The following is a 57,671-nucleotide window of genomic DNA, read 5'->3' on the forward strand; positions in this document are numbered from 1 at the left end:
CACTAATAGACCAATAAGAAAACAAGGAAAGGCCAACACCGTAGGCAAACAGCCAAACAAAGCGCCGCAGGCAAACAACCCACCCCCATCACCAAAATAAAAAGAAATCAGCAACCCTAACAACCCCGGCCAAAGGCCCAAAAAAAACCACTCACAAACAACAAACCAAACCCCATTACAATCACCAATCCCCACCCCCCGCAGGGCAAAAAAACCCTCTATGTTAAAGATCCTGGTCAGCGCCTGCCTCGCCGGCCACCCGGTCCGCTATAACGCCAAAGCCAAACCCACGCACGACGCGTGGCTGCCCCGCTGGCGCGACGAAGGCCGCCTCGTCACTGTCTGCCCCGAAGTAGCGGTCGGCTTCCCAACCCCGCGTCCACCAGCGGAAATACAACTGCGCCGCTCAGGCGCCGACGTCCTCGCACGTCACGCGACAATCGCTGACAACACAGGCGCAGACGTGACCGCGCTCTTCATCGCGGGCGCCCACCATGCCCTCAACCGCGCCAAGGCTGAAAACTGCCGCTATGCGCTACTTGCCGACGGCAGCCCATCTTGCGGTAGCACCTTCATCTACGACGGCGCGTTCAACGGCCAAACCTATCCCGCCACCGGCGTCACTGTCGCGTTGCTGCAACAGCACGGCATCCGCGTATTCGCGTATTCGCAGATCGCCGAACTGGCGGCGGAAATCGAACGCGAATCCAGCAAGTGAGACGCAGGGTCAATTTAAACGTGCGGTTCATGATATCGGCCACACTATGCCGAATCCGTCGATAACGTTTGCGCAGCCTTAATCGGCGGCCAATTTCACTTGAGTGAATGAAGCGGAAATTGTTAACTCTGTCCTGACATTTAAAGATCCCGAAAATTATTAGTTTAAATTTAACGTTTTTCATAAGTATTGAGAAAACGTTTGCGCCGGCTTAATTACCCGGCATCGTCGGCAAAAATCCGGTTTTGCGTCAGCGAGATGCTGTCCTGAATGCGGCACATAGGGAAAATCCGTTGTGAAACAAGCGGAAATGCGCGCTAGAATAAGCGCCGATTCACCATCAATGGCTGCTCGTTCAAAACGACGCTCACGTGAATCCAGTCGGCAGTTATTGCATCCGATCGATTCGCTCCCGGCGTATATGGGGACCGCTGGTAATTATCGGCGACGGGCCAGTCAGATCGGTAAATATGGGGCGATATTAACGCGTGCTCCGCATTGCCTGCCGCCAATAAAACATTCAAAAAAGGTCGAGGACACACGCCAATGAGGATTCTGTCGATTTTCGGCACGCGGCCGGAAGCCATCAAAATGGCGCCGCTGGTCAAACAACTGGAAGCGGACGCCGGCATCGAATCGGTGGTTTGTGTTACAGGGCAGCATCAGCAGATGCTCGATCAGGTACTCGATCTGTTCCAGATCAAGCCGCATCACAATCTCGCTCTGATGACCGGCAACCAGACGCTCAACGGTCTGGCTTCGCGCCTCATCGCGTCGCTCGACGACGTGCTCGCCACTGTTCAACCGGATCGCGTGCTGGTGCATGGCGATACGACCACTGCATCCGCCGCGGCGCTGGCCTCGTTTCATCGGCGCATTCCAATCGGTCACGTCGAAGCAGGGCTGCGTACCGGCAACCTGATGCAGCCATGGCCGGAAGAGATGAACCGCCGCGTGGTCGACGTGATGAGCGACCTGATGTTCGCGCCCACCGCGAGCTCGAAAGCGAATCTCATGCACGAAGCGCTGCAAGGCAAGATCATCGTGACCGGCAATACGGTGATCGACGCGCTGAACCTCACCACCGCGCGCATCGACAACGACGCGGCGCTGCGCGCCGAACTGGACGCGCGCCTGTCGTTCCTCGACGGCGCGCTGCCGGTGTTGCTCGTCACAGGCCATCGCCGTGAGAGCTTCGGTGCGGGATTCGCAAACATCTGCGCGGCACTCGCGGACCTGGCCAGGACCAACCGGGTCCAGATCGTCTATCCGGTGCATTTGAATCCGAACGTGCGCGGCCCGGTGCAGGAAACCCTCGGCACGGCGCGCAACGTTCATCTGATCGATCCGCTCGATTACCTGAGCTTCGTGCGTCTGATGCAGCGCGCATCGATCATTCTCACCGACTCGGGCGGCGTGCAGGAAGAAGCACCGGCGCTCGGCAAGCCGGTGCTGGTGATGCGCGACGTGACCGAGCGCCCGGAAGCGGTGGCGGCGGGCACGGTGCGTCTCGTCGGTACGGAGCGCGAAGCGATTGTGCGCGCGGTGACCGGCTTACTCGACGACGCGAGCGAACGCGACGATTTCGCGAATCGCGTCAATCCATACGGCGACGGCCATGCATCGCAACGGATCGTCGCGGCGCTGACCGGGCGTCCGTTCGACGAGTTCGTGAGCGGCGGTAGGGGTGAGCCGGGGCAGACTCCGCGCGTGCAACGCGCAGAAGCCCCGCAATAAGGCTGCGTGGGCCGCATGGCCAATGCGAGCCAAGCCGATCGTATTGCGTGCCGGCATTGGCCACCGCGAATGGCTATCGGACATCAGGGCCTGAGCATGTCGGACATGCGCGAACCGTGCCGCGAACGCTCACCGGCCGCGATCGATAGTGACAAGGCTTGGTAGTGGCAGGCCGCGGGCAGGATCACCGGGGGCAGCGCCATCGGCAACGCCGCCCGCCATAGCGGGATCGCAGTTCCAGATAATCCATGCAGCGTGAATCAGCTTCACTGTTTGCGCGCTAATCAAGAGATGAGACAACGTGACCTCCAATACGCCAATGCGCCGTCTAACCCGCCCCCGCCTGAACGCCTTTGCCGCGCTGCTGTTGCTCGCCGCGACGGCCCATGCTCAACAGCCGGCTGACGTCGCCGGCAGCTTCGCGCAACTCGGCAGCGGCCGTCTCGCGACGCGCACGGTGTCGCTGGCCGAGCTGGGGATGCGCGATCCGGTCGTGCTGCATGCGCCGGACGGCCGTCAGGAACTGTATTTACCGGTGCCGGCCGGCGTGCCATTGAGCGACGCGGCCTTGCAGATCGACGGCAACTATCTGCGCGGCAACGGCGGCCGCACGACCATGCTGGTGTCCCTCGACGGCGCACCGGTGCTTTCGCGCAGCCCGACGCAAGACCAGGGCGATGCGTCGGTCAGTCTCGGCGTGGACGGCGCGGCGCGGCCGGGTGGTTTCGTGCGCGTGGGTCTCGACTGGTCGTCGGTGCTCAACGATAACGTCTGCGCCGATCAGACCGCGATCGGCAACGTCTGGCGCATCGCGCCGACGTCGCGCCTGACCTATCGCTACGATCCCGATGCAATCGTCGATCTGCGCAGCGCGTGGAGCGCTTTGTCGCAAAAGCCGGTGGTGATACTGGGCGCGCGCACGCTCGCGGCGCCGGCGTTCGATGCGGGCTGGCGCGTCGAAGCGCTACTGCAACGGGAGGGCCGCACGCCGGCAACGCAGACGTGGCCGGCGGTGGGTGACACGGTCGATCTGAGCGATATCGACGTACCGGCGCCGTTGCGCGCGATTCCGGCTTTTGCCGCACTGGCCGCGGGCGGTTCGCACAAGCTGGCGAATCCGGCGGAAGCGGGCGCTCTGATCGCACTGACGCCGCGTTCGGCTTTCACGCCGGACGTGATCGTCGCCGACGACATGGTGCGCAACACGTTGAAGACGTCGCTGGATGCCTTGCGCGAGCAGGTGACCGGTTCCGCGCCCGGCGCGAGCGACGCGTTCGACGCATGGCGTGCCCGCGCGATCGATCCGATCGCGCGGCCGCTCGCCTCGGGCGAAGTGCGTCTTGCTCACCTTGGCGGCCAGACCGCGATCGTGGTGGGTGACAACGATGGCGTGGCGGTTCTCGCGCGCACATGGCGTCCCATCGACGTAACGAGCCGTCTCGTGGTCCATCAGATCGACACCGCACCGAACACACGCGGCGACGAAATCGCCCTGTCGCTGCTGGGCGGCCTGCCGCGCACGCTCGACGTGCAGGGCCGCGCCACCTGGGACGCGAGTTTCGATCTGGGCGCGGCATCGGGCAACGGCAAGCTGCCGGGCAGCGTGGTGCTTGACGTGGCCGCATCGCCGACGCTGAACAACACTGCGCAAACCGCCTCGATCTATTTCAACGACGTGCTGATCGGCTCGCAACTGCTGACCGCCAACGGCAAGCCTCAGCGCATCACCGCGCGTGTGCCGCATTACGCGCTCGCCCCGAACAACCTGCTGCGCGTAGTATTCCAGCGTCAGCCGGAAGGCGGCTGCCAGCCGCGCGGCCAGGGCCATCCAATCGCCGTGCTGCCGAGCAGCCATCTGGCGCTCGCCGATGCGAAGATCGGCGACGACTTCACCGGCATGGTGGCGCGGTTCGCGTCGGAGGCAAATGTGATCGTACCGGCCGCGTATCTGAACGACGCCACGCAAGTGCTGCCGCGCGTCGCGCGCCTGGCGAATGCCAGCGGCATCGCACCGACCCGTGCGACCTTCAGCGTTGCGCGTGATGGCGAAGCGGTGAGTCCGAAAGGCGCCTTCCTCGCGGTCGACGTCACGCTCGCCGAGGAGAAGAGCCTCGTGCGTCTGTCGAAAGACCGCCTGTCGCTCAGCGATGCATCCGGCAAAATGCTGGCCGATATATCGGGTTTGAACCGCGTCGGCGTGATCGAAGCGGTCAAGTCGGGCAGCGTAGCAGGTATCGCGTATCGCACGGTGGGCGATACGGCGGCGATCCTGCCGGCGTCGTTGCAACTGTCGCGCGGCGACGTGGCGATCGTCGACGGCAGCGGCACGCTGCGCCAGTTCGATTCGCGTCATCCCGGCGAAGTGGTCGGCGCAGAAGACCTGGAGGGCCCGTGGTTCACGCAGCCCTGGGTGCGCTGGGGCATCCCGGCCGGCCTCGTCGGCTTGCTGATCGTGTTGCTGCTGGTCGCCACCGTGGCGCGCCGCAGGAATAAGGGCAAGTCGTGAGTGTCGCCTCACTCAAATGGTATGTGGACTACGCGGTAGCCCACTATTACCAGGGGCTCGAATACGTCGCGGCGCTGGTGGCGTTCATCATCCTGCTGTCCAGTCTCGACGATCTGTTCATCGACCTCTGGTACTGGACCCGCACGCTCTATCGCCGCTTCACGGTGGAGCGCGCCTACAAGCCGCTCACCAGCGCGCAGCTGTATCAGCGCGCCGAGCAGCCGATTGCGATCATGGTGCCCGCGTGGCACGAGTACGACGTGGTCGCGGCGATGATCGAAGACATGGTGCGGGTGATGGACTACCGCAACTACGTGGTGTTCGTCGGCACCTATCAGAACGACCCGCAGACCATCGCCGAAGTGGAACGGATGCGCCGCCGCTATAAGCAATTGCGTCGCGTGGAAGTGCCGCACGACGGTCCGACCTGCAAGGCCGATTGTCTGAACTGGGTGATCCAGGCAATCTTCAGGCACGAGAAAGAAGCCGGCATCGAGTTCGCGGGCGTCGTGCTGCACGATAGCGAAGACGTCCTGCATCCGGTCGAACTGCGCTTCTTCAACTACCTGTTGCCGCGCAAGGACATGATCCAGTTGCCGGTGGCCTCGCTCGAGCGCAACTGGTTCGAACTGGTGGCCGGCACGTATATGGACGAGTTCGCCGAATGGCATGCAAAGGATCTGGTGGTGCGCGAGAGCCTGGTGGGATCGGTGCCGTCCGCGGGGGTGGGCACGTGCTTCTCGCGGCGCGCGCTGCTCGCGCTGGTCGCCGAGACCGATAATCAGCCGTTCAACACCGAAAGTCTGACCGAGGATTACGACGTCGGCGCGCGGCTGGGCAAGATGGGGATGCAGTCGATTTTTGCGCGCTTTCCGGTGCAATTCGCGACGCGTCGCAAGTCGTGGTTCGGCCTCGGGAAGGAACGCGACATCACCGTGACGATGCCGCTCTGCGTGCGCGAATTTTTCCCCGATACGTTCCGCACCGCATACCGGCAGCGCGCGCGCTGGACGCTCGGCATCGGCTTGCAAGGGTGGAAGCAGACCGGCTGGACCGGCTCGCTCGCCAATCGCTATCTGCTGTTCCGTGACCGCAAAGGCATCGTTACCGCGTTCGTCGGCATCATCGCGTATGCGCTGGTGATTCAGTTTCTGCTCTTCGCGGGCGCCGAGCTGCTTGGCTGGATGCCGGAGCTGATCGCTTCGCCGTTCTCCGATTCGCCGTGGCTGCAGGCGCTGCTGTGGGCCAACGGTTGCGCGTTGCTGTTGCGCGTGGTGCAGCGGATCTATTTCGTGACCCGTTTGTACGGCTGGGAGCACGGGGTGCTGTCCGTGCCGCGCATGGTGGTGGGCAATTTCATCAACTTCATGGCTGTCTCGCGTGCATGGAAGATGTTCCTCACGCACCTCGTGACCGGCAAGCGGCTGGCATGGGACAAGACCATGCATGACTTCCCGTCCGCCGACGGCTTTAACAACCGCCGTCAGCGTCTGGGCGAATTGCTGCTGTCGTGGCAGGCCATCGATCCGGACAAACTCGAACAGGCGCTCGGCGAAAGCCACGCGCGTGAGGCGCCGCTCGGCCGCGTGCTGATGGCCAAGGGCTGGCTCGACGAGGAAACCCTCGCGGAAGCGATTGCCTTCCAGTCTGATTTGCCGCGCGGCCGCGTGGTGCTCGAACGCATCAAGGACGACGCGGCGCGCTTGCCGCTCGACGCCATCGTGCGCCATCGCGTATTGCCGCAAGCCGACGCGGCGGCCGGCCGCACGATTCTGCTGACCGCGAGTCCGCTCGCCGAACCGATGCTTGCTGAACTGAGCGCGCTGGCCGGGGGGCCGGTCGTGCAGGAGATCGTTCGTGAAGGTGAGATTGCTGCGGGGCTGCGCGTGCTGCGTGGCGTCGAGATTGCAGCGCCGGCGGGCGACGGCGAGCAGGCGGGCAGGGTGGAGGGTGCGTCCGTGGGCGCATCGTCGGCTGGCGGCGCGGAGCCTGTGCCGGCACGCAGCGTACCGTTGATCGGCGATCTGCTGATCGAGCATGGCCACGTGCATCGCGAGGCCTTCGAAGCGGCGATGCAGGACTATCGCCCGGATCGCCATGGCCGCATCGGCGACTACATGGTGGCGCGCGGTGTGATCTCGCGTGCCGCACTCGAGAACGTAATCCAGCAACAGCGCCGTCTTCAGGGCGCTCTGGCGGCCTCCGAATGATCGATTCTTTTTTCACCCGGCGTGCGTGGATGGCGCATGCTTCTTTGGCGGCTTCGGCTTCGGCTTCGGCTTCGGCTTCGGCTTCGGCTTCGGCTTCGGCTTCGGCTTCGGCTTCGGCTTCGGCATTTGCGTCAACGGCTTCCGCCTGCGCTGGAACTGCGGCTTCGATTGAGGCTTCCGCGTGCGCTGGAATTGCGGCGTCTGCATTCACATTGCGCGGTGTCACTGCCGCAATGCTGGCCAGCGCATTGTGCCTGGGCAGCGCAGCGGCGCATGCGCAGAGCGCAGCGGGCGCGCCGCAGCCGGCCGCTTCATCCGAACACAATGCGCTGCCGTTGAGCGGCGCCGCCTATCGGGTCGCGCAGGACGCCTATGCCGCTTATGGGCGCGGCGACTACAGCGGCGCGAGCGCACGGGCGCGCGAAGCGATTCGCCAGCGCCCCGATGTCGTGTCGCTGCGCCTGCTGCTCGCCAACGCGCTTGCCGCGCAACGTCGTTATAGCGAAGCAAGCCGCTCGCTCGGCGACGCAATCGCGCAGATCGGCCGCGATCCGGCGCTGGTCTCGCGTCGCAAGCAGATCGACGCGCTGAACGTGTCGACTCGCGCGGCCGCACGCGCCGGCCGCCAACAGCCGGGCGACCCGGACGCACTGACGGGGGCAGCCTTGAAGGCCGCGCAACAGGCCTACAAGGCGTATGCGACGAAGGATTTTTCGGGCACCGTCAGCTACGCGAACGAGGCGATCGCGCTGCGTCCCGATCTGCTGCGTCTGCGCTTATTGCTGATCGACGCGGCGAGCGCGGCCGGTCAGGACACCGTTGCATGGAATGCCGATCTCGATGCAACCCAACGCTTCGGCGACAACGAAGAACTGCGCGTGCGGCGCAGCTTCATCGGCAGCCGCCTGGCGCCGAAGTCGTCCGGTGCTTCATTTGAGGCGCGCAAGAAGGGCGACTACGCGCAGGCTGCCGCGCTCGCGCGTGAGACCGTTGCCTACGCGCCGGATCAGGTTGGCTACCGCATCCAGTTGATCGACGTGCTGTTTGCCGCGAACGATCTGCCGGGCGTGCAAGCGGCGGCGAGCGCGGCCATTGCCGCCGACGATACCGAAATCATGCCGCTCACGCTGCGTGGCTACACGCTGGCGGCGCAGGGCAAGACCGCGGAAGCCGAGGCGGACTTCGCCAAAGCGCTGCATGCCGATGACGCAACGCAGCGCAACAAGCGCGTGGCGCGCGTGATCATCGCCGATGTATGGATCGCCGAAGGACAGCCGCAGCGCGCGCTCGATCTGCTCGCGCCGCTGAAGACGAATGGCGACGATACCGATCCGCCGATCGCGCTGCGCAGGTATCAGGCGCGACAATTGTTGGCGCATACGCCGAATGCTCCGGGCGCTTCAAGCGCAACCAACGCAACCAACGCAACCAACGCAACCAACGCAACCAACGCAACCAACGCAACCACCACCGCGACATCTCCGCTCGACCCGCAGCGGCGCCCCGTCATCGACTGCGTCGTAGACCAGTTCGGTGCAAGCTGCGATGTCTACGCGGCCGATCCCGGTTTCGCGGCGGCGCGCGCCACGGCAACCGCCGCGGCGGCGAACGACAAAGCCGGCGCGGTCGGCTATGCACGCGAAGCGGTCAAGGCAGCGCCGGACGATCCGCAGCATCGCGTGGAACTGATCAACGCGCTGAGCACGGCCGGTGACGACGCCGCCGCGACGCGCGAAGCGCAAAAGATGATCGATGCCGGCATGCTCGATGCCATGTCCGACTTGACGGCCGCCTATATCGCGCAACGCGCCGGTAACAACGAGGTCGCTTACCAGCGCTTCAGCATGGCGGATAAAGCCGGCACATTGCCGACCAGCGCTGCGGCCGACGCGGGCTACGCGGCGGTTCAGGCGCGCCGCAATCGCGAAGCCGCGCAGTACTTCGAGCGCGCGATCGACGCGAGCGCCAAGCCAGCGGACGACGCGGTGCCGGCCACACCGGCGCAACTGAACGAGATGCGCAGCGCGCACGCCGAGGCCACCCGCAACTGGGGCTTCGACGCCTCGCTGAACTATCGTGGCGCGGGCATGCAGCCCGGCTATGCGTCGTCGCCGACGCCGGGCACGTCGAACAACTGGCAGGCCGGCGTGGAAGCCTACTGGCGACCGTTCGGCAGTCTCGGCGACCGGATGTTCGAACTCTACGCGCGCGGTTACGAAAGCTTCGGCGTGAAGAACGGCGGCGCGAGCGGTGTCGACACCTTGCAGGCCACCGTCGGCGCGCGCGCCAAGCCGTTCTCGCAGATCGACGCGATCGTCGCCTTCGAACGGATCATTCCGATCGGCTCGCAGGTCAATCCCGACTGGCTCGCGCGGCTTGCGTATTCGGGTGGCTACGGCATCGAGCGCCGGGTGGACGTGCCGTCGTGGTGGACCGCGCAGATCTATGCCGAAACGGGTGCCTACCTGAACGCTGGATCGGTCTACGCGACCACCAATCTCGAACTGGGCCGCACCTTCCGCATGGATCGTTACAGCCCGAAGTGGACCGTGTTCCCGTATGCGGTGATCGGTGCGGACTACGACTCGAGCATCAACCACAGCATTCCGCTCGGCGCGGGTGTAGGGATTTCGACGCGCTACTGGTTCCGCGACAGCAAATACGACGCGCCGCGCTCGTATGTCGATCTGTCTGTGCAGTACCGCCTGAAGATCACCGGCGACGAGCGCGCGCGCGGCGTGTTCTTCGGCGCGATCTACTCGTATTGAATCCGGACGAAGCAAATGAAAAGAAACCGCTTGGGTAAATCGAAGCTTGCAGGGGTAACGGTCGTGGCCACCGCCGCGCTGTTGTCGGCGGGCGTGGCATATGCGGCGGCGGACGACGTCGCGAGTCTGTATGGGCCGCAACCGCCCGCCGACGCATCGTATCTGCGCGTGCTGAACGCGTCTTCGCAGGCGGTGCGTGTCGCGCTCGCCGGCAGCGAGTCTCCGCAGACGCTCGCGCCGGGCGCGGTCACGCGCTTCAGCGTGCTCACGCAAGGCACGCCGGCGCGCGTCACGGTCGACGGCAAGGCTCTGGCCGATGCCAATGCGACGGCTAACGCGACGACCCATGCAGGCGACGCCGTCACTGTCGCGCTGAGTCATGACGCGAAGGGTTGGCATGCGGCGCGGATCGTTGGCCGCTACGAGCGTGTCGACGGTCTGAAGGCGACCTTGCGCGCGTTCAATTTCACCTCCGGTTGCAACGCGAAGATCGGCGTGGACGGTAATGGTCCGACCGTGTTTGCGCAGGTGGCCGCGGGCGCGCAGGACGCGCGAGCGATCAATCCGGTTAGCGCCAAGCTGGTCGGACAGTGCGGTGCGGTGGCCAGCGCGGCGCTGCCGTTGCCGGCACTGGCCGCCGGCGACAGCTACAGCCTGTTCGTTACCGGCGACGCGGCGAAGCCCGTGTTGAGCGGCGCGCGCGACGCGCTCGCGTGGCCACCGGCCGCCAATTGAGCGGTACGCACTGGCAACGGGAATTTGCAGCAAGAAGTAGCGGGAACACCAGGAAAAGATCGCAACGCGGGCCGCACTTTGTATCGGGCGGCAACGCCGTTGCTTCGCATGAGAGTTGCTTCAAATCAGTCGCGGGGAATTCACGACATGACCGACTTCAGCCGTTCACGCTTTCAACTGTCCGTCCAGGCCGGGCCGTTCAACCGCACGCGTCGCCGCCTGCTGCTCGCCCTGGCCGCGGCGCCGCTCGGCGGCGCGCTGTCTTTGCTGCCGCGCCGCGCGTTTGCCGCGGCGTCGACCAGCGTGATCGAGGGCCGCAACCTATGGCTCTATCCCGGCTGGGAAAGCCTCACCGACGACGCGACGCCGGCCTGTCTGAAAGCCGTCGACCTGATTCATCAGGCGACCGGCATACTGACGGCGCGCGGCATTCATAGCGTGATCGTGATTGCGCCGCTAAAAGCCCGTTCATGCCCGGAGAATCTGCCGGATGGCACCGCGATGTCCGCCGGTGTCGCGAACCGTTACGCCGCGATTCGCACGCATGCCACCTCGCTCGGTCTGCAGATGGTCGACGGCGACGGTGCGATCGCCGCGGTCGATGCGTCGCAGGAAAAGTACATTCGCGCCGACTACCACTGGAGCGGCCATTCTGCCGAAGCGGTCGCGGCGCGCGTCGCCAAACGCCTCACGGAGGCCGGTCCGCTGAAGGGCGCCGCTGGTGCGGGCAGCCGGCTTGGCGCGTGGAACGAGGAAGTCCGCTACGGCGACCTTGCGGCCTTGCTGCCGCCGGAGCGCAAGAAAGCGGTCGGCAAGGATCACTTCATCGTGCGTACGGTGGTGGCGTCGCCGGACCTCGTCGACGGTGGGCCGCCGGTCGTGCAGGTGGTGGGCAACAGCATGGTCCAGCCGTACCTCGGCTTTCCGCAGAAGCTCTCGAACGCAATCGATCGCCCGGTCGGGTTGACGTGGACCTTCGGCGACACCGGTCCCTGGAAGACGTTGCTCAACTATGTGGAATCGCCGGCCTTCAAGGCGAATCCGCCGCAAGCGATTGTCTGGCAATTCAACGAAGGGCAGATGATGAATCTGCCGAGCGCGAGCGGACAGTGGGACGCGGCCTCGGTAATGGCCGACGATGCGTTCCTCGCACGTCTGACCAAGGCCATTGCCTGATGAGCGAGTCAGGCGGACGCACGGCAGCGCGCGCGGTGGACCGTGCGGCGGCTGGCACGGGAGCAACCACGGTGGCAGGCGTAGCAGCGGGCGCAGGGGCAGGCACAGCCGCGGCAGCAGGCACTGCAGCAGGGGCAGGGGCTGGCACAGTCGTGACAGCAGGCACCGCAGCGGGCGCAGGAGCAGGCACAGCCGCGGCAGCTACTGCTGTAGCCGCAACAGGCAAGGACGCTGGCATTGCGCACAGCCAAACGGCAGCGGCGAAGCAGCCGTTCGCGCGCGCACATCGGCGTGTCGCGTGGCTGGTCGCGCTGCTGCTCGGCTTCGGTTGCGCGGGTGCGGTGGTGTCGCTTGTCGTGCAGTCGCACGACGGCGCGTCATTCGATGCGCACGGTTGGCGCGACGGCAGCCTCGGCCGCAGTCTCGATCGCGCGATCGACGTGCCGTATGCGCGTTCGCTGCATCGCTGGCAAGCCGCGGCGCGTTACCGCCTGTTCGGCGACCTGGGACATCAGGTGCGCGAAGGCTGTCCCGGCTGGCTGTTCTATGCGGACGGTCTGCGCGCGCCGGTGGAGGCGGGACATGACCCCGTCGAACGCGCGGACGGCGGCGACGTGCTGACCGATGCGCGCGTCGCCTCGCTGCACCGTTACGCGGAGGCGCTACGTAGCGCGGGGATTCAACTGGTGGTCGTGACGGTGCCCGACAAGGCGCGTGTGGAGAGCGAAGCGCTGTGCGGGCTGCGCCAGGACGCGCGGATGACGCAGCGTCTGAATGTATGGAACCGCGCGCTGACCGCGAGCAACGTCACGCACGTCGAATTGTTGCCGGCATTGCAAGCTGCGCGTCCGGCATTTTTCCGAACTGATGTGCATTGGAACGCGCGTGGTGCGCAAGCGGCTGCGCAGGTGGTCGGCGCCGCCGTGTTGCCGCTGCTCGGCAAGCGCGGCGACGCCACATTCACGCACCTGACGGCGCAACCCGCACCGCGCGTCGGCGATCTGCTCACGCTGGCCAATCTCAATGACGTGCCGGACGCCTGGCGTCCCGCGCCTGACATCATTTCCGCCGAAACATTGCAGGCGCAACGCAGCGGCGGCTTGCTCGACGATGGTCCGGCCGCCGACGTGCTGCTCGCGGGCAGTTCGTTCTCGCGCCGCAGCGCATTTGCCGAGCGCCTCGGCGAGCAGCTCGGCCGCGAAGTCTGGAACGTCAGCCTCGACGACGGCCAGTTCGACCGCGCGTTGCAGACGGTCTGGCGCGAACGCGCCACATGGCCGAAGAGTCTGCGCGTGGTGATTTGGGAAATGTCGGAAGACGCGCTGTCGATGCCGGTCGAAGCGCCGGCGCCTACCCAGGCGACGGCCGCGAACGCTGCCTTGCCTGTCGCCCCCGTTCCCGCACCGGCGAAGCAGGACTGATCCCGATGCTATTCAATTCATTCATTTTCCTCACGCTGTTCCTGCCGCCGGCGCTGGCCGGCTACTACCTGCTTGGGCAGCGCATGCCGCGCGCCGCGGCGGCGTGGCTCTGCGGTGCGTCGATCGTGTTCTATGGCTGGTGGAATCCGACCTTCGTTGCCTTGCTGGTGGCGTCGATCGTGTTTAACTACGCGATGAGTTGCGCGATTGTTGCGGCACCCGCGCAGTCCGCTCGCCGCCGCTGGCTGCTCGGTCTCGCGATCACTGCCGACCTTGCGTTGCTGGTGCGCTACAAATATCTGGCGACACTGCTCACCGCGCTCGTGCACGCAAGCGGAGTCGCACCGGCCGACTGGCTCGCACACGGCATGCAGGACGTGATCCTGCCGCTCGGCGTATCGTTTTTCACCTTCACGCAAATTGGCTACCTGCTCGATTGCAACGCGGGCATCGTCAAGGAGCGCGACCCGCTCGGCTACGTGCAGTTCGTCACGTTTTTTCCGCATCTGATCGCGGGGCCGATCCTGCATCACAAGGAAATGATGACGCAGTTCGCCCAGCCGGCTACGTATAAGCTTCGGGCGGAAAACCTGTCGATCGGCGCGTTCGTCTTCACGATCGGTCTCGCGAAGAAGGTGCTGTTCGCCGACACCATCGCGCCGTTCGCCGACGCGGGCTTCGCCGCGCCGCACGAGTTGCAGTGGCTGGCGGCGTGGGGCACCTGCCTCGCGTACGCGTTGCAGCTTTACTTCGACTTCTCCGGCTATTCGGACATGGCCGTGGGCCTCGCGAAGATGTTCGGCGTGCGCTTTCCGCTGAACTTCAATTCACCGTTCAAGGCGGCCAGCATCATCGATTTCTGGCAGCGCTGGCATATGACGCTCACGCGTTATCTCACGGCTTATCTGTACTACCCGCTGGCGATGCGGATCAACCGCAGCCGCGCGTTGCGTGGCCTGCTGATCGGGCGTCTCGCACAACGTTCGACGCGCGGCTTTCTCTCGACGGTGGCCGTGCCGACCTTCTACACGATGGCGCTGGCCGGCATCTGGCACGGCGCGGGTTTGCAGTATCTGATTTACGGCTTGCTGCACGCGTCGTATCTCACCGTGAATCACGCTTATCGCGCGTGGCGGGCGGCGGCTGGGCCGATGGTGGGGGCGAGGGCGGTTGATGCGGTTGCAGCGGGAACAGCAGCGGCATTCATATTGCGCTTCAAGGCACACGTTCGCCATGCAGGTAACGTCCTGCTGACTTTCATAGCCGCACTGGTCGCGTTTGCGTTTTTCCGCGCACATGGTGTCGGCGATGCGCTCGCGTTGTTGCAAGGCATGGCGGGTCTACGCGGTATTGAAGCGCTCGACTGGCCCGCCTGGGGCACCGCGAACATGGGCCTCGGCGAGTGGCTGCATCTGGTCGCGGGACGCTCCACGCTCGCATTGCAGATCGTCGCGCTGCTGGCGATCGTTTGGTGTACCCCGAATTCACATCAACTGATGGGCCGTTTCTCGCCTGCGCTCGACCGCGCGGCCGAAGGCTTGCCCGCCGCGCTGACATGGCGGCCTTCGCTGCGCTGGACCGCTGCGATGGTCGGTGTGCTGGTGTTCTGCGTCGCGCAGTTGCACGGCGAAGTGCGTTTTCTCTATTTCCAGTTCTGATTGCCGGAACGACGTTTGCGCAAGGACTACACAATGACTCAAAACGAAACGCTGCACGCCGACGTGGCGGCACTGGTCGAATCCGTCGTATTGCGCCTCGTGCGCAATGATGAACTGCTGCTCGAAACGGGCCTGGTCGATTCGGTACTGGCTGTCGAAATCGTCATGGGCGTCGAGATGCAATTCGGCGTGCGCATTCCGCCGACCGAGATCGCCGAGCACCTGGCATCCGTGGATGCGCTTTGTGCGTTCATCGCCGCCAATCGCTAGGCGCACCATGCGATTCGATCTGGACGCGAGCCGCTTTACCGATACCGATGTGCGTGCCGACGCGTGGGCGGTGATCGGCGCCGATCGCGCGTTGCGTTGGCACGAGTTGGCGGAACAGGCCCACGCGTGGGTTGCGCAGGCGCGTGCGCATGGTTTCGCCGCGGATGTGCCGGTGATCGTCCGCGGTCACAAGGAAGCAGGGTTTTTTGTGGCGATGGTGGGGGCGCTGCTGCTCGGCGCGCCGTTCGTGCCGGTCGACACGATCTATCCGGATGAGCGGATGCGGCGTATCGCGAGCGCGCTCGGCGCGCAGACCTATTTCGACGCGCACGGTGGCCGCTTTGTGAGTCTGGGCGAGCAGGGTGCGCGGGCTGGATTGGACGTGGATGAGGGGGCTTCGGTTTCGGCGCCGATTTCAGCATCACCATTACCATCAGCATCAGCATCAGCATCAGCATCAGCATCAGCATCGGCATCGGCATCGGCATCGGCATCGACAGCATCAACGTCAGCATCCACACCGCCGGCACTACACGAGAAAAATGTCGCATACGTTTTATTCACCTCGGGCACAACCGGTGAACCCAAAGGCGTGCAGATCGGTCGCGAAAGCGTCGCCGCCCTGGCCGACTGGATGGCGACCGACTTCGCGCTCGGTGACGCGCCGGTGTTCCTGAATCAGGCGCCGTTCAGCTTCGATCTGTCGATGTACGAAGTATTCGGCACGCTCGCGCTCGGCGGCACCGTGGTACTCGCCTCGCGTGCGCTGACGGCACAGGGCACCCCATTTCTCGCCACGCTGGCACGGCACGGCATGACCACGTGGGTGTCGACACCCTCGTTCGCGCAACAGCAACTGCTCAATCCGCAGTTCTCGCAAGACGGTTTACCGACGCTCAGAACCTTTCTGTTCTGCGGCGAAGTGCTGCCGGTCACACTCGCTCGGCAACTCCGCCTGCGTTTTCCGGCCGCGCGGATCATCAACACGTACGGACCAACCGAGGCGACGGTGGCGACCACATGGATCGTCGTCGACGATGCGGTGCTTGCGCATCATGCGCGTCTGCCGATCGGCTACGCCAAGCGTGACGCCGACGTGTTCGTCGACGACGGTGAGTTGTGTATCGCCGGTGCGCACGTGATGCGCGGCTATCTGAACCGCGCAGACCTGAACGCGTCACGCATGTTCATCCACAATGGTCAACGGGCGTTTCGCACCGGCGATCTGGGTACGGTCGACGGCGGCGGACTGCTGTTTTGCCACGGACGTATCGACGATCAGATCAAGATGGGCGGTTACCGGATCGAATTGATGGAGATCGATTCGGCCCTGCGCACGCTGCCCGGCGCGGCGAGTGCCGCCGCTGTGCCATTGCGGCGGCCGGACGGCTCGGTCGCTCGGGTCGTCGCGTTCGTCGCAACCGGCAGCGACGATGGCCGGCTGCCCGACGCGTTGCACGACTGGAAGACGCTGCTGGCCGCGCGTCTGCCGTCGTATATGATCCCGTCAGAATTGCTCGCGTGCCGGTCCTTGCCGGTATCGGTCAACTTCAAGATCGATCGCGCGCAACTCGCTCAGGATTATCGTGACGTTTATCTCAAGGCACAGCGCCAACACAATGCGTAATTCACACGACGTTCGGACACGGAAGGGCGAACCGGCTTCGCCACGCCGCCGCGCGCTGCTCGCTGCGAGCGCGTGTGCAGCGCTCGTGTACGGCTGCTCGGCGCCGGGTTCGGGCGATGCCGGCGCGTTGGCGCAGGGCGTGGTCTGGCAGCTCGACGATGATCATGTGAACCCGCACGGCGACTGGAACCGCCTGGGCGTGACGGATCTGCTGGTCCAATGGACGGCGGTGGACGGCACCTCGTTTCTGCCCGGCACCGATATGCAAACGGCTCAACGTCTGCCTGACTGGACCCGGATTGCCGGCGAACCATGGGCGCGCAATGTGATCGTCGGTCTCGCCGGACGTTTCGACGAAACCACGGCCCGCGCGCAAGCGGCGCGGCTGGTCGAGCAATCGAAGCAATTGGCGGCCGTGCGGCCCGCGGTGCACATCGACGGCTATTATTTTCCGGTGGAGGTCGATCCGACCTGGAAGGATGCCGCCGCGCTCGCGCCTTTGCTCGACACGTTGCCGCGGCCGCTGTGGATCAGCGTCTACGACAACGCGAATATCGGCGGCACGGCGCTGGCAGCGTGGCTGGACGGCTGGCTGCCACACGATGTCGGCGTGTTTCTGCAGGACGGTTGCGGGGTTTATGCACGCGGCCCGGCGGCCGCGCGTGAGTATGCGGATGCGCTGGCGGCGCGGCTTGGCAAGGACCGGGTGCGAATCATTGCCGAGGCATTCCGTCCCGCCCCGGGCGGTGCGTTCCGCCCGGCCACAGCCGCTGAATTGTCGCCGCAATTGCTCGCGTATCGCGGCTACCGAACCTATCTGTTCGACGGGCCGCACTATGTGTCGGCGCAACTCGTGCAGGATCTGCTCGGCATGCAGCAGGTGCAGAAGTAGGGGGCTGCCGGGAAATGCCGCGATTGTCGATCGTCGGGCGGGGTTCGGAAAGAGGTCGCCCGGCGGCGTTTACCGCAACTGCGTCACCGCCAGCAGCAACACCATGCTGCCGATCGCGCCATCCAGCACGCGCCACGCCGTCGCGCGGCGAAACAGCGGCGCCAGCATCCGCGCGCCGTAACCCAGGCCGATAAACCAGATCCCGCTGACCGCCATCGCGCCGAGCGCGAATGCCGCCCGCGCGCCTTCCGGTTCGCGCGCGCCGGCCGTGCCGATCAGCAGGAAGGTGTCGAGATACACGTGCGGATTGAGCCACGTGAAGGCCAGCGTCATCAGGATGATCGGCATCGCCCGTTGTACGGGGGCCGCGCTCGTGCCCGGCGCCGCACCGCCTGCATGGGCGTCCAGCACCGCATGGTCCGGCCGTACCGCACGGCGCAGCGCGTTGACGCCGAACCACGCCAGATAGGCTAGCCCTACATACAGCATGGCGTGAACGAACACCGGATAGCGTTCCACCAGCACCGACGCGCCGCCGACGCCCGCGCCGATCAAAATGAAGTCCGACAGCGCACACAGCGCAACAATCTTGCCGACGTGCGAGCGCATGATGCCCTGACGGAGCACAAAGGCATTCTGCGCGCCGATCGTCACGATCAGCGACGCGCACAGGGCGCCGCCGTGGGAAAAAGACAGCCAATTCATAATCGATCCAGTAGACGGGGAAAGCGAACGAGGCTAGTCTGCAGTTTTGCTGCTCATAAGAGAAGCTAATTTACGTAATGTGGATTAAGGAACGCTAATGCTCGACTATGCGTTGCTCGACGCGCTCGCGGCCGTTGTGCGGCACGGCTCGTTCGACCGTGCGGCCAGCGAACTGAATGTGACGCCTTCAGCCGTCTCCCAGCGGGTCAAACTGCTGGAGGAGCGGGTGGGCAGCGTGCTCGTGAAGCGCGGCCAGCCGTGTGTCGCGACCACCTCGGGCGCGTTGTTGTGCCGCCATACCGAGCGCGTGAAATTGCTGGAAGCGGAACTGACCGGCCGGCTGCCGGCGCTGCCCGGCGCGCTGGTCGAACCGTGGCCGGCGCTGCGCGTGGCCGTCAACGACGACAGCGTGGGCACCTGGTTCATCGATGCGGTGGCGCAGTTCTGCGTGGAACGGGAGATGCTGCTCGATCTCGTGATCGACGACCAGGATCACACCGCGCAACGGATTCGTGACGGCAGCGTGCAAGGCGCGGTCACCACGCAGGCGGAGCCGGTGCAGGGCTGCCGCTCGACACGTCTCGGGCGGATGCGCTATCTGGCGGTATGCACGCCGGCGTTTCGCGAGCGCCATTTTGCCGATGGCGTCACGCGTGAGTCGTTACGGCGTGCGCCGTGCGTCGATTTCAATCCGAAGGATCAATTGCAGAAGCGCTTCATGCGCCGCATCACGCGGGCGGAACTGGATCCGCCGTTGCACTGGATTCCGCACGTTGCCGGTTTCTTGCGCGCCTGCGTGACGGGACTCGGCTGGGGCATGTGTCCTGAGCGAATGATCGCGCCGCATCTGGCCAGCGGCGAGTTGGTCGACGTGGCGCCAGGCAAGCATATCGATGTCGATCTGTACTGGCAGAGCTGGCGGTTGTCGATCGGTTGGCTTGATGACTTCAGTGCGGTGCTGCGCAAGCGGGCGACGGAGTTTCTTGATTGAGTGCTGGTGCTGGTGCTGGTGCTGGTGGCAGTACCATCGCCGCAGCCGCAGCCGCAGCCGCAGCCGCAGCCGCAGCCACCGCCACCGCACGCTAACGCCGCGCCGGCCACTGCTTGTACTCGATGCGTACACCGCCAGCCCCCGCTCGCGCCGCATAAGTGTCGACCACCTGATGCACGTCGTGGTCGATATGATCGGCGTGGGTTGCATCGAGAATCAAGGTAGCGCCTGACGGAATCTGCTCGAGATAGTGCTTCAGTTGCGGGGTACAGAAGAACGTCGCGCTCTTGCGCACGGTCAGCAGATAATGGTCGCCATTGTGCGTAAAACTCAACACGCGACGAATATTGCGTTCGACCACCAGCACCACGCTCAATACGAAGCCAATCACAATGCCGACCAGCAGATCGGTCGCGAGGACCCCTACGATCGTACCGATGAAGGGCACGAACTGCGCGAATCCCGCCTTACCCATCGATACGAACAATTGCGGCCTGGCGAGTTTGTAGCCGGTATGAATCAGAATTGCCGCAAGGCTTGCGAGCGGAATCATGTTGATCACGCTGGTCAAGGCGAGACAGGCGATCAGCAGCATGGCGCCATGAGTCACGCACGACAGGCGCCCGCGCGCGCCCGCATGCACGTTGGCCGCACTGCGTACCACCACGGCGGTGAGCGGCAATGCGCCGAGCAGGCCGGCGAGCAGGTTGCCGACGCCCTGGGCTTTGAGCTCGCGATCAGGTGCGGCCTTTCGATGTGCCGGATCGATCTGTTCCAGCGCTTCGAGACTCAACAACGTCTCCAGACTCGCGACGATAGCGAGTACCACGGCGACGCGCCATACATCGGGATTGAGCCACTGCGTGAAATCGGCGAACGTGAACGCCCCACTCAGGGCGTCCCACGAGCCAAGCGATGGCATCGATACGCGTTGGCTGGCCGCAAGCGCCACATCTGGCATGAAGGTATCGAGGAGGGCGGTCGCGGCGATGCCGAGCGACACGACGGCGAGCGGCGCGGGAATCGCGCGCACGAGCGCGAAGGCGCGCAACGCCGGCGTCTCCCACGCGATGAGCACCGTCAGCGACACGAGCGCCAGCAATGGCATGACGGCGGATACGTCGCCATTGCCGAGGCCTGTTGCCAGCGGCAACTGATTCACGAGCAGCAGAATGCCGATTGCGGCGAGCATGCCGTTGATCACGGGAAGCGGTATGTAGCTGGCCAATCGGCCGGCACGCAGAAATCCGAACACCAATTGAAGGGCGCCCGCGAGCACCAGCGCGGTCAGAAACGCTGAGAAGCTGCCCAGCGTGGCAAGCGCCTGTACGACGATCACCACGAGGCCGGCCGCCGGTCCGCTTACGCTCAGGCGCGAACCGCTCAGCAGCGCCACCACGAGGCCGCCGATTACACCGGCGAGAATGCCGGCGAACGGTGCGACGCCCGAGGCGGTCGCAATGCCGAGACACAGCGGCAACGCGATCAGGAATACGCTGATGCCGGCCAGTAGATCGGTGCGCCAAGGCGACGTTGGGTGGGGTTGAGGTGAATGGGTGTTTGCTTGCGTCATCGTGTGAATTGCCTCGAATCTGCCCGGTCGGATTGAAGGGGCGCGGCGCTCGCCATGCAGGCAAGTCGCCGCGCCAGACGTCGTGGTTTGCTTTCGCTGGTCCTCGCAGCGCCGTTCCGCATGCACCGTAAGCAAGGTAGGTGCGGGTCTGCGATCAACCGGCCGCCTCGCAGGCGCCGGCGCTGTCGCCGAGCACCCATTGCGCGTCGGTCAGCGCTTTCAGGCGGCCGTCCTGCATCGAAAAGATCCAGCCGTGAATCTGCACGGGACGCGGCGCGCATTGAATCAGCGGCATTGCGTGCAGCGCCTGCACCTGGGCCAGCACATTGAGTTCGGCGAGCCGGTCGGCCCGTTCGTCGAAATCTTCCAATAGACGAAGTTCCGTTGCATGCAACGCGGCCAGACGGCGAATCGGGTCGATGCGTCGATTGACGTTCGGCAGCGCGGCGGCAGGCGGCCGCATGGCCGCCTGCACACCACCACAACAGTGATGGCCGCATACGATGACGTGCTGCACGCGCAGCACGACGACCGCATACTCGAGCACGCTTGCGAGGCTGTCGTCATGCTCGCCGACAAGGTTCGCAATGTTGCGGTGAACGAAAATCTCCCCGGGCATTGCCCGGGTGATGGCTTCGGGGACGCGGCTATCGGAGCAGCCGATCCACAACACGTTCGGCCGCTGGTCACTGGCGAGGCGCTGGAAGTAGGCAGGATCGCGGGTATTGATCTCGTCGGACCAGGCGAGATTTTCGACCAGCATGCGTTGAGGGTAAGTCATCGGCGGTACTCCTCGTGTCGTTGTATCCGTATCAGTCGGTGCTGGCCCAATAACGCTCGAAAATCCGGTGGCGAGCGCGGTTCGTTTCGATCGTGCGCTGACTCGGGGGATAATCAGCCTCGGTGGTTGGGATGGTCCCCGCGCGGCGTGCGTCGATGAGCTCCTGGTAAACCTGCGCGCGTGTCTTTCCGATGGATTGCGGTTGCGCGTTAGCGCTGTTTTGCGATAACGAAGGGATGACCCGGTTGGAATCCCCCGGTGCCGGGGGGGTGCGGCCTTCGGCTAGCGCAGCGGTGGACAGCGCGCTCATGAGAAGGGTAGCTAGAGCAATTTGCCTTGATTTCATTGATCTCTCCATGAATGATTGGCATACCGAAGTTGCATTCCGGTATGAATCCATTCTGCTATGGGAGCCATGAGGCGACGGTGATGACAGGATGACAATCCTGTCATTCAGCTTTTATTTTCCGCGCCTTTTGCGGAATCTCTTGCGCTGCAAAGTGAGCATCGACAATTCGGCTGGCCGCTTTGGAAAGCGCAAGCTGAATGTGGTCCGCACGTGTGGCACGCTCTCGACGCTGCATTCCCCCTGATGCTCGTTCATGATCGATTTGACGATGGCAAGTCCGAGGCCGGTGCCGCGCGCCGAGTTGTAGCGCGCCGGATCGACGCGATAGAACCGGTCGAAGATTCGCTCCAGATGCGGTTCGGCGATGCCTGCGCCGCTGTCTGAGACGGAAAGCTGGGCGTAGCGAAACCGTTCGGTGCAATGGAGTTCGACCGTGCTGCCGCGTGGTGCGTGCATCAAAGCGTTCGAAACCAGATTGCTCAGCGCGCGCTGCACGAGCAACACGTCGCCTTCGAAATGGGCGCTGCCCGCCACGACGATTTCCACGCCCGCGTCCGCCGCCATGCTTTCGTAGTATCCCGCGACCCGTAACGCTTCGCTGCGTGCATCGACCTTTTGCAACGACAAGCGGCGTTGCGCGCTGTCGGAGCGGGCAAGAAACAGCATGCTGTCGATCAGACGCGACAGACGCTGGAATTCGTCCACACTTGACTCGATCACCGCGCGGTACTCGTCGGCGGAACGGGGTTGCGAGAGCGCGACTTGTGCTTCGGCGAGCAGATTGGTGAGCGGCGTGCGCATGTCGTGCGCGAGGTCGGATGAGAATTGCGTGAGACGGGTGAACGATTCGTGCAGCCGCGCCAGCATGCGGTTGAAAGCGTGGCTCAATTCCCTGAGTTCGCCTGGCATGTCACGCTCGGGCAACGGTCGTGCGAGACGGCTGCTGGAGATCTGTTCGGCACGGGCTGTCAGACGCGCCAACGGGCGCAGCCCGAAGCGCGCGATCCACCAGGCCAGCAACGCGTTCAGCAGTGCGCCGAACAGGCTCACGAATAACACGTTGAGCGCGTAGGCACGCAACAATATCCCTTCGGCGCTGGCGTCGTATTGCACGACCACGCGCACACGGGCGCCTGATTGACCACCGAGCGGCGCCATGGCCACCAGAAAACGCATCGGCCTGCTTTCGAGCTTCATTTGCACGGGGGCGATTCCGGCACGCACCGTGAGCGTTTCGGCGTTCGGCCAAAAGCCGTTGGTGCGGGCAAGCGGCACGCCGCGCGGGTCGAACAGAGCAATGTCGAGATTCTGATGGCCGTGCAAGCGGTCGTGCCAGATCTCACGTTCCGCGCGGACAGCATCGAAACCGGACATGGTTTGCAGATCCAGTTGCAAGGCCGTGAGCGTCGCTGTCATCTCGCGCGCCGAGGTCGAGTCGAGGCGCGTCTTCAGGCCGCGATACAACAGGACGCCGTTGAATACGAGTAGTAAGGAGGTCGATATCGCGAACAGGATCGCGAGCCGTCCCCTCAATGTGTGAGGTGTGAGCGGAGCAAGCGGCTTCGCGAGCCATAGCGCCATGGGCGTAAGAATGGAGCAGCACGCGCGCCACATCATCGCTCCGCGCTGCTACGCTCTTCGAGCACGTAACCCATGCCGCGGACCGTGTGAATCAGCTTCGGCTCGTAGTTGTCGTCGACCTTCGCGCGCACGCGCCGGATAGCGGCATCGACCACGTTCGTATCGCTGTCGAAATTCATGTCCCACACCTGCGAGGCGATCGTGGAGCGCGGCAGGATCTCGCCGTGGCGGCGCATGAGCAGCCATAGCAGCGCAAATTCCTTGGCCGTTAGAAGAATCACGTCGCCTTGACGGGTGGCTTTGCGGCGTGTCAGGTCGAGTGCCAGATCCGAGACATGCAGCGAGGCGGCGTCGCGCGCATGGCCTCGCCGCAAGATCGAGCGGATGCGCGCCAGCAATTCGGAAAAATCGAAAGGCTTGATCAAATAATCGTCGCCACCCATTTCGAGGCCGCGCACTTTGTCGTCCAGATCGTCGCGCGCGGTGAGCAGCAATACCGGCGTGGAACGCAGGTGACGCAGGTTCTTAAGGACCGTCCAGCCGTCCTGGCCGGGCAGCATCACGTCGAGGATGATCAGGTCGTAGTCTTCCGTTAGCGCGAGATGTTGGCCCGTTACTCCGTCTGCCACCCAGTCCGCGACAAACCCCGCTTCTGTCAGACCCTTGCGGAGGTAGGTGCCGGTTTTCGCTTCGTCTTCGACGATCAGAATTCGCATGATCTTTCTCCTGGTGCATATGACCGATATCGAATCGGCGTCTATTTTTGAGACGCGGTGTCGCCGGGATCGAGTAGGAAAATGTTTGTCATGGTCTCCTTAATTTATAAAGTTATACCATGGTGTGAATTGAAGCGGGTGTGTATCCGGCAAGCTGATCTGATCTCAAAAAATACGAGAGTGGTTGGCGATTCAACCGTGCCGGACGCACGGTGTGCGAGGCGCGGAGCGCGTCAATGTGTCATTGAATTGTTGCCGGATCCGCTGCGCAAACCTGCATCGCGGGAAGCAGGCGGGGAGATCGCGTCACGCCACCTTTCACCGCGTTCGCTGGCGCCTGCGTACAAGGGTGCGTCGGTCCCGGCAGCGTTCGCTGCATTGCGGAACGCAGCTCGAGCGATAGCAAACCGCTCGTGTGCGGCGGACTCGTACGATTCACGCGCGTGACGGTGGCGAATGCGGGAGGCGACGTGCCTCCGCTGAACAGATGAGCGGGTTGACTTAGCCAGAATGCAAACGAGCCGATCGCGATGGCCACCAGGCTGCCCGCCAGAGAGAGCGTCTCGCCTTTGCATTTGCATTTGCAAACCCGCATCCTGAGTGCCGGCATGAAGGCTCTTATGCCCGAAGCGCGTATCGCCGGGCGTCGCAGTGGTTGGGCGCGTCGCATGGGATTCCGGTTCGAAGTCGAGAGCGTTCATCGTATGAGCGCCTCTCTGATACCAAGATGAGAACAACATGACAATTCCGTCATGCGGCCTGTGAGGTGGCCTGCGCGTCGATACCCGTTATGGATGACGGATTTGTCATGCGACGCTCACGTTCGTGCAGCAGGTCGACGTTAGGATCGGTTCACACTCAAAAAGGAGAATCGATCATGAGGAATACGATGTGGTTTGCAGGATTTGTGCTGAGTTGTGTTTCTGTGAGTGCCGCAGTGGCTGTCGACACGATCCCGTTGCGCGAGCCCACACCTGGGCCTCACGAGTTTTATAAATCCGCCGGGCAGGCTGTGCCGCGGCCCCAGGTGCAGAGCCTGGTAAGTCCTGCGGGTCCGGCGCCTCAACAGATTTCGCAGACGCAACAGGAGTCACGTGTGCCGCAGGGAAAAACCCGTGAGGAGGTGAAGCGCGAACTCGCCGCCGCGCGCGCGGCGGGCTGTATGGATGTGTCCGATAGCCAGTACCCGCAGCCGTGTCCGCCGCGTGGTGTTACCCGCATGACGGCCGACGCGTTTCAGACCGAGTAGCGCAACGAGCAGGTGGGAAAGCGCGCACGTGGGACCTTCGCGGGTGACCACGTGCGCGTTTTTTGTGGCGTTCAGTGCAGCCGGATCACCGGATGCACACGCCGGCGCAACCAGTGGCTCGCCGAATCGAGCGCCATGCGTGCGAAGCCGGTCAGGTTCATCACATGGCGGCGATAGATGAGCTTGTAGACGGCAGTCGCCAGCCAACCGTCGACGAACACCGGCTGCGTCAGCAAGCTGTTGCTCAGGCTGCCGATCGTGCCCTCGCGGCCGAAGCCGACTAACGTGCCGGCGTCGCGATAGACGAACTCCGGCAATGCCTCTCCCTCGATCCTGCACTTCAGCGCACGCGCCAGAAATAGCGCCTGTTGGTGCGCGACCTGTGCGCGCGGCGCCAGAAACGCGTCCGCGTTTTCGGAAGAAGGGCAGGCCGCGCAGTCGCCGAGTCCGAATATGTTCGCGTCGTTTACGCACTGCAGCGTGCGGTTCACCTGCACCTGCGCATTGCGATTCACTGCGATACCGTCCAGCGTGCGCAACACCGGCGGCCCCGCGATACCCGCGGTCCAGATCGCGATGTCGCTGGCGAGCGGCGCGCCCGCGTGGGTCAGCACGGCGTCGGTGCGCACTTCGGTGACGCGCGTGGCGTTCAACACCTCGACACCGAGACTGCCGAGCATTGTTTGCGCGCGCGCCGAGATCGTTTCGGACAATGCGGGCAGCACGCGTTCGCTGCTTTCGATCAGACGGATGCGGAAATCGCGCACGGGGTCGAGTGAAAACGGGCTATAGCGGTTCAGCAGACGTACCGTATCGCGCAACGCCGCAGCCAGTTCAACGCCGGTTGCGCCTGCGCCGATGATGTTGATCGACACCGGCGTATCCGCCTGCGCGGTCTGCGCGCGGCGCGCATGGTTCGCACGCAGGCAGGCGTCGAGCAGCTTGCGGCGAAACGCCTCCGCGTGAGCGACCGATTCGAGCGGCAAGGCGTGTTCGGCCGCACCGGGCACGCCGAAATATTGCGTGACGCTGCCCATGGCCAGCACCAGCGTATCGAATGCAAGCTGCCGTGACGGCAGAATTTCACGGCCGTCGGCGTCGTAAAGCGCATTCAGTGTGATGTGCCGGTTCGTACGATCGAGCGCAGCGAGTTCGCCCTGCTCGAATTCGAAGCCATGCCGTTGTGCCTGCACTGCGTATTGCAGTTGATGCGTGGCCGGATCGAGTTGGCCCGACGCGGCCTCATGCAGCAAGGGCTTCCAGAAATGCGTCGGCCAGCGATCCACCAGCACGATCTGCGCGAGACCGGCGCGCCCGAGCGTTTCCGACAGCCGTGTCGCAAGCCCAAGGCCACCGACGCCCCCGCCGACGATCACGACCCGATGCGCCGCCGCTGGCGTTGCCGCTGGCGTCGCTTGACCCATTGGCTGCCGTTGCGGTGTGCGTTGCGTGGTAGAGGTTCCTTGCTGATCGATTGCCGCCATGATCCGTATCCTCCTTCCTGAAGTTATCCGCTCTGAGCCGGTGAAGGTGTTCGGGGCTATACCCGATATTCACCGGCCTCATCTGTCAGGGCCAGTATAGAATCGGCGGAAACCGCAGCACAATTTAATGTTTATGCGCAATATATAGGTTTTCACTTATGTTAAAAGCTGCCACGTTTCGCCAATTGAAAGCCTTGCACACGGTTGCCAAGCTCGGCAGCGTGTCGCGCGCGGCCGAAGAATTGAAGCTCACGCAACCGGCGGTGTCGCTTCAGGTGCGTCTGCTCGAAGAGGCCGCAGGTGCGCCGCTGTTGCAGCGGGTGGGCCGTGGCGTGCAGTTGACCGCGGCGGGTGAAGTCCTCGCTCGCTATGCACTCGAAATTCTCGATCTATGGAACGGCGCGGCGGACGATCTTGCCGCCTTGCAAGGTGAGCAGGGCGGCACGCTGCGCATCGGCGCGATCACAACCGCCGAATATCTGATTCCGCCGTTCCTGGTGCGCTTTACCGAAGCGCGTCCGCAAGTGAAGGTGCAGTTCAAGGTCGGCAATCGCGCCGACATCATCCGCATGCTGGCCACGCACGAAATCGATCTTGCGGTGATGGGCAGCGCGCCGCGCGAATTGCGCACCGTGGCCACGGCGTTCGCCAAACATCCGATGGCATTCGTCGCCTCGCCCGCCCATGCGCTGATGAAGAAAAAGCGCCTGTCTCTCGACGATCTGCAAAGCGCGAATCTGTTCGTGCGGGAGCGGGGCTCGGGCACGCGCTCGACCGTCGAAAACCTGTTTCGACTCGCCGGGCACAAGCTGCATATCGGCTCCGAACTTTCGAGCAACGAGGCGATCAAGCAACTGGTCGAGGCAGGGTTGGGCATTGCGTTTCTGTCGCTGCATGCCTGCTCGCTGGAATTTCAGGCGGGCTTGCTGGCGTTGCTGCCCTTGCCCGCGAATCCGATCGAACGCGACTGGTATGTGATGCATGTGTCGGATAAACGCCTGCCGCATGTCGCCAGCCTGTTCCGCGATTTTCTGATCGAACACGGCATGTCCGGCGCGGTACCCGTGCCGCTGCCGACTGTCGCCGCGGCGAAACGGCGCCGCCGGGCGCGTGAGGCAAGCCCGGGTTGAGGCGAGGATTCTCGCTATTCGCTTCGACGTTTGCGTTCCGGCAGCCCCTGAACCGAGCCCCAAGGCGACCTCGGACTACCTCCGTAAAGCCTTATAGGACGGGCGTTTCAGGTTACATCGCCCGGGATCGAAGTAAAGGTTGGGCGGGCGATATTTTTGCCTGCGCGGATTGTCTTTACAGTGACGCCCAGACATCTGAAAAAAGTGGACGCCGCATCTTTGCGGCGAGCCATTGTGATTGACCTGGCCGTAACAGGAGTTGGAGACAATGAGCAGCAACAGCATCACCCAAGTCGAAACATTTGGTTTTGAGCGCATTCCAGATCGCTCGCGCTATGCGCGGCCGATCGATCTGTTCCGTTTGCTGTTCGGCGGTTGCAATACCTTTTCCACCTCGGTGCTCGGCAGTTTTCCGGTGCTGCTCGGTTTGTCCTTCAAGGCAGGCGTTTATTCGATCGTGCTTGGCGTGGTGATCGGTTCGTGCATTCTTGCGCCGATGGGTCTGTTCGGTCCGCGCAACGGCACGAGCGATCCGGTTTCGTCGGGCGCGCATTTCGGTATCCATGGGCGGATCGTCGGTTCCTTTCTGGCGGTGTTGACCGCCGTCGCGTTCTTCTCGCTGGCGGTGTGGAGTTCGGGCGACGCGCTCGTGGGCGGCGCGAATCATCTGCTCGGCCTGCCGGTCAACTGGATGACGCTGAGCTTCGCGTACGGTCTCTTTGCGGTGCTCGTGCTGACCGTCTGCGTTTACGGTTTCCGCTTCATGCTGTGGGTCAACAAGATCGCTGTGTGGGCGGCGAGTCTGCTGTTCGTGGTCGGCATCGTGGCGTTCGCCGGGCCGTTCAATAGCGCATACGCCGGCAAGGTTGCGCTCGGGTCGGTGGGTTTCTGGCCGGCGTTCGTCAGCGCCGTGCTGGTCGCGATGAGCAATCCGGTCTCGTTCGCCTGCACGCTTGGCGACTGGGCCCGCTATATTCCGCAGAACACGCCGAAGAAACGCACGATCCTCGCGGTGATGTTCGCGCAACTGGCCACCTTCGTGCCGTTCTTCTTCGGCCTCGCCACCGCGACAATCATCGCCAGCAAGGCGCCGGATTTCATCGCGTCGAATAACTACGTGGGCGGTTTGCTGGCGATCTCGCCGAACTGGTTCTTTCTGCCGGTGTGCCTGATTGCGATCATCGGCGGAATGTCGACGGGTACCACCGCGCTGTACGGCACCGGGCTCGATATGTCGAGCATGTTTCCGAAGTTTCTGAACCGCGTGCGCGCCACGCTGCTGATCGGCAGCCTTGCCATCGGCTTCATCTTTCTTGGCCGCTTCGCGTTCAACCTGGTCGAAAGCGTGTCGACGTTCTCGGTGCTGATCAACGTCTGCAGTTGCCCGTGGATGGTGATCATGATCATCGGCTTCGTGACGCGGCGCGGTTTTTATCTGTCCGACGATCTTCAGGTATTCAATCGAGGCGGCCGTGGCGGTCACTACTGGTTCACGCACGGCTGGAACTGGCGCGCAATGGGCGCGTGGATTCCGAGCGCGGTGGTCGGCCTGTGCTTCGTCAATCTGCCGGATCAGTTCGTCGGTCCGCTCGGGCAGCTCGCCGGTGGTCTCGACATCAGCATGCCGGTTTCGCTGACGCTGGCCTGCGCGTTGTATATCGCGTTGCTGCAGTGCTTTCCTGAGCCGGATGGCGTGTATGGGCCGCTTGGCCGCCGCTGGTTGCGCAGCGGGTCGCAGCGCAATGTGACGGTGCATCCGGTGGTGCCGGCGACTAAGCTTAAGGCGGGTGGGGCGCAGTTGAACGCGCAATTAAACGCGCAAGCGAAATCGCAACCGCAGCAACGCGCTGTGCGACGCGAACGTGAACGTGAACGTGAACGCGAAGAAGTGCTGGACATGCAGGACGCGGGTTGAATCGCGTGATTCAGGTCGTTTAGGGCAGGCACAGCACAGACTGCGCCGAGGCAGCATCGAGGCGGCATTGGAAGCTGTGTCGAAGCGACACCAAGACCGCGCCGGAGCAACCGTCACGCAGTCAATGCAATGGTATTCAAGTTGAGTAGGCAAACAAGATGAGCGAGTCAGTAAAGCGCGCGTTTGAAGGTGTAAAGCTGTTTCCGTTCTGGCTGGACAATCCACGCGCACCGGCTGTCGAACGGGAATTGATCGGTCCGACTTCGGCGGATCTGGTGATCGTCGGCGGAGGGTTTACCGGATTGTGGGCCGCGATTCAGGCGAAAGAAGCGGACCCGTCGCTCGACGTCGTGCTGGTCGAAGCGGGGAAAGTGGCCTACGGTGCATCGGGCCGTCCGGGCGGGATCATTTCCACCTCGGTGATGCATGGTCTGCCGAATGCGACGCGGGTCTTTCCGCAGGACCTCGACGTGCTGGAAAAGCTGGGCCAGGAGAACCTCGACGGCTTCAAGGAATCGTTGACGCGTTACGGCATTGAAGCGGACGTCGAATGGAATGGGGAGATGACGGTTGCCGTCGATCCCGGTCATCTCGATCATCTGAAAGGCGATTACGAGCTGCACGTGGCGCACGGACACGACGTAGTGCTGCTCGACAGCAAGGGCGCGCGCGAGCAACTCGATTCACCGCTGTTCGCGGGCGCGATGTGGTCGCGCAACCGCAGCGGCACGATTCATCCTGCGAAGCTCGCGTGGGGCCTGAAGGCGGCTGCGCTGAAACTCGGCGTGCGTTTGCATGAGCACTCGCCCATCACGCGCATGGAGGATCTCGGTGCGACGATGATCGTGCATACGCAGGCGGGCCGCATTGAAACGCCGCGCGTGCTGCTCGGCACGGGCACCGCGGATGTGGGCGTGACCGACATCAAGCGCCGCGTAATGCAGGTGCGCGATCACATCATCGCGACCGCGCCTTTGAGCGACGAGCAGATGGCACGCATCGGCTGGAACAATCGCCAGGGCATCTACGACACGCGCACGCAGCTCAACTATTTCCGTCTCACCAAAGACAACCGGATCATCTTCGGCGGCCGGGTGAGTTATCACTTCGGCGGCGATCCGAATCCGGCCGCGGATCGTGACGAAAGCACCTACTACAAGCTCGCCGAAGCGTTCTACCGTACGTTTCCGCAACTGGACGACGTGCGCTTCACGCATGCATGGGGCGGCCCGATTGACTACTGCTCGCGCGGCGCCGTGTTCGCGCGCCGCTATCACGGTGGCAAAAGCGTGTTCGTCGCGGGCTATACGGGTTTCGGCGTGGCGGGCAGCCGCTTTGGTGCGAAGATGGGCCTCGATATGCTGTGGAATCGCGAGACGCTGATTACGTCGCTGGATATTTCGCGCAAAGGGCCGTCGTATATTCCGCCGGAACCGTTGCGCTGGATCGCCGCGAAGATTACCTTCAATGCATTCGACGGCGCGGACGATCGCGGCGGCTGGCGGCGTCTGTGGATCAATTCGATCAAGGCGCTGGGTTTTCCGATGTAGTCGCCGTTGTAGTTGCTGCTGTGTAGTGATTGATATGTCTGGCGGTTTTTTATTGATTGCCGCCAGAATAAAAAAACCGCACCTTGAGAGGAACCGCACCTTGCGGTGCGGGGGTGCGGTTCGTGTTGAAGCAACGGTGTGACGCAGGTTGAATCAACCGCAGTACACGATGCTGTACTTCTTGGTCGCCACCGGCATATGCCACGTGCCCGAGAAGCCCTTGTGCAGGATGAAGGCGTCGCCGGCGGCATAGTGTTCGCTGCGGCCGTCGTCGCTGGTAATGACGACTTCGCCTTCGATCAGCACGCAGACTTCGTGGATCGGCAGGTCGGCCAGCTTCAGCGTGCCCGCGTCGCATTGCCATACGCCGGCGGACAGCATGTTGGCCGCATCGGAGAAAGCGGTGAGGGCGTGCGGCGCCTTGGCGCCTTCGAGAATGACGTCGGCGGGATCGTGCAGGGCCGGGTTCAGACCGGAAGCGCCGGGACCCTTGGCGTCGATGCGGGTGAAAGTGATGGTGCTCATGTGTCTCTCCTGGTTGATGTGATTCGAAGGTGATTCGAAGGTGATCCGAAGACGAGGAATTCGATAACGGAATCGAAACAGAACCGGAGTCTGAGCCAAAGCTGCGTAGCGATGAATTTCGATTTGAAGACATTCAGATTGAGCGGCGTCGATGTAAAGCATTCGATACCGCGCCTGGGCGCTTTGCTGGCCCAACGTCTGACCCAACCATTCATGTAAAGGACAAGCCCATGCAACACGCCAAACAGTTTTATATCGACGGTCAGTGGGTCGATCCGCAAAAGCCGGCCGGCGCCGCGACGCTCGACGTGATCGATCCGTCCACGGCTACCGCGTTCGCGCAGATTTCGCTCGGCAGCGCGGCCGATGTCGACTGCGCCGTGGCCGCGGCGAAGCGTGCCTTTCCGGCTTACAGCGAAACGACGATCGCGCAGCGAATCGATCTGCTGCAAGCGATCCTCGACGTCTACCGCAAGCGCTACGACGACATGGTGCATGCGATCAGCCGCGAGATGGGCGCGCCGCTGCAATATGCGAACGACGCGCAGGCATGGACCGGCGTCGCGCATCTGGAGACGATGATCCGCACGCTCGATACATTCGAATTCGAGTACGTGAAGAGCAGCATTCTGATTCGTAAGGAAGCGGTCGGCGTGTGCGGGCTGATTACGCCGTGGAACTGGCCGGCCTTGCAGATCGCCACCAAGGTCGTGCCCGCGCTCGCGGCCGGCTGCACGATGGTGCTCAAGCCGTCCGAACTGGCGCCGCTTTCCGGCATCCTCTTCGCCGAGATTCTCGACGAGGCGGGTGTGCCGGCCGGCGTGTTCAACCTCGTCAACGGCGAAGGCGCGACGGTGGGCGAGGCCATGTCGCGTCATCCGGACATCGACATGATGTCGTTCACCGGGTCCACGCGTGCGGGCGTGCAGGTCGCCAAGGCCGCGGCGGACACGGTCAAGCGCGTGCACCAGGAACTGGGTGGCAAATCCGCCAACCTGATTCTCGAAGATGCCGATCTGAAGCAGGCGGTGATGCGCGGCGCCCGTGCGTGTTTCGACAACAGCGGCCAGTCGTGCGACGCGCCCACGCGCATGTTCGTGCCGCGCGCCCGCCTCGCCGAAGCATTGACGTATGCGAAGGAAGCGGCTGAAGCGCTGGTCGTCGGTCCCGCGGACACGCCGGGCATCGACCTTGGGCCGGTCATCAGCGAGCAGCAGTTCGACAAGATCCAGCGGCTGATCGGCGTGGGCATTGAAGAGGGCGCCACGCTGGTGGCCGGCGGCTTGGGCCGTCCTGAAGGATTGAAGGACGGCTACTTCGTGCGCCCCACGGTGTTCGGCAATGTCACGCCGACTATGACGATCGCGCGCGAAGAGATCTTCGGACCGGTGCTGTCGATTCTCGGCTACGACTCCGAAGACGAAGCGATTGCGATGGCCAACGACAGTCTCTACGGCCTCGCGGGCTATGTGCAATCCGCCTCGATCGAGCATGCGCATGCCGTGGCGAAGCGCCTGCGGACCGGCACGATCTATCTGAACTACGCGGAGTACAGCCCCGATGCGCCGTTCGGCGGCTTCAAGCAATCGGGCAATGGCCGCGAGTACGGCGAGTTCGGTCTCGAGGACTTTCTGGAGATCAAGGGTGTGGTGGGCTACGCGAGCTGAGCTTGCGTGACAGCCGGGCGGTGAGAGACATCACCGCGCCGGCAGTTTTCCGATGGCGGTTCCAATCTGCGAACGCCGGTCGCGGGCGTCTATAATCTTTGCCGGAATTCGCCATCGGATCTTGAACCTGTGAAAACAACTATCGCTATTGCGTTTGCCGCGCTTGCCCTGAGCGGCTGTATGTCCGCCGAAAAACAGGAAGCGGAGGCGCGCGACTTTACCCGCTCCGAGAGTTTGCTCGATACCGCGCAGCGTAATGCCGCTGTTGGGTGTGCGGATCAGGCGCAGTGCGACAAGGCCTGGTCGCTCACGAAGGACTACGTGGCGGCGCATTCTTACACGTCGATCGTCCGCGCGGACGCGGTAGCGATCGAGACCGACGTTCCGGGCCGCTCGGGGCATGCGGTTTATTCGGCCACGCGCGTGGCCAAGGGCAGCGGGGCGACGATCACGCTGTACGCGCAGTGCCGTGGCATGTACGGTCAGGATCGCGCGATGGGCTCTGACTACGACGATTGCGTCAAGCAGATCGGTCCGACGCAAAACGGCTTCGTGCCGTTTCTGAATCAGCATTTATCCAGCCAGTAAGAGGCGAATCTTCAGGTCGTGAGGTGGCGCGACATCGTCCGTTCGAACGCATCGACGATACGTTGCACGTATGTATTCTTGTGGGCGAGGGCGCCGGTTTCGCGCTCGAAATGCGCCAGCATGGTCGCGTTTGCTTCGAAGACAAGCACCTGTCCATCAGGTAGCACGGTGAAGTCGATTCCTCCGTAGTCGAGATCGAGCCGTGTGCCGATTGCCGCGATCGCACGCATGACACGCTCGCCGAATACGGCGTGCGGATCGTCGAGGAAGCGCCGCTCTTCCTCCAGCTTCCATGGGTGCGGTTCCATGTCGGCGGAGTAGTAGTGCACCATCCAATGCGGCGAAATCGCCAGATGGTAGGGAAACGGCTCCCGGTCGACAAAAATGATCCGGTATTTGCGGTAGAAGCCGTCGGCGCTGCGATAGTCGCGAAACGCCGTGAGATAGCACACTTCGGTTTGTGCCGCGCGCCACGGCTCAAGCGCGGCGAGACTCTCGCATAGCGTCAGCCCGTCGCCCCCGTGCGTGGCGGCGGGACGCGCCAGGACCGGAAAGTCGATGCCACCCGCCGCGAGCAGGGCGCCAAGCGCAGCGGGTGAAACCGGCGCGGTTTCGCTGCGTATGCACGGCGCCACCTGCACGTCCGGCAACCCGTCGAACAGGCTGGCGGTGTGGTGCCGTTGGGTTCGCGCGATAGCATCGGGCGGATTGAGCACGGGCCGCACACAGCGCGAGACGAAGCGTGCTAGCCGCCCGGCTAGCGGCGCGGCGATATCCGCATCGCCAATCGCGTTGAACACGAGGTCATAGGCGGGCAGTTGCTGGTCTTCTTCGTCGGCGGCGTAGTCGATCGCATACTTGATGCGGCAGCAGGTCGTGCCGGGCAGCAGGACATCGAACGGCACGTTGCCGGCAGTGTGCGCCGCGCAGAGGACCAGCGCGCGGCGCTGCTCCGTGCCGCTCCCCTCGATAAAGACACGCTGGATCCGGTAAGCACGTTCCCGATAGGCAGCGGCTTCGCTTACGTATCCGCCGCTTGCGAGTATGGCGGCCAGATTCTGGCAGGCCACCGCGACATGGGGATCGAGCGTCAGGACGAGGCGATACCAGTATTCCGCGATCCCCTGATCGCCTTTCATGAAGTATCCGGTCGCGACGTCGCAGAGATTCGCGGCGCTGGCGTTGGGTGCCGCTGCAGCGTAGACGTCCAACGTGTGGGCGGCGATCAGATGCGCGACGGCGCCCAGTTCGTCGCCGTCGGCGCGTCGCGCTTCAGCGAGGGCGCGATGGCGGGACGGATCGAGCGGCGCGCTGTCGTTGGCGCACTCCACTGACGTGCTCAGAGGCTGTGCCTTGCGGTCGGCTTCGTTATGGGGATTCTGGGTCACGGTCGATCGGGATAGCTGCAGGGCGACGCGCCGCTGCGCACTCGAAGCATAGCGGGCGTGCATGCGATTCAGCTTACAGCGCCAGGTGCCTATCCGGACGGCTGTACCTCGCCTGCTTGAACGCGGCGAAGCGACGTGAGCCGATGATGTCGCTCAACGAGGCGACTCGGTTATGTCACCGGTCACGTTCCTATAGCAGCAGTTCGATCGAATGAAACAGACGGCGCATGTCGGGGTCTTGCGAGCGCGCGCCTTCGTCGATCACTTCACGCAAACACTCGAGAAAACACGCGGCGGCCGGACTGGTCGGTGCGCCGCGCCGCGACGTGATGCTGACGATGGTTTCATCCACGGTTTCGCCCAGCGGCAGCGCCCACAGATTCTCCTTCGCGATGAGTACCTCGACGAGCGGCCACGGAAAGATGCTGACCATGTCCGTTTGTGCGAGCAGGCCAAGCACGACCGAGAGCGAATGCGCGAGATGGATCGTGTGGGGCACCTTCATGCCGCGCTTGCGGAACAGATTGTCCGAGATCGACTCGCGGCTTGCCGGGTCCCAGTTCAGCACCCATTCGGCGTCCTCCAGTTCGAGCAGCGTGCGGCAACCCGCCTTCGGATGATCGCGCCGCGCGCACACCGCCGAATGCGTTGAAAACAGCGGCACGTTGTGAAACTCCGATTGCGGCGAGGCGGGCGGCGGACGGCCGATCGAGAAGTCGAGGCTGCCGTCGCGCAGACGCGGTTGCACGACGCCCAGCAGCCCCTCAAAAAACTCCAGCTGGACTTCCGGCATGCGCTGCCGGAACCGCTGTACGGCGGGCGGCAGAAACGTCAACGCTATCCACGGCGTGACGCCGATCGACAGTTTGCCGGCCGCCGCGCCGCGCATCGCCTCGATCTCCGCTTCCGCGCGCTGCAACTGGCCGAGCACCAGCCGCGCATGCACGACCAGCGCGCGGCCGAACTCCGTGAATGCGACGCCGCTCGCGCCGCGCACCAGCAGCGGCGCGTGGAGGTCGGCCTCCAGTTCGCGCATGGCCTTGGTCACGGCGGCCGGGGAGAGGTCGAGCGAACGGGCTGCGGCCCGGATACTGCCGGTATCCGCAATGGCCGCTAAGGTGCTGAGCTGATGCAGTTTCATCTGGAAAACCCGTAGATGGGTGACAACCACAGGTTGCCGCCACAACGATTCTACGCCTGCCGCTGGAAAATCGGCGTCGTTATGCTGGGCTCACGCTTTCATAGACGGAGACGACATCGTGAACACCATGGCCATCCCGGCGGGCATCGCCGAACTCGAAGACGAAATGATCGCGCTGCGCCATCGCATCCATGCGCAGCCTGAACTGGCTTACGAAGAGTTCGCCACCGGCGATCTGGTCGCCGAGCGCTTGCAGGAATGGGGCTACACCGTGCATCGCGGACTAGGTCAGACCGGGGTTGTAGGGCAACTGAAAGTAGGCAGCGGCACCCGCAAACTCGGCCTGCGGGCCGACATGGACGCACTGCCGATCCACGAGACCACCGGCCTGCCATACGCGAGCAAGGTGCCCGGCAAGATGCACGCATGTGGCCACGACGGCCACACGGCGATGCTGCTGGCGGCCGCCAAGCATCTGGCACAGGAGAAATCGTTCGACGGCACGTTGAACCTGATTTTCCAGCCCGCTGAAGAAGGTCAGGCCGGCGCGAAGAAAATGCTCGAAGACGGCCTGTTCGACAAGTTTCCGTGCGACGCGGTCTTCGCGATGCACAACATGCCGGGCTTTCCGACGGGCAAATTCGGCTTCCTGCCGGGCTCGTTCATGGCTTCGTCCGATACGGTGATCATCACCGTGACCGGGCGCGGCGGTCATGGCGCCGTGCCGCACAAGGCGGTCGATCCCGTCGTGGTGTGCGCGCAGATCGTGCTGGCCTTGCAGTCGATCGTGTCGCGCAACATTGCGCCGCTCGACATGGCGATCATTACCGTCGGCGCGATCCACGCCGGCGAAGCGCCGAACGTGATTCCCGAAACCGCGGAGATGCGCCTGTCCGTGCGCGCGCTGAGGCCCGAGGTTCGCGACCTTTTACAGGAGCGCATCACGGCGGTCGCCTGCGGGCAGGCGGCGGTATTCGGCGCGCGTGCGCATGTGGACTATCAGCGGCGCTATCCGGTACTCGTCAACGACGCGCAGATGACCGCTCTCGCACAGCAGGTCGCGCTCGACTGGCTCGGCGAAGACGGCTTGATCACCGGCATGCAACCGCTGACCGGCAGTGAAGACTTCGCGTTCCTGCTGGAGCGTTGCCCGGGCAGCTACCTGATCATCGGCAATGGCGACGGCGAGGGCGGCTGCATGGTCCACAACCCGGGCTACGACTTCAACGACGACTGCCTCGCTACCGGCGCGGCCTACTGGGTGCGGCTCGCGCAGACGTTCCTCGTCTAAGGCAGATGGCATCGCATTGAACCGAGGCCGTGCAAGGCTCCGCGGGTCACGCAGACCGGCGGGGCCATCAGGACGGTTGGGAGCAGTCAGACCGTCCATTGCTTTCAGATGCACAAGGACGCAGAGCCACGCATCAGCAGGAGCGACACCATGGAGACACAGATGGACTATTCCGCTACACCCCAGCCCGCAGGCACAGACGCGTTGAATCTCGCCGGCGCGTCGGCTACGCCGCCGGCCAAACGCACGAGCCACGCCAAGGCGATTGCTGCGATCACGCTCGGCAACGGCCTCGAGTTTTTCGATTTCACGATCTACAGTTTCTTCGCGACGATCATCGGCAAACTGTATTTCCCGGTGGAAGGGCAGCTTGCGCAACTGATGCTGGCGGTCGGCACGTTCGGCGTGGGATTCATCATGCGTCCGGTGGGCGGCGTTGTGCTCGGCGCCTATGCCGACCGCGCCGGCCGCAAGGCGGCGATGAGTCTGACGCTGTGGTTGATGACGCTCGGCTCGGCGATCATCGCGTTCGCGCCGACGTACGCGGCGATCGGCCTCGCCGCGCCGTTGCTGGTGATCCTTGCACGATTGATTCAGGGCTTTGCGCTGGGCGGCGAGATCGGTGCGTCGACGTCGTTGCTGCTCGAATATGGAAGCGACAAGACGCGTGGATTCTACGGCAGCTGGCAGTTCGTGAGTCAGGGACTGAATACCGTATGTGGCTCGCTGCTGGGTGTTGCATTGGCGGCGGCGCTGTCCACCGCCGCACTGGAGAGCTGGGGCTGGCGTGTGCCGTTTGTGATTGGCATGGCGATGGGACCAATTGGTATTTACATCCGGCGGCATCTGAACGAAACCTTGCCGGGCGTGGAAGACGATACGGCGCCGGCGGCGCAGGCGCCTGAGGCACAGCCGGTTCGCAAGCTGTTTCGCGAGCATTCGCGCGTGATTACGATGGGTGTGTTGACGAGCATTGGCGGCACGGCGGCGAACTACATCGTGCTGTTTTATCTATCTACCTACGCGATCCGGATTTTGCATTTGCCGATGTCGTCGGCATTGTGGGCTGCGTGGACCGCCGCGGTGGTGACAGTGATTTGTTCGCCGTTTGCGGGAGCGTTGTCCGATCGTGTGGGACGTAAACGTGTTTTGTGGATCTCGCGGGTGTTGCTGATTGTTGCCGTGTATCCGGCGTTCATGATTATCAATGTGTCGCCGACGGTGCCGGTGTTGTTGTCGGTTGTTGCTGTGCTGGCGGTTTTTGTCGCGTTTACCGCGGTGCCTAATATCGTCATGTTGCCCGAGATGTTTCCACGCGAGATTCGGGCTACCGGGATGTCGATTGTTTATTGTTTGGGTGTTTCTATTTTTGGTGGGTTTGCGCAGTTTTTTGCTACCTGGTTGATTCAGGTTTCGGGGAGTAATCTGGCGCCTGCGTGGTATTTGATCGGGTGCGGGGTGGTGTCGTTGTTGCCGTTGCCGTTTATGCGGGAGACTGCTGGGGTGAGGATTGATTGAAGGTGGGTTTTGCCTTTGGCGTTTGTTTGGTTGTTTGCTTGGGGTGTTGGCCTTTCCTTGATTTGTTAGTGGTCTATTAGCGTTGCCCCTGTGCGGGGCGGGCACTTACTTCTCTTTGCCGCCGCAAAGAGAAGTAAGCAAGAGAAAGCGGCTCACACCGCTAGCGCATAAGCGGGTCCCCCGCGCAGTTACGGTAGTGGTGCATCTGGAATCCGTGCTCTCGCACATTCGGCGGTAGTGACAAAGGAGTCATACTTCCGGCGTTGCTGCGCGCGCCGAAGAGCACTTCATAAAACCGACCGCCGTGGTTTCGTAAAACCACCCGCTACGTTTCGACGCTCGCACCTCGCCATAGAACCGTGGCTCGTCATTGCATCGCCCACCGCCACCGTGATTGTGATTGGAACCGCAACGGTGACTGTGACCGAGACTGTGACCGAGACCGAGACCGAGACCGAGACCGAGACCGAGACCGAACCGAGACCATAATCGTGGCTGGGGTTCTAGTCTGAGGCGTTGATTGGAGTACACCGGCCTACCATTTGAATTGGGGTTTCTGGGTGAGTGGAGGGGCGTGTCGCCGAGGCGAAGCCGATGGCTCTCACAGACTGAACCGAAGTCTCTGGTTTCCTTGGCAGACCCGTCCGCGACGCACGCAGTGCGGAGTGGGAGCTGATGACAGCCTGGTCACTACCGCCGAATGTGCGGGAGCACGGATTCCAGATGCACCACTACCGTGGCTGCGCGGGGGCCCCGCTTATGCGCTAGCGGTGTGAGCCGCTTTCTCTTGCTTACTTCTCTTTGCGGCGGCAAAGAGAAGTAAGTGCCGCCCCGCACAGGGGCAACGCTAATAGACCACTAACAAATCAAGGAAAGGCCAACACCCCAAGGCAAACAACCAAACAGACGCCAAAGGCAAAAAAAACCTAACCCTCATCTAACAACCGACTTCCCCCCATCCCCCACAGGCGCAGCCTTCCCCCCAGCCCCTGCATCCCGCGTCTCGGGCATCGCGGCCCACACCAGCAAAACCGCAAGCGCGCCCGCAGCGGCAAGCCCAAAAAAGCTCACCGCATTGCCAAAATGATCCGCCACAAACCCAGCAGCCGTCGTGCTCAACGTCGCCCCAATCCCGGCAGCCAACCCAAACAACCCGATGCAAAGGTTATACCGCCCCTTCCCGCCGGCGACATCGGCGGCAATCAACGGCAGCATCACACCGAACACCGCAGCGCTCAGGCCGTCCAGCATCTGCACCGGCACCAGCAAATAAGGGCTGCTGATTCCCGCGAACAACAACGCCCGTATCGGCAGCGCCGAAAAACCCAGCAGCAAAATCGGCCTGCGTCCCCATCGCTCGGCAGAACGCCCAACCCATGGCGACATCATCGCCACAATCGCCTGCGGCACGATGATGCACGCGGCAATCACGAGCTGTACGTTGTCGCCCATGCCGGCCGTCACTTCGCCAGCGGCGAGATTCAGCATCGCCGCATTCGACAAGTGGAACAGCACGATACAAGCCGCAAACAGCAGCATCCGTTTGTCACGCAACAACTCGCGCAAGCTCTCGCGCCGTTCGATCTGCTCCGGAGTCGGCCCGGCTTTCGGGAGCTCGATCGTATCGGTACGCTGAATCATCGTCAGCGCAAACAGCGCGGGGATGGCCAGCGCCGCGGTCAGCCAGAACACCGCGCGGGGCGAATAGTATTCGCCGAATACGCCCATCAATCCGGCCGCGACGGCGCTGCCGATCGACGCCCAGCGCGCATTGCGTCCCAACCGGTCGCCCAGATTCGCGCGTCCCACCAGAGCGAACGAAATCGCGGCCAATGCCGGCGTCAGCATGCAACTGGCAAAGCCGTGGAACACCTCGGCGGCAATCACCGGCAATACCGTCGGACTTGCGGCCAGCAGCACCGCACTGAAAATGATCGCGAAGATCGCCCATGCGGCCGCGCCTTTCTTGTTGCGCAATGCGTCGACGGCAGCGCCGCCCGGCACCTGGCTCACCATCGCGCTAATCGTGCCGACGGACAGCGCCATGCCGATCTCGCCCTGGGTCCACTTATGCGACGCAAGGTACGACGCAATGAACGGCCCGAAACCCGTCTGCACGTTGGCGACGAAAAAATTCAGCCAGTCGAGTGCGCGCAGACTGCGCGCGGTGACCAAAGTGCGGCCTGTCATCGGGCCGCCCGTGCGTTGGAACCCGCGGTGACAGTAGCCGGCGCGGCAGAGGCTGCGGGAGCGGCAGGTGCGGGAGCAGGAGCGGGCGGCGGCGCCGGCGACACGGCGCGGATCGGTTTGTCGCTGGCGTAGGGCGGCGTCGCGTTGATCTGCGCATCGCTCAAATCGAGCAGCGGATGCAGTTCCTTGTCTTTGATGACGAAACGCAGCGCCGACCAGTTGGCGGCAATCGAGCGCCGCTCGGTGCTGACCATGCCGTTGACGTCGAGCACGACCGCCTGCGGCTGCGCGTTGGCGTCGATCAGCACATCGATCACGCGGCCGACCTTGGCGCCGTTGGAACGCTCGACGTCGGTGTCGATCAGCGGCAATTGCACGCTGGTGGACTTCGCGGCGGGCGTCGGCGCGGCCGTCGCGTTGAGCGTGATCGGCGCGGACTTCGCGGTCGGCGTGAAGCGGAACGCGTTCCACGGGAAATTGACCTTGCGATCGCCGACGCCGAGGAAACCCTGCAGATTGACCACCATTTCGCGCGGCTTGCCGCTCGCATCGGCGATCAGATCGACCGCGCGGCCCACCACCTTGCCGTCGGGCTTCTGCACTTCGCTATCGAGCAACGCACGCGCCTCGCTGCGCTCGATCGTGCGCAGCACGATCAGCGGCGCAGGCGGAGGCGGGGGCGGCGCGGGCGCGGCGACCGGCGGCGGAGGTTCGACCTTGCGTGGCTTGACGACCGGCTTCCTGGGCTTCTTCGGCTGTTCGGGCTCGGCCGCTTCGGTCTCGGCCGGTTCCGGCGCGGAGGCGGCGACGGGCGCGCTCGCGGGTTCGACGGGCATCACCGTGGCATCGACAATCGGCGCCTGTTGCGGGCCCCACAGCAGGCTGCAACCGGATAGCGCAAACAGCGCGAACACAGCAAGAATCAGAAGACGCCAGGCAGGACGCGAAAAACCGCCGCTCATCAAGAAGGACTCCATGGGCCAGTGCGGACGGGCGCTGTGGGCCGCCGCCGTTAAGACACTCAGTTGCGTCAGGTAAGGGCCAGAGTGTAACCCGCGGCGCCGGGGCGGCCCGGTTTTGCAGGCTTTCTGACAGGTGTCCCCGGCGCACGATTCATGCCGCGTTGCGCGCTTCCGGCCATGACGCAGGCCCGTTTTCGCGCGCCGAACCCCTCAAAACCCTTTCACAACTCGATGACAAACCGTAGGTGTAAACGCGCGGAGCGTCCCCATGGTTTGCCGTCCCTTAAACGATATAAGCGTCGCGACATGCCGAGCATGCCATTCATGCGATGGGAGATATATTTGTGTTGCCCTACATTTCGGGACAGCAAAAGAAGGACGGAAGGCGGGTTGTCCGAATGCATCGCAAGCCGACGTTCAAACCTTGCCACACCACATTAAATCAACGCAACGAGACGAACCTGATGGCGGCCGGAAGAGGGCCGTTTCAGCACGCTGATAAAGGAGGCACTCATCATGATGGAACCCCACGCCCAACCGATTTCTGAAGTCGGCGCCGAATCATTCGACGGAAAGGGCTTTCTCGACCGCTACTTCGAAATCTCTTCACGCGGCAGTTCGCAGCGTACGGAAATTGTCGCGGGCATTACGACCTTCCTCGCGATGGTCTATTCCGTGTTCGTCGTGCCGGGCATGTTCGGCCGTGCGGGCTTCGATACCAGCGCGGTGTTCGTTGCCGTGTGTCTGACCACCGCGTTCGGCTCGCTGCTGATGGGCGTGTGGGCACGTCTGCCGATCGCGATCGGCTGCGCGATCTCGCTGACCGCGTTCACCGCGTTCGGTCTCGTGCTCGGTAAAGGTCTGCATCCGAACGTCGCGCTCGGCGCGGTGTTTCTGATGGGGGTCGTCTTCACCGGGATCTCGGTGACGGGCGTGCGTTCGTGGATTCTGCGCAATCTGCCGACGGGTATCGCGCACGGCACGGGCATCGGCATCGGCCTGTTTCTGCTGCTGATCGCCGCGAACGACGTGGGTCTCGTGGTCAAGAACCCGGGCGCGGGTTTGCCGGTCGCACTCGGCAACATCACGGCGTTGCCGGCGATCATGTCGGTGGCGGGTCTGGCAGCGATCTTCGGGCTGGTGCGCCGTCGCGTGCCGGGTTCGATCCTGATCGTGATCATCGCGATCTCGGCGATTGCGCTCATGATCGATCCGGCGGTGGCGTTCCACGGTGTGTTCGCCGTGCCGTCGCTGAGCGCACCGGGTCACACTTCGCTGATCGGCGCGATGGACATCAAGGGCGCGCTCTCGATGGCGGTCCTGCCTAGCGTGCTGGCCCTCGTGATGACGGCCGTGTTCGACGCCACCGGCACGATTCGCGCCGTGGCCGGACAAGCTGGTCAACTCGACGAAAACGGCCGCATCATCAACGGCGGACGTGCTTTGACGGCGGATTCGCTGAGCTCGATTTTCTCGGGCCTGCTCGGTGGTGCACCGGCGGCGGCCTACATCGAATCGACGGTCGGCGTGGCAGCCGGCGCGAAGACGGGCATGGCGGCAGCAGTGGTCGGTTTGTTGTTCCTCGTGGTGATGTTCTTCTCGCCGCTGGCCAGCCTCGTGCCTTCGTATGCAACGGCCCCGGCGCTCATGTATGTCGGTCTGCTGATGCTCTCGAACGTCAGCAAACTGCACATGGACGACATGGTCGATGCGATGTCGGGCCTGATGTGCGCCGTGTTCATCGTGCTGACCGCCAACATCGTGACGGGCATCATGCTCGGTTTCGCGACGCTGGTGATCGGCCGCGTGGTGAGCGGCGAGTATCGCAAGCTGAACGTGGGCACGGTCGTTATCGCTGTCGTGCTGGTGGGTTTCTATCTCGGCGGTTGGGCGATCTGATTCTGCCGCATTGCGTTTTGCGCGATTTGCTGTAACGCGAGAGTGGGGCGGTCTTTTCTTGCCGCTTCGCTCGAACGTGTAGTCGGTTGTTCTCCACCTTGACGCGGCGTGTTGCAGGGCTTGATCTGCGATGCGCCGCGTATCTTTTTTTGTGGTGTCCCCTTCGCATCTTTCTGCGCGCTTTGAGAAAAGTGCATACCTGTCCTTGACATTTTCATGTGCGCTTCTAAACTTAACCTCATGGTTAAGTTTAATGACATGCTACTCGACCGCACCTTTGCCGCGCTGTCCGATCCGACGCGGCGTGCGTTGCTCGCGCGTCTGTCCGAGCTGAACGATCTGTCGGTCAGTGAACTCGCCGAGCCGTTTGCGATGTCGTTGCCCGCGGTGATGAAGCATCTCGACGTGTTGTCCGAGGCCGGTCTCATCACGCGCAGCAAAACCGGCCGCACGGTGGCGTGCCGCCTGTCCGCCGGACCGATGGAGGAAGCCATGGCGTGGCTCACCCGCTATCAGCGCTTCTGGTCCGAATCACTCGATCGTCTTGCTGCTTTCGTCGAAGAGGAGCCCCCATGTCCGCCAAACCGAGTCTCACCCTCCAGCGCCGGCTCAACGCCGCGCCCGCCAAAGTCTTCCGCGCCTGGACGGAAGCGGCGCAACTCATGAACTGGATGCATCCGGGCGACTCCGACGTGACTCGCGCGGAACTGGATGCACGCGTCGATGGGCGCTTCACGATTGTGTATCGCAAGCCAGATGGCCGGGAAATCGAGGCTGGCGGCCAGTATCTGGAGGTGGTGCCCGACGCCAAACTGGTGTTCACTTGGGCATGGCGTTCGAATCCGGAGCAGGAGTCGCTGGTCACGGTGCTGTTGCGTCCGGACGGTAACGGCACCTTGCTGACGCTCACGCACGAACAGTTTGTCGACGAAGAGACGCGCGACCTGCATCAATCCGGCTGGAGTGGCGGCCTCGATTCGCTGGAACGTTACTTCGCGTGAATTCGCCTGATTTGCTCTATCCAACCTGTACGACGCAGAGAAGGAGACGCACATGGACCCGCAACACCGTATCGGCACCCGGGAAGAGTGGCTCGCCGCCAGTAAGGCGCTTCTGCTCGAAGAGAAAGCGTACACACGTGCCGGCGACGAGCTCGCTCGCAAGCGCCGGGCGCTCCCCTGGGTGAAGGTCGATAAAACTTATGTATTCGACACGCCGCAAGGCCGCAAGACGCTCGCCGATCTGTTCGGCGGGCGTAGCCAGTTAATCGTCTATCACTTCATGCTGGGCCCGGATTGGGAAGAGGGCTGCTTTGGCTGCTCGTTCGTGTCGGATCATATGGACGGCATCCTGACGCATCTCGAACATCACGACGTAGCGTACGTAGCCATCTCACGCGGGCCGCTCGCGAAGATCGAGGCTTTCAAAAAACGGATGGGTTGGACGTTTCCGTGGGTGTCGTCGAATGAGAGCGACTTTAATTTCGACTACCACGTGTCGTTCACGCCGGAGGAGATCGCCAGCAAGAAGGCGTTCTACAACTTCACCGAGCAGGATGTCGGCATTGACGAGCTACCTGGCCACAGCGTGTTCTACAAAGACGAAACGGGCGACGTCTATCACACCTATTCCACCTACGGCCGCGGCGGCGAGCAGTTCCTCAGTGCGTACGCGCTTTTCGATGTGACGCCGAAAGGCCGTAATGAGAAGAAGAACATGGGCGAGTGGCTCAGGCATCACGATCGTTACGAGGAGAAGGCGAGCGGTTGCGCCGCGTGCGGTTCTTGATGGCGAAGCGCGTGCTCGCAGGAAAGCGTGGGACGTCATGCCCCTTTGCGTCCGGCTTCGTAAAACAGCGCGAACAACTCCGACTGCGAGTTGACGTTGAGCTTCGTGTAGATGTGCTTCTTGTGGGCGCGCACCGTCTCGAACGAGATCGCCAGTTTCTCCGCGATGGCGCGTGTTGAAAATCCGCTCAAGGTCAGCATCGCCACCTCGACTTCGCGCGCGGTGAGTGACGAGCGGCCGCTTACCGAGGACACCTGCTCGAAACGCGCGGCATAGGTGGGTGTGTCCGTCGGGGCGTCCGTGTCCGGTGATGCGGGTGTCGCCGCGCCGCTCGAGGCCGGCGCCAGCGTGTCGAATGCCTCATACGGCAAGCGCTGCCGCAGCAGTGCGATCACCCATGGCGCACAGAGTTCGAGCACGGCCAGATCGCGCTCGCCATAGCGCTGTGTTGCGCCGAGCGAGAACGCCAGCGTATGTCTCGCATCGATCACGTAGTTGAAATGCACTTCATCGCCGACGATGTTCTTCCTGAAGTACCGCTGATAGTAGTCGGTCATCGAGAAGTTGTCGGGCGCGACATCCGCCAGTGTGACGAAGCCCGATGCAGGCTTCTCGGTCGCGGCGATGTAAAACGGGTCGAGTTGATAAAGTGCGGCGAGGTAGTCCTGGAACATCGCGTCCACGGTGCCGTCCGGTGTGGGGGATTCCGCACAGACGAGGGGCGCCGCACCTGATGTGAAACGCAGAGCGACCCAGTTGTCGAATACGACGTAACGTTCGAGCGCGCGCGTGAGGCGCGTCCAGAATTGCGCGCCGTCGAGCGCTTCGATAACCGCGCCGATCTCGCGATGAAAGGCCAGGTCGCGCCATTCGAGTTCCATGCGTGCTCCGTTGAGGGTAACCCAGCCGGGTGATTACGAACAAAAATATGTCTGGTAATAATAGGCCCAACCTGAAACGCGGGCGCCTGACAACAGTCGCTAATTAACGCGAAGCAGACCGGCATGGGACCGGAGTAAGTGCTGAAGCGCTAACTCTGGTCGACAGCTTTGCATGGGACCAGAGTAAGTGCTAAAGCACTAACTCTGGTCGACCGCTTTGCATGGGATCAGAGTAAGCGCTAAAGCACTAACTCTGGTCGACAGCTTTGCATGGGATCAGAGTAAGCGCTAAAGCGCTAACTCTGATCGACAGCTTTGCATGGGACCAGAGTAAGTGCTGAAGCACTAACTCTGGTCGACACAGGAGACAAGATGCTTCAACTCGAATTGGCACAGATCCCGATCGTGGATGGCGCGGCGGGCGTCGAGGGTAAAAACGTCCAACGCGTGCTGCAAACCATCGGCCAACGCGCGGCCGGCACCGAACTGATCGTGTTTCCGGAGACCACATTGTCGGGTTTTCCGACGCGAGACACCATCGGCGACGTGGCCGAACCGATCGACGGCCCGTCACTGACCGCCGTACGCAAAGCGGCGCGCGAAGCGCGCGTCGCGGTGGCGGTGGGTCTTGCCGAGCGTGACGGCAGCCGTTTTTTCAACACCACGGTGCTGGTCGACGAGCGTGGCGAGATCGCGCTGCGCTATCGCAAGACCCATTTGTGGGCATCGGACGTCGGTGTATTCGAACCGGGCGACCGTTACGAAGTATGCAGCTTCAAAGGCCTGACCGTTGGCATTCTGATCTGCTACGACATCGAATTTCCCGAAACGGCGCGTGCGGTCGCTTCGCTCGGCGCCGATCTGCTGATCGTGACGAACGGCAATATGGAGCCGTTCGGGCCAGTGCATCGTCGCGCGATTGTGGCGCGTGCAATGGAGAATCAGATGTTCGCGGCGCTCGTGAATCGCATCGGTTCGGGTGATGACAACCTGACGTTCCCCGGTGAATCGGCGCTGATCGATCCATTCGGCGACGTGGTGTGCGACGCCGGCCAGGAAGAAACGGTCCTGCGTACCACGCTCGATCCTGCGCGTCTCGAAGGCGCGCGCGAACACTATCGCTATCTGCATGACGCGCGCATCACGCTCGACCTCGCGACGCTGGACGGCGAGCACGGGCAACGTGCGCGTGTGATCCGCGCACGTTAAGGGGCGCGCAGGCGTATGGCGTGCAGGCGCATATAAGCGCATGGACGCATCTATGCACCTACGCACCGACATACCTGCGCGCACCCCGTCAGGCAAAGAATCATCGGCGCGGCATCCGCGCATCCAGCAAGACTGATCGACAAGACTCGACCGGGGCGTGCTCAACGCCGCCCCCGGCGACGCTCGCCCATTCGCAAGAGGAGACACCGCATGACCCCGACATCCCCCACCGAACGCACCGACGCACCGGCCGCGCCTCGCGGCGCGCATCTGAAGCGCACGCTCGGCCTGCCTTCAGTCTTGCTGTTCGGCCTTGCCTATATGGCGCCGCTGATCGTCTACGGCACCTATGGTGTGCTGGCGAGCGCCAGCAACGATACCGCCGCGCTCGCGTATCTGATTGCCCTGATCGCGATCGTGTTCACCGCGCTCAGTTACGGCAAGCTCGCGCGGCTTTTCCCGGTAGCGGGTTCAGCGTATACGTACACGCGAAAAACCTTCAATCCGCATCTAGGTTTCATGATCGGCTGGGCCACGTTGCTCGATTACTTTTTCTTGCCGATGGTCATCTGGCTGATCGGCGCCGCGTATCTTAGCGCCGCGTTTCCGCACATTCCGAGCTGGATCTGGATCGTCGCATTTATTGTGTTGACGAGCGCGCTGAATATTCTCGGTATCGAACTCGCGAATCGTTTCAACATCGTGTTGATGGTCGTGCAACTCGCGATCGTCGCATTGTTCGTCGTGCTGTGCTGCCACTATGTGACCGCGGCGGCCGGCCCCGGCGGTTTGATTTCGGCCGAGCCGTTCTTCAAGCCGCACGTGCCGTTCTCGGCGACGATGGCGGGTGCGGCGATTGCCGCCTATTCGTATCTCGGCTTCGACGCGGTGTCGACGTTGACCGAAGAAACCATCGCGCCTGAAAAGACCATGCCGCGCGCAATCGTGCTGATCGCGCTGATTGGCGGCGCGATCTTCGTGATCGCGGCGTACACGGTGCAACTCGCGCATCCGGGGGCGGTCTTCAAGGACCCGGACTCGGCCGCCTTCGAAGTCGCGCGCAAAGTCGGCGGCGATATCTTCGTGACGGTGTTTCTGGCCGGCCTGATTCTCGCGCAGTTCGCTTCGGGGATCTCGGCGCAGGCGAGTGTGGGGCGCCTCCTGTATGCGATGGGCCGCGACGAAGTCCTGCCTAAGCGCATCTTCGGTTTCGTGCATCCGAAGTTCAAGACGCCGGCGCTGAACATCGCGATCGCGGGCGCAATCGGTCTCGTCGCGTTGAAGCTCGATGTGGCGACCTCGACCTCGTTCATCAACTTCGGCGCGTTTCTCGCGTTCACCGCGGTCAATCTGTGCGTGATCCGCCAGTTTTTCAGCGCGAAGGGCAGTGCGAATGCGATGGGGGTGATGGGTGGCGTGCTGTTTCCGCTGGCCGGTGCGATTGCGGATATCTGGCTGTTGGTGAGCCTCGAGAAAACCGCTCTGGTGCTTGGCGCGGTGTGGTTCGTGCTGGGGTTGTGCTATCTCGGCTGGATCACGCGCTGTTTCCGCCAGGCGCCGCCGGAAGTCGCGGTCTGATGCTGCATGGCGCAGCGTCGAACTCAAAGCGCCATGTCGAAAGCGGGCTTGACGAACAGTTCGATTGCCATCACCACGAGGCCCATTGCGGCCGCTGACAGCGTCAGCGTGCCGTATTCGTCGTAGCGTGAATCGTATAGGCACGCCACGACGAAGATAATCGCTAGCAGATTGGTCAGCCAGTCGAAGTTCAGCGCCAAGTTCATCGATCAAATCCGGGCTCACGCGCGACTCGTATCGTCGAATCGCGCTATTACGTGAGCCGGATTCTAGCGAGTTGAGCTTACGGATTCGCAACGGCTGGCCTTACACTGCTTACGTTTCGGAGGCAGCCCCCTGGGGGCGCCCCGAAGGAAATCCCCTTGAGGGATCTCACATCATGTCGTGCTCGATCCAGTCGATCACCGAGGTGCGTTCAGGCTGCCAGCCGAGCAGTGTGCGGGCGCGCTCACCGCGCACGCGGCTGTTCGACCCGAGCCCGTACGAAGCCATTTCGTAGCCCCATTCTTTTTGCGCTTCTTCGAGCGGCCAGTCTTGCGGCTCGCCCAGTTTCATCACGCGGGCGATCGCGGCACTCATGTCACGAAACGACGCTTCGCCGCTTTCGACGAAGTAGAAGATGCCCGCCGGCGTTTTCTCCAGTGCGAGGCGATACAGTTCGGCGACGTCGTCGATATGCACGTTCGACCAGATGTTGCCGCCGCTGCCCACATGCCGCACCACGCCGCTTTTTTGCGCCTGACGCACGAGCCGCGGCAACTGCACACTTGCGCTGCCTGGCACAGCGCCGTGGCCGTAGATCAGCGTGTTACACAGCACGGCCGAGCGGATGTTCTGCTGTGCCGCATCGAGCACGCGCTGATCGATGGCGACGCGTGCGGCTTTATCCGCGGTTGGCGTGGGCAGGGCGTCTTCGTGATAGATGCGCGCCTCGCCCGCTTCGCCGCCCGACGCATCTCCGACGATGCTTGATCCGCTCGTGTGCAGAAACGGCTTGCCGGAACCGGCGAGGCCGTCGATCAGCGCGTTCACTGCGCCTTCATGGTCGCTGCTCGCGGCGTTGATGACCGCGTCGGCAGCTTTGGCTTCTGCGATCAATAGTTCGCGGTCGTCGAGCGTGCCGATGACGGGTTCGATACCGAGGCGTTGCAATTCCTCGCTGTGCTCGGGCTTGCGGATCAAGCCGCGCACCTGATGGCCGGCGCGCACGAGGTGTGCCGCGATCGAACCGCCGATAAAGCCGCTGGCGCCAGTAATGAAAATCTTCAAGACGTTCTCCTAAGGTGGAAACACCGGAAACACGATGACATGCAGGCAGTATCCGCCGTCTTGATTCTCGCAAAAAGCGTGTTAGTCTCAAATCAATCTTGATTTGAAATCAACAATGAAGACTTCCACTGACGAATTACTGGTGTTCGTGACGGTGATCGACTGCGGTTCGATCACCGCGGCGGCCGAGAAATTGCAGCAGACCGTCTCCGGCGTGAGCCGGGCGCTCACCCGCCTCGAAAAGAAACTCGACACCGCGCTGGTGAGGCGCACCACGCGCCGTTTGCAACTGACCGAAGAAGGCGAGGCTTTCCTGTTGCGGGCGCGGGCGATTCTCGATGCCATGGAAGAGGCTGAAGAGTCCGTGACGCGTGGGCGCGAGCGGCCCTCGGGGCGTTTGCGTGTCGATGCGGCGTCGCCGTTCATGCTCCATTGCGTGGCGCCGCATATGAAAGCGTTTTCGGCGCTGTATCCGGAGATTCGTCTGGAGTTGACGAGCAACGAGCGGATCGTCGATCTGCTCGAACAGAAGGTGGATATCGCGATCCGTATCGGCGCGTTGCAGGATTCGACCTTGCATGCGCGCACCTTGGGCAGTAGCCGGCTGAGAGTGCTCGCGAGTCCGGCGTATCTGGCCGAATACGGCGAGCCGCGTTCGGTGGAGGCGTTACGCACGCATCGTCTGATCGGCTTCACGGCGCCGGAGCATCTGAATCGCTGGCCGTTGCGGGCGGGCGGAAAGGGCAGGTCCGGGACCCTGAAAATCGAGCCGGCGATCACGGCATCGAGCGGTGAGACCTTGCGGCAACTCGCACTCTCAGGATGGGGCATCGCCTGTCTCGCCGACTTCATGACCGCGGCCGACGTGCGCGAAGAGCGGCTGGTGCCGATTCTCGGCAACGTGCTGGCGGATGAGCGGCAGCCGGTGAGCGCGGTGTATTACCAGAGCGCATCGCTGGCGGGGCGCGTGCAGTGTTTCCTGGATTTCATGGCGGCGCGGGTGAGGCTTTAGCGAATCCCGTGCCGGTGGCGGTACGTTTAGAAAGCCCGCAACTCGTATGAGTTTGCGGGTTTTTTTGCGTCTTCAGTGCGCTCTCCTATAACTCTGGAAGACGCGCATCGAGGCCAAGGGGCAAAGACGCGAAGCGGAATCGGCGGATTGGCCGTGCCGGCCGACCGGGCCGCTTCAGCCCGGCGCCTTTTTTTGTCCGCTTGCCGGCCAATATTCTTAACGTGTATATACAAGTTGGTTGTCTCGACGAACGAATACGGTACGGCGCGCGCTGGCGCCCAAAACGCCGGCTGAGGCGATATACACGTCCTGCAAGCAGTCTCCTCTAATGGAAACCCCTAGGGTCGAAGCTGCAAAAACAAGTTGTATATACAAGACGGCGCCGCTAAACTTCCTCTTGAATTGTATAGACAAGACAGGACACAACACCATGATGATTCTGAAGCCCGGCTACCTGACCCTCCCGCAACTGCGCCAGATCGCTCGCGAACACGTCGCGCTGCAACTCGATCCCGCCAGCCACGCCGCCATCGACGCCTGCGCCAAAGCCGTCGCCGATATCGCCGCGAAAGGCGAGCCGGCGTATGGCATCAACACGGGCTTTGGGCGCCTCGCCAGCACGCACATTCCGCATGATCAGCTCGAGTTGTTGCAGCGCAATCTGGTGCTGTCGCATGCGGTCGGTGTGGGTGAGCCGATGTCGCGCCCGGTCGTGCGTCTGTTGATCGCGCTGAAGCTGTCGAGTCTCGGCCGCGGCCACTCGGGCATCCGCCGCGAAGTGATGGAAGCGCTGATCACGCTGTACAACGCCGACGTGCTGCCGGTGATTCCGGTCAAGGGTTCGGTCGGCGCATCGGGCGACCTCGCGCCGCTCGCGCATATGTCGGCAACCCTGCTGGGCGTCGGCGAAGTGTTCGCAAAGGGCGAGCGCATGCCGGCCACCGAAGGCCTCGCGCTGGTCGGCCTGAAGCCGCTCACGCTGCAAGCAAAGGAAGGTCTGGCGCTGCTGAACGGCACGCAAGCCTCGACCGCGCTCGCGCTCTACAACATGTTCGCCATCGAAGACCTGTACCGCACCGCATTGGTGGCGGGCGCGTTGTCGGTGGATGCAGCAGCGGGTTCGGTCAAACCGTTCGACGCGCGGATTCACGAATTGCGCGGTCATCAAGGCCAGACGGATGCGGCAGCGGCTTACCGTTCGCTGCTGCAAGGCTCGGGCATCAATGTTTCGCACGCCGATTGCGACAAGGTGCAGGACCCGTACAGCCTGCGTTGCCAGCCGCAAGTGATGGGCGCGTGCCTGGACCAGATGCGTCATTCGGCCGAGGTGCTGCTGGTGGAAGCAAACGCCGTGTCCGACAATCCACTGATTTTCCCGGACACGGGCGAAGTGCTGTCGGGCGGCAATTTCCATGCTGAGCCGGTCGCATTCGCTGCGGACAACCTGGCACTCGCCGTCGCCGAAATCGGTGCTTTGGCCGAACGCCGCATCGCGCTCCTGATCGACGCGACGCTGTCGGGCCTGCCGCCGTTCCTCGTGCGCGACGGTGGGGTGAACTCGGGCTTCATGATCGCTCACGTGACGGCTGCGGCACTCGCGTCGGAGAACAAGACGCTCGCGCATCCGGCCTCGGTCGATTCGCTGCCGACTTCCGCGAACCAGGAAGATCACGTTTCGATGGCGACGTTCGCCGCGCGCAAGCTCGGCGATATTGCTGAGAACGTCGCGAACATTCTGTCGATCGAATTGCTTGCTGCTGCGCAAGGCGTCGATCTGCGCGCGCCGCACAAGACCAGCCCGAGCCTGCAGAAAGTGATGGACGTAGTGCGCAAGGACGTCGCGCATTACGAGCTCGATCACTATTTCGCACCGGATATCGCGGCCGTTACGCGTCTCGTGCAGGACGGCACGATCGCGAAACTGAGCCCGTTCTCGTTCGCGTCCGAGCAGTAAGCTCGAATACCACGTTTCAGGCACGTCAATCAAACCCATGAACGCACCGGCCTACCAGGGCATCAAGGACTTCATCCTCGGCCGCATCCACGCGGGCGAATGGGCTGAAGGCGACCAGGTGCCCTCCGAAAACGAGCTCGCACGCGAATTCAACGTCGCGCGCATGACGGTCAACCGCGCATTGCGTGAGTTGACCTCGGAGCAGGTGCTCACGCGTGTGCAGGGCTCGGGCACGTTTGTCGCCCGGCCCAAGTACGAATCGACGCTGGTGGCGATCCGCAGCATCTCCGACGAAATCGTCGCGCGCGGTCATCGTTATCAGGCGAAGGTGCTGCACATCGGCGCGAGCATTGCCGACGAAGCGCTTGCCGAAGAAATGCAGGTGAGCGCGGGCAGTCCGGTGTTTCATTCACGCGTGCTGCATTTCGAAAACGACGAGCCGGTGCAACTCGAAGAACGCTGGGTCAATCCGGCGGTCGCGCCTGAGTACGCCTTGCAGGACTTCACGAATACCACGCCGAATCAGTATCTGGTACGGGTGGCGCCGTTGCAGCGCGTCGAGTATCGCATCGAAGCCCTGGCGGCGGATGCGGATACCCGCGAGCTGCTGACCATGGATGAACTCGAACCGTGCCTCGTGCTGCATCGGCGCACATGGTCGCAAAGTCAGGTCGCTTCGATCGCCAATCTCTGGCATCCCGGCAGCCGCTATCGCTTCACCGGACATTTCTGATTCATCAGTTTCAAGACCCGTTTCCGACTCATTTTCCTGAACTTCTCCCGCACATTTTCAAGCATCCCGAGGGCCACCATGAACAACCCGAAACACATCGACCCGCGTCTGGACCCGACCCGCACGATCCGCGCACCGCGCGGCGCGGAAAAGACCTGCAAGACCTGGATCGCGGAAGCCGCGTACCGGATGATCCAGAACAATCTGGATCCGGAAGTCGCCGAGCATCCGCATGCACTGGTCGTGTATGGCGGCATTGGTCGTGCCGCGCGTAACTGGGATTGCTTCGATCAGATTCTCACGTCGCTGAAGGACCTGAACGAAGACGAGACGCTGCTGATTCAATCGGGCAAGCCGGTGGGCGTGTTTCGCACGCATGCGGACGCCCCGCGCGTGCTGCTGGCGAATTCGAATCTGGTGCCGCATTGGGCGACGTGGGAACACTTCCACGAACTCGATCGCAAGGGCCTGATGATGTACGGTCAGATGACCGCCGGCAGCTGGATCTACATCGGCAGCCAGGGCATTGTGCAGGGCACCTACGAGACGTTCTTCTCGGTGGCGAACCAGCATTTCAACGGCGATCCGTCGGGCCGCTGGATTCTGACGGGTGGTTTGGGCGGCATGGGCGGCGCGCAGCCGCTGGCCGCGACGATGGCCGGCTTCTCGATGATCGCGGTGGAATGCGACGAGACGCGTATCGACTTCCGTCTGAAGACGCGTTACGTCGACAAGAAAGCGGCGACGCTCGACGAAGCGCTCGCCATGCTCGAAGAAGCGAAGAAAGCAGGCAAGCCGGTGTCGATCGGCCTGCTCGGTAACGCAGCGGATGTGTTTGCTGAATGCGTGACGCGTGGCATTACGCCGGATTGCGTAACCGATCAAACCAGCGCGCACGATCCGATTCACGGCTACCTGCCGCAAGGCTGGAATGTCGAAGACTGGCGCGAGCGTCAGAAAACCGTGCCGGACAGCATCGTGCTGCCCGCCAAGCAGTCGATGGCCAAGCAGGTGCAGGCGATGCTGACGCTGCAGGAACGCGGCGCGGCCACGCTCGACTACGGCAACAACATTCGTCAGATGGCACTGGAAATGGGCGTCGAAAACGCGTTCGATTTCCCGGGCTTCGTGCCGGCCTATATTCGTCCGCTGTTCTGCGAAGGCAAGGGCCCGTTCCGCTGGGTCGCGCTGTCGGGCGATCCGGAAGACATCTATAAGACCGACGCGAAGGTCAAGGAACTGATCCCTGACGATCCGCATCTGCACAACTGGCTCGACATGGCGCGCGAACGCATCGCGTTCCAGGGTCTGCCGGCGCGGATCTGCTGGGTCGGCGTGAAGGATCGTTATCGTTTGGGCCAGGCGTTCAATGAAATGGTCAGGAACGGCGAGTTGAAAGCGCCGATCGTGATCGGCCGTGACCACCTCGACACCGGTTCGGTGGCAAGCCCGAATCGTGAAACCGAATCGATGAAAGACGGCTCGGACGCGGTCAGCGACTGGCCGTTGCTCAACGCCCTGCTGAACACCGCAGGCGGCGCATCGTGGGTTTCGCTGCATCATGGCGGCGGCGTTGGCATGGGCTTCAGCCAGCACTCGGGCGTCGTGATCGTCGCTGACGGTACGGATGCCGCGAAGGAGCGTCTCGGCCGTGTGCTGTTCAACGATCCGGCGACGGGTGTGATGCGTCACGCGGATGCAGGTTATGAACTCGCACAGGAAACGGCGCGCGAGGCAGGTCTGAATCTGCCGATGCTGGGCCGTTGATCGTGGCGGTTGTCTCTAACGTGGCAACCACGACGCTGATCCGCGGCGCCGATCTCGTGGCGGCGCCGTGGAAGAACGGCGGCGGCGTCACGCGTGAGGTAGGGGCGTTCCCCGAAGGCGCTGGGCTCGATGCGTTCACATGGCGCGTGAGCATCGCCGACGTGGCGCAAGCGGGGCCGTTCTCGCGTTTCGCGAGTATCGACCGTACGCTGGTGTTGTTGTCGGGTGCGGGCATGTTGCTCGACGAAACCGGCGACACCGGCGCTCACGCCGTCAAGACGCACGCATTGACTCAGCCGCTCGATATCGCGCAGTTTGCGGGCGAAGCGAAAATCGATGCACGCCTCGTCGACGGCGCCACGCGCGACTTCAACCTGATGGTCCGCCGTGGCGCGGCGGTGGGCGAAACAGATGTGTGGCGCGGCGCTACGCAACATGTTTTATCCGCCGACGTCGTGCTGTTGTTCTGTGCAAGCGGTTCGGTTTCGGTCACGCTCGGTGACGAGATTCAACCGCGCGTGCTGGAAGCCGACGACACACTGCGCATCGACACACCGAACGGACTGTCA

The 57,671-nt window shown here is 63.1% G+C and carries 48 protein-coding genes (1 of these 48 running past the window's edge); 33 read left to right on the forward strand and 15 right to left on the reverse strand.

What is annotated here, in order from left to right:
• Positions 1–220 precede the first annotated feature (220 nt).
• The 13 genes from PQQ95_RS32275 (at position 221) to PQQ95_RS32335 (ending at position 17,718) form a co-directional block, all read left to right on the forward strand.
• Positions 221–718: a 2-thiouracil desulfurase family protein gene (locus PQQ95_RS32275; RefSeq protein WP_408445254.1), complete on the forward strand. Its 498-nt coding sequence runs from the start codon at positions 221–223 to the stop codon at positions 716–718.
• 546 nt (positions 719–1,264) lie between these two features.
• On the forward strand, positions 1,265–2,455 hold the full coding sequence (wecB, locus tag PQQ95_RS32280) for a non-hydrolyzing UDP-N-acetylglucosamine 2-epimerase (RefSeq protein ID WP_408445256.1): 1,191 nt from the start codon (positions 1,265–1,267) through the stop codon (positions 2,453–2,455).
• A gap of 319 nt (positions 2,456–2,774) precedes the next feature.
• The gene (locus tag PQQ95_RS32285) at positions 2,775–4,961 is read left to right on the forward strand and encodes a cellulose synthase (protein ID WP_408445440.1); all 2,187 of its coding nucleotides are present in this window, start codon (positions 2,775–2,777) and stop codon (positions 4,959–4,961) included.
• Positions 4,958–7,171: a glycosyl transferase family protein gene (locus tag PQQ95_RS32290; RefSeq protein ID WP_408445259.1), complete on the forward strand. Its 2,214-nt coding sequence runs from the start codon at positions 4,958–4,960 to the stop codon at positions 7,169–7,171. The genes PQQ95_RS32285 and PQQ95_RS32290 overlap by 4 nt, the downstream gene beginning before the upstream one ends.
• A 25-nt stretch (positions 7,172–7,196) precedes the next feature.
• Positions 7,197–7,343 carry a hypothetical protein gene (locus tag PQQ95_RS32295; protein ID WP_408445262.1) on the forward strand — a complete coding sequence of 49 codons (147 nt, stop codon included), beginning with the start codon at positions 7,197–7,199 and terminating at the stop codon, positions 7,341–7,343.
• A gap of 61 nt (positions 7,344–7,404) precedes the next feature.
• On the forward strand, positions 7,405–9,939 hold the full coding sequence (locus PQQ95_RS32300) for an NfrA family protein (protein WP_408445265.1): 2,535 nt from the start codon (positions 7,405–7,407) through the stop codon (positions 9,937–9,939).
• 15 nt (positions 9,940–9,954) lie between these two features.
• Entirely contained in the window at positions 9,955–10,674 is a 720-nt protein-coding gene (locus tag PQQ95_RS32305) for an alginate O-acetyltransferase AlgF (RefSeq protein ID WP_408445267.1), read from the forward strand.
• Between the two features lie 147 nt (positions 10,675–10,821).
• Complete coding sequence (locus tag PQQ95_RS32310; RefSeq protein ID WP_408445270.1) at positions 10,822–11,850, forward strand: alginate O-acetyltransferase AlgX-related protein; 1,029 nt, start codon at positions 10,822–10,824, stop codon at positions 11,848–11,850.
• Positions 11,850–13,271 carry an alginate O-acetyltransferase AlgX-related protein gene (locus PQQ95_RS32315; protein ID WP_408445272.1) on the forward strand — a complete coding sequence of 474 codons (1,422 nt, stop codon included), beginning with the start codon at positions 11,850–11,852 and terminating at the stop codon, positions 13,269–13,271. Before PQQ95_RS32310 ends, PQQ95_RS32315 begins: the two co-directional genes overlap by 1 nt.
• Before the next feature lie 5 nt (positions 13,272–13,276).
• Positions 13,277–14,929, forward strand: a complete 1,653-nt coding sequence (locus PQQ95_RS32320) for an MBOAT family O-acyltransferase (RefSeq protein WP_408445275.1) — start codon at positions 13,277–13,279, stop codon at positions 14,927–14,929.
• A gap of 33 nt (positions 14,930–14,962) precedes the next feature.
• Positions 14,963–15,199 carry an acyl carrier protein gene (locus PQQ95_RS32325; RefSeq protein WP_408445277.1) on the forward strand — a complete coding sequence of 79 codons (237 nt, stop codon included), beginning with the start codon at positions 14,963–14,965 and terminating at the stop codon, positions 15,197–15,199.
• A 7-nt stretch (positions 15,200–15,206) separates the two neighbouring features.
• Positions 15,207–16,826 (forward strand): AMP-binding protein, encoded by a 1,620-nt coding sequence (locus PQQ95_RS32330; RefSeq protein WP_408445280.1) that lies wholly within the window; start codon positions 15,207–15,209, stop codon positions 16,824–16,826.
• On the forward strand, positions 16,819–17,718 hold the full coding sequence (locus PQQ95_RS32335; RefSeq protein ID WP_408445283.1) for an alpha-amylase family protein: 900 nt from the start codon (positions 16,819–16,821) through the stop codon (positions 17,716–17,718). Before PQQ95_RS32330 ends, PQQ95_RS32335 begins: the two co-directional genes overlap by 8 nt.
• A gap of 69 nt (positions 17,719–17,787) precedes the next feature.
• Here PQQ95_RS32335 and PQQ95_RS32340 read toward each other — a convergent pair whose 3' ends face one another.
• Positions 17,788–18,423, reverse strand: coding sequence for a LysE/ArgO family amino acid transporter (locus PQQ95_RS32340; protein WP_408445286.1), 636 nt, complete (start codon positions 18,421–18,423; stop codon positions 17,788–17,790).
• 97 nt (positions 18,424–18,520) lie between these two features.
• Between PQQ95_RS32340 and PQQ95_RS32345 the strand changes: the two genes are divergently transcribed.
• Positions 18,521–19,414, forward strand: coding sequence for a LysR family transcriptional regulator ArgP (locus PQQ95_RS32345; protein WP_408445289.1), 894 nt, complete (start codon positions 18,521–18,523; stop codon positions 19,412–19,414).
• 91 nt (positions 19,415–19,505) lie between these two features.
• Here PQQ95_RS32345 and PQQ95_RS32350 read toward each other — a convergent pair whose 3' ends face one another.
• From PQQ95_RS32350 to irlR, 5 genes are all read right to left on the reverse strand, one after another.
• Entirely contained in the window at positions 19,506–20,987 is a 1,482-nt protein-coding gene (locus PQQ95_RS32350; RefSeq protein WP_408445292.1) for a SulP family inorganic anion transporter, read from the reverse strand.
• Positions 20,988–21,141: 154 nt separating this feature from the next.
• Entirely contained in the window at positions 21,142–21,768 is a 627-nt protein-coding gene (locus PQQ95_RS32355; protein WP_408445295.1) for a carbonic anhydrase, read from the reverse strand.
• 31 nt (positions 21,769–21,799) lie between these two features.
• Positions 21,800–22,114, reverse strand: coding sequence for a DUF4148 domain-containing protein (locus tag PQQ95_RS32360; protein ID WP_408445298.1), 315 nt, complete (start codon positions 22,112–22,114; stop codon positions 21,800–21,802).
• 114 nt (positions 22,115–22,228) lie between these two features.
• On the reverse strand, positions 22,229–23,698 hold the full coding sequence (locus PQQ95_RS32365; RefSeq protein WP_408445301.1) for a heavy metal sensor histidine kinase: 1,470 nt from the start codon (positions 23,696–23,698) through the stop codon (positions 22,229–22,231).
• A gap of 32 nt (positions 23,699–23,730) precedes the next feature.
• Entirely contained in the window at positions 23,731–24,414 is a 684-nt protein-coding gene (gene irlR, locus PQQ95_RS32370; protein WP_408445304.1) for a heavy metal response regulator transcription factor IrlR, read from the reverse strand.
• 889 nt (positions 24,415–25,303) lie between these two features.
• Here irlR and PQQ95_RS32375 point away from each other — a divergent pair.
• Positions 25,304–25,663 (forward strand): DUF4148 domain-containing protein, encoded by a 360-nt coding sequence (locus PQQ95_RS32375; protein ID WP_408445443.1) that lies wholly within the window; start codon positions 25,304–25,306, stop codon positions 25,661–25,663.
• 71 nt (positions 25,664–25,734) lie between these two features.
• On the opposite strand, the gene PQQ95_RS32380 is transcribed toward PQQ95_RS32375, so the two are convergent.
• The gene (locus PQQ95_RS32380; RefSeq protein ID WP_408445445.1) at positions 25,735–27,087 is read right to left on the reverse strand and encodes an NAD(P)/FAD-dependent oxidoreductase; all 1,353 of its coding nucleotides are present in this window, start codon (positions 27,085–27,087) and stop codon (positions 25,735–25,737) included.
• A 218-nt stretch (positions 27,088–27,305) separates the two neighbouring features.
• Here PQQ95_RS32380 and PQQ95_RS32385 point away from each other — a divergent pair, with 218 nt between their 5' ends.
• The 3 genes from PQQ95_RS32385 (at position 27,306) to PQQ95_RS32395 (ending at position 31,742) form a co-directional block, all read left to right on the forward strand.
• Positions 27,306–28,277: a LysR family transcriptional regulator gene (locus PQQ95_RS32385; RefSeq protein ID WP_408445307.1), complete on the forward strand. Its 972-nt coding sequence runs from the start codon at positions 27,306–27,308 to the stop codon at positions 28,275–28,277.
• Between the two features lie 268 nt (positions 28,278–28,545).
• Complete coding sequence (locus PQQ95_RS32390; RefSeq protein WP_408445310.1) at positions 28,546–30,192, forward strand: purine-cytosine permease family protein; 1,647 nt, start codon at positions 28,546–28,548, stop codon at positions 30,190–30,192.
• Between the two features lie 158 nt (positions 30,193–30,350).
• Positions 30,351–31,742 (forward strand): NAD(P)/FAD-dependent oxidoreductase, encoded by a 1,392-nt coding sequence (locus PQQ95_RS32395; protein WP_408445313.1) that lies wholly within the window; start codon positions 30,351–30,353, stop codon positions 31,740–31,742.
• A 153-nt stretch (positions 31,743–31,895) separates the two neighbouring features.
• Here PQQ95_RS32395 and PQQ95_RS32400 read toward each other — a convergent pair whose 3' ends face one another.
• Entirely contained in the window at positions 31,896–32,267 is a 372-nt protein-coding gene (locus PQQ95_RS32400) for a cupin domain-containing protein (protein ID WP_408445316.1), read from the reverse strand.
• 230 nt (positions 32,268–32,497) lie between these two features.
• Here PQQ95_RS32400 and PQQ95_RS32405 point away from each other — a divergent pair, with 230 nt between their 5' ends.
• The gene (locus PQQ95_RS32405) at positions 32,498–33,934 is read left to right on the forward strand and encodes an aldehyde dehydrogenase family protein (RefSeq protein WP_408445319.1); all 1,437 of its coding nucleotides are present in this window, start codon (positions 32,498–32,500) and stop codon (positions 33,932–33,934) included.
• 129 nt (positions 33,935–34,063) lie between these two features.
• Positions 34,064–34,522, forward strand: coding sequence for a hypothetical protein (locus PQQ95_RS32410; protein ID WP_408445322.1), 459 nt, complete (start codon positions 34,064–34,066; stop codon positions 34,520–34,522).
• Between the two features lie 11 nt (positions 34,523–34,533).
• Here the strand turns inward: PQQ95_RS32410 and PQQ95_RS32415 are convergent, their stop codons facing one another.
• Positions 34,534–35,910, reverse strand: coding sequence for a hypothetical protein (locus tag PQQ95_RS32415; RefSeq protein ID WP_408445325.1), 1,377 nt, complete (start codon positions 35,908–35,910; stop codon positions 34,534–34,536).
• Between the two features lie 190 nt (positions 35,911–36,100).
• Positions 36,101–37,051: a LysR family transcriptional regulator gene (locus PQQ95_RS32420; protein WP_408445328.1), complete on the reverse strand. Its 951-nt coding sequence runs from the start codon at positions 37,049–37,051 to the stop codon at positions 36,101–36,103.
• A gap of 127 nt (positions 37,052–37,178) precedes the next feature.
• On the opposite strand from PQQ95_RS32420, the gene PQQ95_RS32425 reads away from it, so the two are divergent.
• Both PQQ95_RS32425 and PQQ95_RS32430 read left to right on the forward strand, forming a co-directional pair.
• Positions 37,179–38,342: a M20 aminoacylase family protein gene (locus tag PQQ95_RS32425; protein ID WP_408445448.1), complete on the forward strand. Its 1,164-nt coding sequence runs from the start codon at positions 37,179–37,181 to the stop codon at positions 38,340–38,342.
• Positions 38,343–38,504: 162 nt separating this feature from the next.
• Positions 38,505–39,860 carry an MFS transporter gene (locus PQQ95_RS32430; RefSeq protein WP_408445451.1) on the forward strand — a complete coding sequence of 452 codons (1,356 nt, stop codon included), beginning with the start codon at positions 38,505–38,507 and terminating at the stop codon, positions 39,858–39,860.
• Between the two features lie 933 nt (positions 39,861–40,793).
• On the opposite strand, the gene PQQ95_RS32435 is transcribed toward PQQ95_RS32430, so the two are convergent.
• Together PQQ95_RS32435 and PQQ95_RS32440 are read right to left on the reverse strand one after the other, a co-directional pair.
• Positions 40,794–42,050, reverse strand: a complete 1,257-nt coding sequence (locus PQQ95_RS32435; protein WP_408445331.1) for an MFS transporter — start codon at positions 42,048–42,050, stop codon at positions 40,794–40,796.
• Positions 42,047–43,012 (reverse strand): PRC-barrel domain-containing protein, encoded by a 966-nt coding sequence (locus tag PQQ95_RS32440; protein WP_408445334.1) that lies wholly within the window; start codon positions 43,010–43,012, stop codon positions 42,047–42,049. Before PQQ95_RS32440 ends, PQQ95_RS32435 begins: the two co-directional genes overlap by 4 nt.
• 516 nt (positions 43,013–43,528) lie before the next feature.
• Between PQQ95_RS32440 and PQQ95_RS32445 the strand changes: the two genes are divergently transcribed.
• The 4 genes from PQQ95_RS32445 to PQQ95_RS32460 all read left to right on the forward strand — a co-directional run bounded on the left by PQQ95_RS32445 (position 43,529) and on the right by PQQ95_RS32460 (position 46,699).
• A complete protein-coding gene (locus tag PQQ95_RS32445; RefSeq protein WP_408445337.1) occupies positions 43,529–44,911 on the forward strand; it encodes an NCS2 family permease in 1,383 nt (460 codons plus the stop codon).
• Positions 44,912–45,151: 240 nt separating this feature from the next.
• Positions 45,152–45,577, forward strand: coding sequence for an ArsR/SmtB family transcription factor (locus tag PQQ95_RS32450; RefSeq protein ID WP_408445340.1), 426 nt, complete (start codon positions 45,152–45,154; stop codon positions 45,575–45,577).
• On the forward strand, positions 45,484–45,912 hold the full coding sequence (locus PQQ95_RS32455) for an SRPBCC family protein (RefSeq protein WP_408445343.1): 429 nt from the start codon (positions 45,484–45,486) through the stop codon (positions 45,910–45,912). The genes PQQ95_RS32450 and PQQ95_RS32455 overlap by 94 nt, the downstream gene beginning before the upstream one ends.
• A gap of 52 nt (positions 45,913–45,964) precedes the next feature.
• Positions 45,965–46,699, forward strand: a complete 735-nt coding sequence (locus PQQ95_RS32460; RefSeq protein ID WP_408445346.1) for a DUF899 domain-containing protein — start codon at positions 45,965–45,967, stop codon at positions 46,697–46,699.
• Between the two features lie 35 nt (positions 46,700–46,734).
• On the opposite strand, the gene PQQ95_RS32465 is transcribed toward PQQ95_RS32460, so the two are convergent.
• A complete protein-coding gene (locus PQQ95_RS32465) occupies positions 46,735–47,580 on the reverse strand; it encodes a helix-turn-helix transcriptional regulator (protein ID WP_408445349.1) in 846 nt (281 codons plus the stop codon).
• A 372-nt stretch (positions 47,581–47,952) separates the two neighbouring features.
• On the opposite strand from PQQ95_RS32465, the gene PQQ95_RS32470 reads away from it, so the two are divergent.
• Together PQQ95_RS32470 and PQQ95_RS32475 are read left to right on the forward strand one after the other, a co-directional pair.
• Complete coding sequence (locus PQQ95_RS32470; protein ID WP_408445352.1) at positions 47,953–48,789, forward strand: carbon-nitrogen hydrolase family protein; 837 nt, start codon at positions 47,953–47,955, stop codon at positions 48,787–48,789.
• Positions 48,790–48,999: 210 nt separating this feature from the next.
• Entirely contained in the window at positions 49,000–50,367 is a 1,368-nt protein-coding gene (locus tag PQQ95_RS32475) for an APC family permease (RefSeq protein WP_408445355.1), read from the forward strand.
• A 23-nt stretch (positions 50,368–50,390) separates the two neighbouring features.
• On the opposite strand, the gene PQQ95_RS32480 is transcribed toward PQQ95_RS32475, so the two are convergent.
• Positions 50,391–50,573 carry a hypothetical protein gene (locus PQQ95_RS32480; RefSeq protein WP_408445358.1) on the reverse strand — a complete coding sequence of 61 codons (183 nt, stop codon included), beginning with the start codon at positions 50,571–50,573 and terminating at the stop codon, positions 50,391–50,393.
• Between the two features lie 166 nt (positions 50,574–50,739).
• Positions 50,740–51,636 carry an NAD-dependent epimerase/dehydratase family protein gene (locus PQQ95_RS32485; RefSeq protein ID WP_408445361.1) on the reverse strand — a complete coding sequence of 299 codons (897 nt, stop codon included), beginning with the start codon at positions 51,634–51,636 and terminating at the stop codon, positions 50,740–50,742.
• Positions 51,637–51,751: 115 nt separating this feature from the next.
• On the opposite strand from PQQ95_RS32485, the gene PQQ95_RS32490 reads away from it, so the two are divergent.
• From PQQ95_RS32490 to PQQ95_RS32510, 5 genes are all read left to right on the forward strand, one after another.
• Positions 51,752–52,648 (forward strand): LysR substrate-binding domain-containing protein, encoded by an 897-nt coding sequence (locus tag PQQ95_RS32490; RefSeq protein WP_408445364.1) that lies wholly within the window; start codon positions 51,752–51,754, stop codon positions 52,646–52,648.
• A 430-nt stretch (positions 52,649–53,078) separates the two neighbouring features.
• Entirely contained in the window at positions 53,079–54,602 is a 1,524-nt protein-coding gene (gene hutH / locus PQQ95_RS32495; RefSeq protein WP_408445367.1) for a histidine ammonia-lyase, read from the forward strand.
• Between the two features lie 37 nt (positions 54,603–54,639).
• Positions 54,640–55,335, forward strand: a complete 696-nt coding sequence (gene hutC, locus PQQ95_RS32500) for a histidine utilization transcriptional repressor HutC (protein ID WP_408445370.1) — start codon at positions 54,640–54,642, stop codon at positions 55,333–55,335.
• A 78-nt stretch (positions 55,336–55,413) separates the two neighbouring features.
• On the forward strand, positions 55,414–57,102 hold the full coding sequence (gene hutU / locus PQQ95_RS32505; RefSeq protein ID WP_408445373.1) for a urocanate hydratase: 1,689 nt from the start codon (positions 55,414–55,416) through the stop codon (positions 57,100–57,102).
• A 20-nt stretch (positions 57,103–57,122) separates the two neighbouring features.
• On the forward strand, positions 57,123–57,671 hold the 5' portion of the coding sequence (locus tag PQQ95_RS32510; RefSeq protein WP_408445376.1) for a HutD/Ves family protein. The gene runs 54 nt beyond the window's last position; only the first 549 of its 603 coding nucleotides appear in the window; its start codon is at positions 57,123–57,125; its stop codon lies beyond the right edge, outside the window.

Origin of the sequence: Paraburkholderia caffeinilytica (genome assembly GCF_046030355.1) — a bacterium.
GTDB classification, from domain to species: Bacteria; Pseudomonadota; Gammaproteobacteria; order Burkholderiales; family Burkholderiaceae; genus Paraburkholderia; species Paraburkholderia caffeinilytica_B.

What these genes read in the sequence shown, in the direction of transcription:
- hutC (WP_408445370.1), top strand. Translation starts at nt 54,640, where the DNA reads ATGAACGCACCGGCCTACCAGGGCATCAAGGACTTCATCCTCGGCCGC.
- PQQ95_RS32455 (WP_408445343.1), top strand. Translation starts at nt 45,484, where the DNA reads ATGTCCGCCAAACCGAGTCTCACCCTCCAGCGCCGGCTCAACGCCGCG.
- PQQ95_RS32435 (WP_408445331.1), bottom strand. Translation starts at nt 42,050, where the DNA reads ATGACAGGCCGCACTTTGGTCACCGCGCGCAGTCTGCGCGCACTCGAC.
- PQQ95_RS32440 (WP_408445334.1), bottom strand. Translation starts at nt 43,012, where the DNA reads ATGAGCGGCGGTTTTTCGCGTCCTGCCTGGCGTCTTCTGATTCTTGCT.
- PQQ95_RS32390 (WP_408445310.1), top strand. Translation starts at nt 28,546, where the DNA reads ATGAGCAGCAACAGCATCACCCAAGTCGAAACATTTGGTTTTGAGCGC.
- PQQ95_RS32365 (WP_408445301.1), bottom strand. Translation starts at nt 23,698, where the DNA reads ATGGCGCTATGGCTCGCGAAGCCGCTTGCTCCGCTCACACCTCACACA.
- PQQ95_RS32340 (WP_408445286.1), bottom strand. Translation starts at nt 18,423, where the DNA reads ATGAATTGGCTGTCTTTTTCCCACGGCGGCGCCCTGTGCGCGTCGCTG.
- irlR (WP_408445304.1), bottom strand. Translation starts at nt 24,414, where the DNA reads ATGCGAATTCTGATCGTCGAAGACGAAGCGAAAACCGGCACCTACCTC.
- PQQ95_RS32450 (WP_408445340.1), top strand. Translation starts at nt 45,152, where the DNA reads ATGGTTAAGTTTAATGACATGCTACTCGACCGCACCTTTGCCGCGCTG.
- PQQ95_RS32395 (WP_408445313.1), top strand. Translation starts at nt 30,351, where the DNA reads ATGAGCGAGTCAGTAAAGCGCGCGTTTGAAGGTGTAAAGCTGTTTCCG.
- PQQ95_RS32425 (WP_408445448.1), top strand. Translation starts at nt 37,179, where the DNA reads ATGGCCATCCCGGCGGGCATCGCCGAACTCGAAGACGAAATGATCGCG.
- PQQ95_RS32335 (WP_408445283.1), top strand. Translation starts at nt 16,819, where the DNA reads ATGCGTAATTCACACGACGTTCGGACACGGAAGGGCGAACCGGCTTCG.
- PQQ95_RS32445 (WP_408445337.1), top strand. Translation starts at nt 43,529, where the DNA reads ATGATGGAACCCCACGCCCAACCGATTTCTGAAGTCGGCGCCGAATCA.
- PQQ95_RS32420 (WP_408445328.1), bottom strand. Translation starts at nt 37,051, where the DNA reads ATGAAACTGCATCAGCTCAGCACCTTAGCGGCCATTGCGGATACCGGC.
- PQQ95_RS32300 (WP_408445265.1), top strand. Translation starts at nt 7,405, where the DNA reads ATGCTGGCCAGCGCATTGTGCCTGGGCAGCGCAGCGGCGCATGCGCAG.
- PQQ95_RS32375 (WP_408445443.1), top strand. Translation starts at nt 25,304, where the DNA reads ATGTGGTTTGCAGGATTTGTGCTGAGTTGTGTTTCTGTGAGTGCCGCA.
- PQQ95_RS32405 (WP_408445319.1), top strand. Translation starts at nt 32,498, where the DNA reads ATGCAACACGCCAAACAGTTTTATATCGACGGTCAGTGGGTCGATCCG.
- PQQ95_RS32490 (WP_408445364.1), top strand. Translation starts at nt 51,752, where the DNA reads ATGAAGACTTCCACTGACGAATTACTGGTGTTCGTGACGGTGATCGAC.
- PQQ95_RS32315 (WP_408445272.1), top strand. Translation starts at nt 11,850, where the DNA reads ATGAGCGAGTCAGGCGGACGCACGGCAGCGCGCGCGGTGGACCGTGCG.
- PQQ95_RS32355 (WP_408445295.1), bottom strand. Translation starts at nt 21,768, where the DNA reads ATGACTTACCCTCAACGCATGCTGGTCGAAAATCTCGCCTGGTCCGAC.
- PQQ95_RS32430 (WP_408445451.1), top strand. Translation starts at nt 38,505, where the DNA reads ATGGACTATTCCGCTACACCCCAGCCCGCAGGCACAGACGCGTTGAAT.
- PQQ95_RS32465 (WP_408445349.1), bottom strand. Translation starts at nt 47,580, where the DNA reads ATGGAACTCGAATGGCGCGACCTGGCCTTTCATCGCGAGATCGGCGCG.
- PQQ95_RS32480 (WP_408445358.1), bottom strand. Translation starts at nt 50,573, where the DNA reads ATGAACTTGGCGCTGAACTTCGACTGGCTGACCAATCTGCTAGCGATT.
- PQQ95_RS32400 (WP_408445316.1), bottom strand. Translation starts at nt 32,267, where the DNA reads ATGAGCACCATCACTTTCACCCGCATCGACGCCAAGGGTCCCGGCGCT.
- PQQ95_RS32310 (WP_408445270.1), top strand. Translation starts at nt 10,822, where the DNA reads ATGACCGACTTCAGCCGTTCACGCTTTCAACTGTCCGTCCAGGCCGGG.
- PQQ95_RS32275 (WP_408445254.1), top strand. Translation starts at nt 221, where the DNA reads ATGTTAAAGATCCTGGTCAGCGCCTGCCTCGCCGGCCACCCGGTCCGC.
- PQQ95_RS32320 (WP_408445275.1), top strand. Translation starts at nt 13,277, where the DNA reads ATGCTATTCAATTCATTCATTTTCCTCACGCTGTTCCTGCCGCCGGCG.
- PQQ95_RS32460 (WP_408445346.1), top strand. Translation starts at nt 45,965, where the DNA reads ATGGACCCGCAACACCGTATCGGCACCCGGGAAGAGTGGCTCGCCGCC.
- PQQ95_RS32475 (WP_408445355.1), top strand. Translation starts at nt 49,000, where the DNA reads ATGACCCCGACATCCCCCACCGAACGCACCGACGCACCGGCCGCGCCT.
- PQQ95_RS32380 (WP_408445445.1), bottom strand. Translation starts at nt 27,087, where the DNA reads ATGGGTCAAGCGACGCCAGCGGCAACGCCAGCGGCGGCGCATCGGGTC.
- hutU (WP_408445373.1), top strand. Translation starts at nt 55,414, where the DNA reads ATGAACAACCCGAAACACATCGACCCGCGTCTGGACCCGACCCGCACG.
- PQQ95_RS32350 (WP_408445292.1), bottom strand. Translation starts at nt 20,987, where the DNA reads ATGACGCAAGCAAACACCCATTCACCTCAACCCCACCCAACGTCGCCT.
- hutH (WP_408445367.1), top strand. Translation starts at nt 53,079, where the DNA reads ATGATGATTCTGAAGCCCGGCTACCTGACCCTCCCGCAACTGCGCCAG.
- wecB (WP_408445256.1), top strand. Translation starts at nt 1,265, where the DNA reads ATGAGGATTCTGTCGATTTTCGGCACGCGGCCGGAAGCCATCAAAATG.
- PQQ95_RS32360 (WP_408445298.1), bottom strand. Translation starts at nt 22,114, where the DNA reads ATGAAATCAAGGCAAATTGCTCTAGCTACCCTTCTCATGAGCGCGCTG.
- PQQ95_RS32345 (WP_408445289.1), top strand. Translation starts at nt 18,521, where the DNA reads ATGCTCGACTATGCGTTGCTCGACGCGCTCGCGGCCGTTGTGCGGCAC.
- PQQ95_RS32325 (WP_408445277.1), top strand. Translation starts at nt 14,963, where the DNA reads ATGACTCAAAACGAAACGCTGCACGCCGACGTGGCGGCACTGGTCGAA.
- PQQ95_RS32330 (WP_408445280.1), top strand. Translation starts at nt 15,207, where the DNA reads ATGCGATTCGATCTGGACGCGAGCCGCTTTACCGATACCGATGTGCGT.
- PQQ95_RS32285 (WP_408445440.1), top strand. Translation starts at nt 2,775, where the DNA reads ATGCGCCGTCTAACCCGCCCCCGCCTGAACGCCTTTGCCGCGCTGCTG.
- PQQ95_RS32385 (WP_408445307.1), top strand. Translation starts at nt 27,306, where the DNA reads ATGTTAAAAGCTGCCACGTTTCGCCAATTGAAAGCCTTGCACACGGTT.
- PQQ95_RS32305 (WP_408445267.1), top strand. Translation starts at nt 9,955, where the DNA reads ATGAAAAGAAACCGCTTGGGTAAATCGAAGCTTGCAGGGGTAACGGTC.
- PQQ95_RS32470 (WP_408445352.1), top strand. Translation starts at nt 47,953, where the DNA reads ATGCTTCAACTCGAATTGGCACAGATCCCGATCGTGGATGGCGCGGCG.